General features: G+C 64.8%; 49 protein-coding genes, 2 tRNA genes and 3 pseudogenes (2 of these 54 cut by a window edge). 36 read left to right on the top strand and 18 right to left on the bottom strand.

Translation table 11 applies throughout. The features are described from left to right. The 24 genes and pseudogenes from DT603_RS07385 to DT603_RS07275 form a co-directional block, all read left to right on the top strand. Positions 1–89, top strand: the final stretch of a protein-coding gene (locus tag DT603_RS07385; RefSeq protein WP_162349230.1) for a NuoB/complex I 20 kDa subunit family protein. The gene continues 466 nt to the left of window position 1, outside the view; the window shows 89 of its 555 coding nt (coding positions 467–555); its start codon lies beyond the left edge, outside the window; the stop codon is at positions 87–89. Positions 90–145: 56 nt separating this feature from the next. After that, positions 146–889, top strand: a complete 744-nt coding sequence (locus tag DT603_RS07380; RefSeq protein ID WP_162349229.1) for an NADH-quinone oxidoreductase subunit C — start codon at positions 146–148, stop codon at positions 887–889. Positions 890–960: 71 nt separating this feature from the next. Then, positions 961–2190 carry an NADH-quinone oxidoreductase subunit D gene (locus tag DT603_RS07375; protein WP_211368353.1) on the top strand — a complete coding sequence of 410 codons (1230 nt, stop codon included), beginning with the start codon at positions 961–963 and terminating at the stop codon, positions 2188–2190. Further along, positions 2187–2714, top strand: a complete 528-nt coding sequence (nuoE, locus tag DT603_RS07370; RefSeq protein WP_162349227.1) for an NADH-quinone oxidoreductase subunit NuoE — start codon at positions 2187–2189, stop codon at positions 2712–2714. The genes DT603_RS07375 and nuoE overlap by 4 nt, the downstream gene beginning before the upstream one ends. Positions 2715–2717: 3 nt before the next feature. After that, on the top strand, positions 2718–4079 hold the full coding sequence (nuoF, locus tag DT603_RS07365; RefSeq protein ID WP_162349226.1) for an NADH-quinone oxidoreductase subunit NuoF: 1362 nt from the start codon (positions 2718–2720) through the stop codon (positions 4077–4079). Beyond that, positions 4076–6328, top strand: coding sequence for an NADH-quinone oxidoreductase subunit NuoG (gene nuoG, locus DT603_RS07360; protein ID WP_162349225.1), 2253 nt, complete (start codon positions 4076–4078; stop codon positions 6326–6328). Before nuoF ends, nuoG begins: the two co-directional genes overlap by 4 nt. Further along, positions 6325–7416 carry an NADH-quinone oxidoreductase subunit NuoH gene (gene nuoH / locus DT603_RS07355; protein ID WP_162349224.1) on the top strand — a complete coding sequence of 364 codons (1092 nt, stop codon included), beginning with the start codon at positions 6325–6327 and terminating at the stop codon, positions 7414–7416. The genes nuoG and nuoH overlap by 4 nt, the downstream gene beginning before the upstream one ends. An 89-nt stretch (positions 7417–7505) precedes the next feature. Next, positions 7506–7994: an NADH-quinone oxidoreductase subunit NuoI gene (nuoI, locus tag DT603_RS07350; RefSeq protein ID WP_162349223.1), complete on the top strand. Its 489-nt coding sequence runs from the start codon at positions 7506–7508 to the stop codon at positions 7992–7994. 4 nt (positions 7995–7998) lie between these two features. Further along, positions 7999–8661 carry an NADH-quinone oxidoreductase subunit J gene (locus tag DT603_RS07345; RefSeq protein WP_162349222.1) on the top strand — a complete coding sequence of 221 codons (663 nt, stop codon included), beginning with the start codon at positions 7999–8001 and terminating at the stop codon, positions 8659–8661. Beyond that, the gene (gene nuoK / locus DT603_RS07340; protein ID WP_162349221.1) at positions 8658–8963 is read left to right on the top strand and encodes an NADH-quinone oxidoreductase subunit NuoK; all 306 of its coding nucleotides are present in this window, start codon (positions 8658–8660) and stop codon (positions 8961–8963) included. The genes DT603_RS07345 and nuoK overlap by 4 nt, the downstream gene beginning before the upstream one ends. Before the next feature lie 16 nt (positions 8964–8979). After that, positions 8980–11259, top strand: a complete 2280-nt coding sequence (nuoL, locus tag DT603_RS07335) for an NADH-quinone oxidoreductase subunit L (protein ID WP_162349409.1) — start codon at positions 8980–8982, stop codon at positions 11257–11259. Positions 11260–11293: 34 nt separating this feature from the next. Continuing rightward, on the top strand, positions 11294–12802 hold the full coding sequence (locus DT603_RS07330; protein WP_162349408.1) for an NADH-quinone oxidoreductase subunit M: 1509 nt from the start codon (positions 11294–11296) through the stop codon (positions 12800–12802). 9 nt (positions 12803–12811) lie between these two features. Then, positions 12812–14257: an NADH-quinone oxidoreductase subunit NuoN gene (nuoN, locus tag DT603_RS07325; protein ID WP_162349220.1), complete on the top strand. Its 1446-nt coding sequence runs from the start codon at positions 12812–12814 to the stop codon at positions 14255–14257. Positions 14258–14316: 59 nt separating this feature from the next. After that, a tRNA-Met gene (locus DT603_RS07320) sits at positions 14317–14393 on the top strand. 186 nt (positions 14394–14579) lie between these two features. Further along, on the top strand, positions 14580–15275 hold the full coding sequence (rimP, locus tag DT603_RS07315; protein ID WP_162349219.1) for a ribosome maturation factor RimP: 696 nt from the start codon (positions 14580–14582) through the stop codon (positions 15273–15275). A gap of 3 nt (positions 15276–15278) precedes the next feature. Then, entirely contained in the window at positions 15279–16790 is a 1512-nt protein-coding gene (gene nusA, locus DT603_RS07310) for a transcription termination factor NusA (protein ID WP_162349218.1), read from the top strand. A gap of 129 nt (positions 16791–16919) precedes the next feature. Next, positions 16920–17714: pseudogene (locus DT603_RS16295) on the top strand (IF-2-associated domain-containing protein); the annotation flags it as partial. Between the two features lie 39 nt (positions 17715–17753). Continuing rightward, positions 17754–19547: pseudogene (gene infB / locus DT603_RS07305) on the top strand (translation initiation factor IF-2); the annotation flags it as partial. A gap of 132 nt (positions 19548–19679) precedes the next feature. Beyond that, positions 19680–20060 carry a 30S ribosome-binding factor RbfA gene (gene rbfA / locus DT603_RS07300; RefSeq protein WP_162349216.1) on the top strand — a complete coding sequence of 127 codons (381 nt, stop codon included), beginning with the start codon at positions 19680–19682 and terminating at the stop codon, positions 20058–20060. Positions 20061–20167: 107 nt separating this feature from the next. Further along, a pseudogene (gene truB / locus DT603_RS07295) lies at positions 20168–21091 on the top strand (tRNA pseudouridine(55) synthase TruB); the annotation flags it as partial. Between the two features lie 294 nt (positions 21092–21385). Beyond that, on the top strand, positions 21386–21646 hold the full coding sequence (gene rpsO, locus DT603_RS07290; protein ID WP_162349214.1) for a 30S ribosomal protein S15: 261 nt from the start codon (positions 21386–21388) through the stop codon (positions 21644–21646). Positions 21647–21817: 171 nt separating this feature from the next. Then, positions 21818–23926 (top strand): polyribonucleotide nucleotidyltransferase, encoded by a 2109-nt coding sequence (gene pnp, locus DT603_RS07285; protein ID WP_162349213.1) that lies wholly within the window; start codon positions 21818–21820, stop codon positions 23924–23926. A gap of 150 nt (positions 23927–24076) precedes the next feature. Beyond that, positions 24077–24721: a DUF5671 domain-containing protein gene (locus tag DT603_RS07280; RefSeq protein ID WP_162349212.1), complete on the top strand. Its 645-nt coding sequence runs from the start codon at positions 24077–24079 to the stop codon at positions 24719–24721. After that, positions 24718–25146: a hypothetical protein gene (locus tag DT603_RS07275; RefSeq protein ID WP_162349211.1), complete on the top strand. Its 429-nt coding sequence runs from the start codon at positions 24718–24720 to the stop codon at positions 25144–25146. Before DT603_RS07280 ends, DT603_RS07275 begins: the two co-directional genes overlap by 4 nt. Positions 25147–25219: 73 nt before the next feature. On the opposite strand, the gene DT603_RS07270 is transcribed toward DT603_RS07275, so the two are convergent. Together DT603_RS07270 and DT603_RS07265 are read right to left on the bottom strand one after the other, a co-directional pair. Continuing rightward, complete coding sequence (locus DT603_RS07270; RefSeq protein WP_162349210.1) at positions 25220–26476, bottom strand: esterase/lipase family protein; 1257 nt, start codon at positions 26474–26476, stop codon at positions 25220–25222. A 111-nt stretch (positions 26477–26587) separates the two neighbouring features. After that, entirely contained in the window at positions 26588–27985 is a 1398-nt protein-coding gene (locus DT603_RS07265) for a GntP family permease (RefSeq protein WP_162349209.1), read from the bottom strand. A gap of 247 nt (positions 27986–28232) precedes the next feature. Here DT603_RS07265 and DT603_RS07260 point away from each other — a divergent pair, with 247 nt between their 5' ends. The 3 genes from DT603_RS07260 to DT603_RS07250 all read left to right on the top strand — a co-directional run bounded on the left by DT603_RS07260 (position 28233) and on the right by DT603_RS07250 (position 34538). Next, positions 28233–30440: a TonB-dependent receptor gene (locus DT603_RS07260; protein ID WP_162349208.1), complete on the top strand. Its 2208-nt coding sequence runs from the start codon at positions 28233–28235 to the stop codon at positions 30438–30440. Between the two features lie 128 nt (positions 30441–30568). Beyond that, positions 30569–33898 (top strand): hybrid sensor histidine kinase/response regulator, encoded by a 3330-nt coding sequence (locus tag DT603_RS07255; RefSeq protein ID WP_162349207.1) that lies wholly within the window; start codon positions 30569–30571, stop codon positions 33896–33898. A 151-nt stretch (positions 33899–34049) separates the two neighbouring features. Further along, entirely contained in the window at positions 34050–34538 is a 489-nt protein-coding gene (locus DT603_RS07250) for an NUDIX hydrolase (RefSeq protein WP_162349206.1), read from the top strand. 123 nt (positions 34539–34661) lie between these two features. On the opposite strand, the gene DT603_RS07245 is transcribed toward DT603_RS07250, so the two are convergent. Beyond that, complete coding sequence (locus DT603_RS07245; protein WP_162349205.1) at positions 34662–35327, bottom strand: response regulator transcription factor; 666 nt, start codon at positions 35325–35327, stop codon at positions 34662–34664. 136 nt (positions 35328–35463) lie between these two features. Between DT603_RS07245 and DT603_RS07240 the strand changes: the two genes are divergently transcribed. The 7 genes from DT603_RS07240 (at position 35464) to DT603_RS07210 (ending at position 41631) form a co-directional block, all read left to right on the top strand. After that, positions 35464–37302 carry a D-(-)-3-hydroxybutyrate oligomer hydrolase gene (locus DT603_RS07240; protein WP_246191666.1) on the top strand — a complete coding sequence of 613 codons (1839 nt, stop codon included), beginning with the start codon at positions 35464–35466 and terminating at the stop codon, positions 37300–37302. Positions 37303–37370: 68 nt separating this feature from the next. Next, the gene (locus tag DT603_RS07235; protein WP_162349204.1) at positions 37371–37985 is read left to right on the top strand and encodes a CDP-alcohol phosphatidyltransferase family protein; all 615 of its coding nucleotides are present in this window, start codon (positions 37371–37373) and stop codon (positions 37983–37985) included. Between the two features lie 80 nt (positions 37986–38065). Beyond that, positions 38066–39478, top strand: coding sequence for a class III poly(R)-hydroxyalkanoic acid synthase subunit PhaE (phaE, locus tag DT603_RS07230; protein ID WP_162349203.1), 1413 nt, complete (start codon positions 38066–38068; stop codon positions 39476–39478). Beyond that, positions 39475–40545 (top strand): class III poly(R)-hydroxyalkanoic acid synthase subunit PhaC, encoded by a 1071-nt coding sequence (locus DT603_RS07225; protein WP_162349202.1) that lies wholly within the window; start codon positions 39475–39477, stop codon positions 40543–40545. Before phaE ends, DT603_RS07225 begins: the two co-directional genes overlap by 4 nt. A 32-nt stretch (positions 40546–40577) precedes the next feature. Next, on the top strand, positions 40578–40946 hold the full coding sequence (locus DT603_RS07220; RefSeq protein ID WP_162349201.1) for a YfeK family protein: 369 nt from the start codon (positions 40578–40580) through the stop codon (positions 40944–40946). Between the two features lie 43 nt (positions 40947–40989). After that, positions 40990–41190, top strand: a complete 201-nt coding sequence (locus DT603_RS07215; protein WP_343037732.1) for a PspC domain-containing protein — start codon at positions 40990–40992, stop codon at positions 41188–41190. A 6-nt stretch (positions 41191–41196) separates the two neighbouring features. Beyond that, positions 41197–41631, top strand: coding sequence for a hypothetical protein (locus DT603_RS07210; protein ID WP_162349200.1), 435 nt, complete (start codon positions 41197–41199; stop codon positions 41629–41631). A 31-nt stretch (positions 41632–41662) separates the two neighbouring features. Here DT603_RS07210 and DT603_RS07205 read toward each other — a convergent pair whose 3' ends face one another. The 3 genes from DT603_RS07205 to DT603_RS07195 all read right to left on the bottom strand — a co-directional run bounded on the left by DT603_RS07205 (position 41663) and on the right by DT603_RS07195 (position 43982). After that, positions 41663–42877, bottom strand: coding sequence for an NAD(P)/FAD-dependent oxidoreductase (locus DT603_RS07205; protein ID WP_162349199.1), 1215 nt, complete (start codon positions 42875–42877; stop codon positions 41663–41665). A gap of 75 nt (positions 42878–42952) precedes the next feature. Continuing rightward, positions 42953–43636 carry a TetR/AcrR family transcriptional regulator gene (locus DT603_RS07200; protein WP_162349198.1) on the bottom strand — a complete coding sequence of 228 codons (684 nt, stop codon included), beginning with the start codon at positions 43634–43636 and terminating at the stop codon, positions 42953–42955. A gap of 260 nt (positions 43637–43896) precedes the next feature. Further along, positions 43897–43982: transfer RNA gene (locus DT603_RS07195), tRNA-Leu, on the bottom strand. A gap of 381 nt (positions 43983–44363) precedes the next feature. On the opposite strand from DT603_RS07195, the gene DT603_RS07190 reads away from it, so the two are divergent. Further along, positions 44364–45812 carry an MFS transporter gene (locus DT603_RS07190; RefSeq protein ID WP_162349197.1) on the top strand — a complete coding sequence of 483 codons (1449 nt, stop codon included), beginning with the start codon at positions 44364–44366 and terminating at the stop codon, positions 45810–45812. 45 nt (positions 45813–45857) lie between these two features. On the opposite strand, the gene DT603_RS07185 is transcribed toward DT603_RS07190, so the two are convergent. Beyond that, positions 45858–46892, bottom strand: a complete 1035-nt coding sequence (locus tag DT603_RS07185; protein WP_162349196.1) for a LacI family DNA-binding transcriptional regulator — start codon at positions 46890–46892, stop codon at positions 45858–45860. A gap of 86 nt (positions 46893–46978) precedes the next feature. Between DT603_RS07185 and DT603_RS07180 the strand changes: the two genes are divergently transcribed. Beyond that, positions 46979–49573 carry a glycoside hydrolase family 3 protein gene (locus tag DT603_RS07180; RefSeq protein WP_162349195.1) on the top strand — a complete coding sequence of 865 codons (2595 nt, stop codon included), beginning with the start codon at positions 46979–46981 and terminating at the stop codon, positions 49571–49573. A gap of 52 nt (positions 49574–49625) precedes the next feature. Here the strand turns inward: DT603_RS07180 and DT603_RS07175 are convergent, their stop codons facing one another. The 11 genes from DT603_RS07175 to ccmA all read right to left on the bottom strand — a co-directional run. Beyond that, entirely contained in the window at positions 49626–50207 is a 582-nt protein-coding gene (locus DT603_RS07175; protein WP_162349194.1) for a cysteine dioxygenase family protein, read from the bottom strand. Positions 50208–50291: 84 nt separating this feature from the next. Beyond that, on the bottom strand, positions 50292–51404 hold the full coding sequence (gene metX / locus DT603_RS07170; RefSeq protein WP_162349193.1) for a homoserine O-acetyltransferase MetX: 1113 nt from the start codon (positions 51402–51404) through the stop codon (positions 50292–50294). Positions 51405–51439: 35 nt separating this feature from the next. Continuing rightward, positions 51440–52450: a tetratricopeptide repeat protein gene (locus DT603_RS07165; protein ID WP_162349192.1), complete on the bottom strand. Its 1011-nt coding sequence runs from the start codon at positions 52448–52450 to the stop codon at positions 51440–51442. Next, entirely contained in the window at positions 52450–52890 is a 441-nt protein-coding gene (locus tag DT603_RS07160; protein WP_162349191.1) for a cytochrome c-type biogenesis protein, read from the bottom strand. The genes DT603_RS07165 and DT603_RS07160 overlap by 1 nt, the downstream gene beginning before the upstream one ends. A 20-nt stretch (positions 52891–52910) precedes the next feature. Then, positions 52911–53501: a DsbE family thiol:disulfide interchange protein gene (locus tag DT603_RS07155; RefSeq protein WP_162349190.1), complete on the bottom strand. Its 591-nt coding sequence runs from the start codon at positions 53499–53501 to the stop codon at positions 52911–52913. Further along, positions 53498–55417: a heme lyase CcmF/NrfE family subunit gene (locus tag DT603_RS07150; RefSeq protein WP_162349189.1), complete on the bottom strand. Its 1920-nt coding sequence runs from the start codon at positions 55415–55417 to the stop codon at positions 53498–53500. Before DT603_RS07150 ends, DT603_RS07155 begins: the two co-directional genes overlap by 4 nt. Next, positions 55418–55888, bottom strand: a complete 471-nt coding sequence (ccmE, locus tag DT603_RS07145; RefSeq protein ID WP_162349188.1) for a cytochrome c maturation protein CcmE — start codon at positions 55886–55888, stop codon at positions 55418–55420. It abuts the gene before it with no gap. Further along, positions 55885–56049 carry a heme exporter protein CcmD gene (gene ccmD, locus DT603_RS07140; protein WP_162349187.1) on the bottom strand — a complete coding sequence of 55 codons (165 nt, stop codon included), beginning with the start codon at positions 56047–56049 and terminating at the stop codon, positions 55885–55887. Before ccmD ends, ccmE begins: the two co-directional genes overlap by 4 nt. Next, positions 56046–56789, bottom strand: coding sequence for a heme ABC transporter permease (locus DT603_RS07135; protein WP_162349186.1), 744 nt, complete (start codon positions 56787–56789; stop codon positions 56046–56048). Before DT603_RS07135 ends, ccmD begins: the two co-directional genes overlap by 4 nt. 55 nt (positions 56790–56844) lie before the next feature. Next, positions 56845–57489: a heme exporter protein CcmB gene (ccmB, locus tag DT603_RS07130; protein ID WP_162349405.1), complete on the bottom strand. Its 645-nt coding sequence runs from the start codon at positions 57487–57489 to the stop codon at positions 56845–56847. A gap of 35 nt (positions 57490–57524) precedes the next feature. After that, positions 57525–57671 carry the end of a heme ABC exporter ATP-binding protein CcmA gene (gene ccmA, locus DT603_RS07125; RefSeq protein ID WP_162349185.1) on the bottom strand. It continues 501 nt past the right edge of the window, so only the last 147 of its 648 coding nucleotides appear in the window; the start codon falls outside the window, past its right edge; the stop codon is at positions 57525–57527.

The following is a 57671-nucleotide window of genomic DNA, read 5'->3' as shown; positions in this document are numbered from 1 at the left end:
CCGGCTGCCCGCCGACGGCCGAAGCACTGGTCTACGGCATCCTGCAGTTGCAGAAGAAGATCTGGCGTACCCAGACCATCGCCCGCTGATCCACATTCAACGAAATTCCCCTCACCCCTTTCATTACCGAGCACGCCACGCCCCCATGGCCGAGCAAGCTGCAACCTACATCGAACAACTGCAGGCGCGTTTCCCCGACGCCATCCTCAGCATTGCCGAAGCCCGTGCCGAAGTGACGCTCGAGGTGCCCTCGGATACGTGGCACGCCGCCTGCCTGTCGCTGCGTGACGATTTCGGCTTCGAGCAGCTGGTCGACCTGTGCGGCGTGGATTACCTGGGTTATGGCAGCGACGAGTGGGAGACGGCCAAGGTTTCCTCCGAAGGCTTCAGCCGCGGCGTCGAACTAGGCTTCGGCCCGGGGCGCTTCACCTGGGAAAACCGTCCGCATGGCGAAGGTCCGGTGCATCGCTTCGCCACGGTGGCCCACCTGCGTTCCTACCAGCACAACCGCTTGCTGCGCGTGCGCTGCTACGCGGGCAACGATGAGTTGCCGATGGTCGCCTCGGTCACCGATATCTGGCCGGGCGCCAACTGGTTCGAACGCGAGGCCTTCGACCTGTTCGGCATTCTTTACCAGGGCCACCCGGACCTGCGCCGCATCCTCACCGACTACGGTTTCGTCGGGCATCCGTTCCGCAAGGATTTCCCGCTGATCGGCAACGTGGAAGTGCGCTATGACGAAGAGAAGAAGCGCGTGATCTATGAGCCGGTGACGTCGGTCGAACCCCGCGTCGGCGTGCCGCGCGTGATCCGCGACGATGCGCGTTACGCCACCGCTGCCGGCGAGCGTGCCGCTGCCGAGCAGGCGCAACGGGAGTCTGCCAAGTGAGCGTCCAGCAATCCGGCGTCGCCTTCGCCAGCAACCCTGCCGAAAGCCGCCAGGAAATCCGCAACTACACGATGAATTTCGGTCCCCAGCATCCGGCCGCGCATGGCGTGCTGCGCCTGATCCTGGAAATGGATGGCGAAACCATAGTGCGTGCCGATCCGCACATCGGCCTGCTGCATCGTGGCACCGAGAAGCTGGCCGAGAGCAAGCCGTACAACCAGTCGATCGGTTACATGGATCGCCTCGACTACGTGTCGATGATGTGCAACGAGCATGCCTACGTGATGGCCATCGAATCGCTGATGGGCATCAGGGCGCCAGAGCGCGCGCAGTACATACGCACCATGTTCGACGAGATCACCCGCATCCTGAACCACCTGATGTGGGTCGGCTCCAATGGCCTGGACCTGGGCGCCATGGCGGTGATGCTGTACGCCTTCCGCGAGCGCGAAGAGCTGATGGACTGCTATGAAGCGGTCAGCGGCGCGCGCATGCATGCCACGTACTACCGGCCAGGCGGGGTCTATCGCGACCTGCCGGACCATATGCCCAAGTACAAGGAATCGCCCTGGCGCAAGGGCAAGTCGCTGAAGCAGTTCAACGCCGCGCGCGAAGGCACGCTGCTCGATTTCATCGAGGACTTCACCAACGAATTCCCGAAGCGCGTCGACGAGTACGAAACCCTGCTCACCGACAACCGCATCTGGAAGCAGCGCACCGTGGGCATCGGCGTGATCTCGCCCGAGGAAGCGCGTGCTTGGGGCATGACCGGCGCCATGCTGCGCGGTTCGGGCGTGGCCTGGGACCTGCGCAAGAAGCAACCGTATGCGAAATACGACACGGTCCAGTTTGAGATTCCGGTAGGCACCAACGGAGACTGCTACGACCGTTACCTGGTGCGCATGGCCGAGATGCGCCAGTCCAACCTGATCATCAGGCAGTGCGTGAAATGGCTGAAGGCCAATCCAGGGCCGGTGATGGTGCAGAACTTCAAGGTCGCGCCGCCGTCCCGCGAGGAGATGAAGGACGACATGGAAGCGCTCATCCATCACTTCAAGCTGTTCAGCGAAGGATACTGCGTGCCTGCCGGCGAGACCTATGCCGCGGTTGAGGCGCCCAAGGGCGAGTTCGGCTGCTACCTGGTTTCCGACGGCGCCAACAAGCCGTTCCGCGTGCACCTGCGCGCACCGGGCTTTGCCCATCTTTCGTCGATGGACCATGTCGTCAGCGGCCACATGCTGCCCGACGTCGTGGCCATGATCGGCACCTATGATCTTGTCTTTGGTGAGGTGGACCGATGAGGGCCACGGGTAATTTCGAAGCGGCGCGCAATGTCGACCCGCTGGTGGTGCTGAGCGATGAAACGCGCGCGCACATCGATCACTGGCTGGCCAAGTTCCCGCCCGACCGCAAGCGTTCGGCGGTGCTGGCGGGCCTGCATGCCGCGCAGGAACAGAACCAGGGCTGGCTCAGCGACGAGCTGATCGTTGGCGTCGCCAAGTACCTGGACCTGCCGCCGGTATGGGCCTACGAAGTGGCGAGCTTCTACTCGATGTTCGAGACCGAGAAGGTCGGCCGCAACAACGTGGCCTTCTGCACCAACATCAGTTGCTGGCTCAACGGCGCCGAAGACCTGGTCGCGCATGCCGAGAAGAAACTCGGCTGCAAGCTGGGCGAATCCACCGCCGACGGCCGGGTCTTCATGAAGCGCGAAGAAGAGTGCCTGGCCGCGTGCGCCGGCGCGCCGATGATGGTCATCAACGGCCACTACCACGAGAACCTCACCCCCGCGAAGGTGGATGAGCTGCTGGACGGGTTGGAATAAGAAATGGCACACCACGGACATTCCGATTCAAAGCCGACGGGTCCCGTCGGCCCGGCGCCGAAAGAGCACCAGGTGGTCTACACCACGCTGCATTTCGACAAGCCCTGGTCTTACGAGAACTACCTCAAGACCGGTGGCTACAGCGCGCTGCGCAAGATCATCGAAGGGAAGATCGCGCCTGCGGACGTGGTCGAGATGGTCAAGCAGTCCGGCCTGCGCGGCCGTGGCGGCGCAGGGTTCCCCACCGGCCTGAAGTGGAGCTTCATGCCCAAGGGCGACATGCAGAAATACATCCTCTGCAACTCCGATGAATCCGAGCCCGGTACCTGCAAGGACCGCGACATCCTGCGCTTCAATCCACATGCGGTGATCGAGGGCATGGCCATTGCCTGCTACGCCACCGGTTCGAGCAAGGCCTACAACTACCTGCGCGGTGAGTTCCACCACGAACCCTTCGAGCACCTGGAAGAAGCCACCGCCGAGGCCTACAAGCACGGCTGGCTGGGCCAGAACGTGCTGGGTTCGGGCATCGACATCGACATCTACAACGCACTGGGTGCCGGCGCCTATATCTGTGGCGAAGAAACCGCGTTGATGGAATCGCTGGAAGGCAAGAAGGGCCAGCCGCGCTTCAAGCCACCGTTTCCGGCCAACTTCGGGCTGTACGGCAAGCCGACCACGATCAACAACACCGAGACCTACGCTTCAGTGCCGGCGATCATCCGCAACGGCGGCGAGTGGTTCCTCAACCTGGGCAAGCCCAACAATGGCGGGCCGAAGATCTTCTCGGTTTCCGGCCACGTGGCACGCCCCGGCAACTACGAAATCCGCCTGGGTACCTCGTTCGCCGAGCTGCTGGAAATGGCGGGCGGCGTGCGCAACGGGCACAAGCTCAAAGCGGTGATTCCCGGTGGTTCCTCGATGCCGGTGCTGCCGGGCGAAACCATGATGGGCCTGACCATGGATTACGACAGCATCCAGAAGGCCGGTTCCGGCCTGGGCTCGGGTGCGGTGATCGTGATGGACGAAACCACCTGCATGGTGCGTGCCTGCCAGCGTATCGCGCGCTTCTATTTCAAGGAAAGCTGCGGCCAGTGCACCCCGTGCCGCGAAGGCACCGGCTGGATGTACCGCATGATCACCCGCGTGGTGGAGGGCAAGGCCACGCTGGAGGACCTCAATACGCTGAAGGCTTCGGCAGGACAGATCGAAGGCCACACCATCTGCGCCTTTGGCGAAGCGGCGGCCTGGCCGGTGCAGGGCTTCCTGCGTCATTACTGGAACGAGTTCGAGTACTACATCCTCAACGGCCACTCCATCGTCGACCAGAAGGTTGATCGCGTGGCGCAGGAGCGCGCCGCATGAGCGCCCAGCCGGTGAATCCGAACCTGCCGCCCGATCACGTCACCGTGTTCATCGATGGCGTGGAAATGGCCGCGCCCAAGGGCTCGATGATCATCCAGGCTGCCGACAAGGCCGGTATCCCGATCCCGCGTTTCTGCTACCACGACAAGCTGGCCATTGCCGCCAACTGCCGCATGTGCCTGGTCGAAGTGGAGAAGATGCCCAAGCCCGCGCCGGCCTGCGCCACGCCGGTCATGGATGGCATGAAGATCGCCACTCGCAGCGAGAAGGCGTTGAAGTCGCAGCGCAACGTGATGGAATTCCTGCTCATCAATCATCCGCTGGACTGCCCGATCTGCGACCAGGGCGGCGAATGCGAACTGCAGGACCTGTCCCTGGGCTATGGCCGTTCGGTCAGCCGGTTCCAGGAGCGCAAGCGCGTGGTGCCTGACGAGGATATCGGTCCGCTGGTCGCGACCGAGATGACCCGCTGCATCCAGTGCACGCGCTGCGTTCGCTTCACCGCGGACATTGCCGGCACCTATGAACTCGGCGGCATGTACCGTGGCGAGAACCTGCAGATCGGCACCTATGACGGCAAGCCGTTGACCACGGAGCTGTCCGGCAATGTCGTCGACGTGTGCCCGGTCGGCGCGCTGACCAACAAGGTGTTCCAGTTCCGCGCGCGTCCGTGGGAACTGGTCGCGCGCGAATCGGTCGGCTACCACGATGCGATGGGTTCGAACCTGTTCACGCACGTGCGCCGTGGCGAAGTGCTGCGTACCGTGCCGCGCGACAACGAAGCGGTCAACGAGTGCTGGTTGTCCGATCGTGATCGTTACTCGCACCAAGGCCTGTACGCCGAAGACCGCGCGGTCAAGCCTCTGCTGAAGGTGGGCGAGAGCGGTACCGATAACGACTGGAAGGAAGTGTCCTGGGCCGAAGGCCTGGCCGCTGCCGCCGGATTGTTGCGCGCCCACGGCGGCGATGAGCTGGGTGTGCTCGCGCATCCCGCAACCTCTAACGACGAAGGCAGCCTGCTGGCCCGTCTGGCAGATGCGCTGGGTAGTGGAAACCTGGACCATCGCATCTTCAATCGGGACTTCTCCGATGGCGCCGTGGCCGAACCTTTCGCCATGCCGCTGGCCGAGATCGAACAGGCCGACGCCATCGTCCTGTTCGGCACCAACATCCGCCATGAGCTGCCGTTGCTGCACCAGCGCATCCGCAAGGCCAACACCCATCGCAACGCCAAGGTCTACGCAGTCAACCCGGTGGACTTCGACTTTGCATTCTCGCTGGCAGCTAAGCAGATCGTCGCGCCGTCGCAGCTGGCAGGGGCCTTGAACGACGCCGCGCTGATCGATGCAGTGAAGGGCGCCAGCCGCCCGGTATTGATCGTCGGCGCGCTGGCCGAGAACCACCCGCAGGCCGCTGCACTGCGTGCTGCCGCCAAGGCGTTCGCTGAGGCAACCGGTGCTGCGCTGTGCCGCATTCCGCAAGGCGCCAACGCGCTGGGCCTGGCGCGCAACGGCGTCCTGCCGAGCAAGCGCGACGTCGCGGGCATGTTCGCCGAGCCTCGCGCGGCGTATGTCATCTACGGCATCGAGCCGGGCCTGGATTTCGCCGAAGGCGCCGTGGCGCAGAAGGCGCTGAAGGCTGCCAAGGTGCTTGCCTTCAGCCATTTCGCCTGCAAGTCCACGCGCAACGTGGCCGATGTGATCCTGCCGATTGGCGCGCTGCCCGAGATCGACGCGGTATTGACCAATCTTGATGGCATCGAACAGCGCACCCAGGCTGGCGGCAAGTTGCCGGGCGAGGCGCGCGAAGGCTGGAAAGTGTTGCGCGCACTGGGTGGAGAACTTCAGCTGTCCGCGTTCGAATTCATTGACCTGGCAGGCGCGAAAGCTGCAGGCAAGGTTGTGGCACCCGACCGCATTGCGACCTCTCCCGCGCTGGCCGTAGGCGATGCCGGGCTGGAAGTGGCCGCGTCCGCCGCTATCTATCGCACCGATGGCGTCGTGCGCCGTGCGCGGGCCCTGCAGGAGCATCCGCTCAACACCTCGCCACGCATCACCTTGAATCCCGTCGATGCCGAAGCATCAGGCCTGACCCATGGACAGGTGGTGAAAGTGGGCGCACCCGACGGCACGGCGACCTTGCCGCTGTTCGTGGATGCGTGTGTGGCCAAGGGTTCGGCGTGGATCGAAAGCGGCCATGGCGCGACCGCGCCTTTGGGCGCCGGACGCGTGACGGTGGTGCGCGCATGAACGAGCTGCTGCTGAATGCCATCGACCCGCTGCGGGACTGGTTCCTCGGGCTGGGCAACATTGGCGTGGTGCTGTGGATCGTCCTCAAGATCCTGACAATCGCCGTTCCGGTGATTGTCGCCGTTGCCTTCTACGTGGTCTGGGAGCGCAAGCTGATCGGCTGGATGCACGTGCGGCACGGGCCGATGTACGTCGGCATGGGCATCTTCCAGGCCTTCGCCGACGTGTTCAAGCTGCTGTTCAAGGAAGTCCTGATGCCTGCCAAGGCTCAGAAGACCATGTACATCCTTGGGCCGTTGATTGCCTTGGCGCCGGCGTTCGCGGCATGGGCGGTGGTGCCGTTCGATGCGCAGCTGGTGCTGTCCAATGCCAACGCGGGCCTGCTGTACCTGCTGGCGATGACCTCGCTGGGCGTGTACGGCATCATCATCGCCGGCTGGGCCTCCAACTCGAAGTATGCCTTCCTTGGCGCGATGCGTTCGGCCGCCCAGGTGGTCAGTTACGAGATCGCGATGGGCTTTGCCCTGGTTGGCGTGCTGATTGCCGCCGGCAGCATGAATCTGAGCGAGATCGTGATGGCGCAGGCCGGCAACAACGGTCCGTTCGAGTGGTTCTGGCTGCCGCTGTTCCCGCTCTTCATCGTGTACTGGGTGTCGGGCGTGGCCGAAACCAACCGCGCCCCGTTCGACGTCACCGAAGGCGAGTCGGAAATCGTGGCCGGACATATGGTCGAGTATTCGGGCGCGGCGTTCTCGCTGTTCTTCCTGGCCGAATACGCCAACATGATCCTGGTCAGCTTCCTGGTCTCGCTGTTCTTCATGGGCGGCTGGCTGAGCCCGTTGCAGGGCTGGATCACCGCCGACGTTTCGCCCTGGATCAACTGGATCTGGACCGGCGGCTGGCCCTGGCTGTTGCTGAAGGTGGGTTTCTTCGCCAGCTGCTTCATCTGGTTCCGTGCAAGTTTCCCGCGCTACCGCTACGACCAGATCATGCGCCTGGGCTGGAAGGTGTTCATTCCACTGACCATCCTCTGGATCGCGGTCACCGCGTTGATGGTGTTTTTTGGCGTGTTCGAGAAGGGCGTCTGAGTGATCAATAAAGTGTCCCATTGCTTCGAGAGCCTGATGCTGCCAATGCAGCTCCGGGCGGTGTCGTGTTCGAAAAGGGCGTCCGAGTGATGAACAGGTTTACCCATTACCTCAAGAGCCTGATGCTGCTGGAACTGCTCGGCGGCCTGTGGCTGACCTTCAAGTACACGTTCAAGCCGAAGTACACGGTGATGTACCCGATGGAGAAGTTCCCGCAGTCGCCGCGTTTCCGCGGCCTGCACGCGCTGCGCCGCTACCCGAACGGCGAGGAACGCTGCATCGCCTGCAAGTTGTGCGAGGCGGTGTGCCCGGCGCTGGCGATCACCATCGATTCGGAAAAGCGCGAGGACGGCACGCGCCGCACCACGCGCTATGACATCGACCTGTTCAAGTGCATCTACTGCGGTTTCTGCGAGGAAAGCTGCCCGGTGGATTCCATCGTGGAAACCCACATCCTGGAATACCACTTCGAGAACCGTGGCGAGAACATCGTCACCAAGCCGCAGTTGCTGGCGATCGGGGACCGGCTGGAAGCCGAGATCGCCGAGCGCCGCGCCGCCGACGCCGCCTTCCGCTGAGGTCATGATGGATCTGCTGCTTGCCTTCTTTTATCTGTTCGCCACGGTCGCGGTCGTCGCCGCCGGTGGTGTCATCAGCGTGCGCAACCCCGTGCATGCGGTGCTGTGCCTGATCCTCACGTTCTTCTCCATGGCCTGCGTCTGGCTGCTGGTCGGGGCCGAGTTCCTCGCCGTGGCGCTGGTCGTGGTCTACGTGGGCGCGGTCATGGTGCTGTTCCTGTTCGTGGTGATGATGCTGGACATCGACGTGGTCAAGCTGCGCGAGGGCTGGGTCCGCTACCTGCCGGTGGGCCTGCTGGTGGCGGTGGTGATGCTGGTGGAGATCCTGACCCTGATCGGCTTCAAGGCAAAGCTGGCGACGCCGTATGCGGTCAATGCCGCTTCCGAGGCGGCCGATGTTTCCAATACGGCCTGGCTGGCACGCACCCTGTTCACCAAGTTCCTGCTGCCCTTCGAATTCGCCGCGGTGATCCTGACCGTGGCGGTGGTTGCCGCGGTGATGCTCACCCTGCGCAAGCGCACGGGCATCAAGAAGCAGGATCCGGCCGAGCAGTCCCGCGTCAAGGCCTCCGATCGCCTGCGCATGGTCGATGTCGCGGTGGAGAATCCGGTGCGCGAGACCCTCATCGTTCCGCCCGCGACCGACGAAACGGAGTCCAGGCCATGATCGCGCTCGGCCACCTGCTTGCGCTGGGCGCGGTGCTGTTCTGCATCAGCGTTGCCGGCATCTTCCTCAATCGCAAGAACATCATCGTGCTGCTGATGTCCATCGAGCTGATGCTGCTTGCGGTGAACATCAACTTCATCGCCTTCTCGCGCCAGTTCGGCGACCCCGACGGGCAGATCTTCGTGTTCTTCATCCTGACCGTGGCCGCCGCCGAGGCCGCGATCGGCCTGGCGATCCTGGTCACCCTGTTCCGCACCCGGCGCACGATCAACGTGGCCGAAGTAGATACCTTGAAAGGCTGATGCACCGATGACGGGTCTGGAAATCCTCCTCTCCAAGAATGTGCTGCTGGCCATCGTGCTGGCGCCGCTGGTCGGCAGCATCGTGGCCGGCCTGTTCGGGCGCCAGGTGGGCCGCGCCGGCGCGCACTGGATCACCATCCTGGGCGTTGCGGCCAGTTGCGCGCTGTCGTCGTGGGTGCTGTACCAGCTGGTGGCGCAGGGTGCCTCGCCGTTCAACCAGAACGTCTACACGTTCTTCCAGGTCGGCAATTTCGACGCGCATGTCGGCTTCATGATCGACAAGCTGACCGCGATGATGATGGTGGTGGTGACCTTCGTGTCGCTGCTGGTCCACGTCTACACTATCGGCTACATGGCCGAGGATCCGGGCTACCAGCGCTTCTTCAGCTACATCTCGCTGTTCACCTTCTCCATGCTCATGCTGGTGATGAGCAACAACTTCCTGCAGCTGTTCTTCGGCTGGGAAGCAGTGGGCCTGGTGTCGTACCTGCTGATCGGTTTCTGGTTCAAGCGGCCCAGTGCGATCTTCGCCAACCTCAAGGCCTTCCTGGTCAACCGGGTCGGTGACTTCGGCTTCCTGCTCGGCATCGCCGGCGTGCTGGCGATGTTCGGCACGCTGGACTACGCCGAAGTGTTTGCCAATGCGCCACTGCTGGGTGGCAGGATGGTGCAGGTGTGGTCGGGCGCGATATCGCTGTTCGGGTCCACCTGGCAGGTCCTGGACCAGCCGCTCGTCTGGTCCATCGTCACCGTCATCTGCATCTGCCTGTTCATCGGTGCCATGGGCAAGTCCGCGCAGGTGCCGTTGCACGTGTGGCTGCCTGATTCGATGGAAGGCCCGACGCCCATCTCGGCGCTGATCCACGCCGCGACCATGGTCACCGCTGGCATCTTCATGGTGGCGCGCATGTCGCCATTGTTCGAGCTGTCGCAGACCGCCCTGGACTTCGTCCTGTTCATCGGCGCCACCACGGCGCTGTTCACCGGCCTGATCGGTATCGTGCAGAACGACATCAAGCGCGTCGTGGCCTATTCGACGCTGTCGCAGCTCGGTTACATGACCGTGGCACTAGGTGTGTCGGCCTATTCGGCGGCGGTGTTCCACCTGATGACCCATGCGTTCTTCAAGGCTTTGCTGTTCCTCGGCGCAGGCTCGGTGATCATCGCCATGCATCACGAGCAGGACATGCGCAAGATGGGCGGTCTGCGCAAGTACATGCCGATCACTTTCGCGACCATGTGGATCGGCACCCTGGCGCTGGTCGGCACGCCGTTCTTCTCGGGGTTCTATTCCAAGGACACCATCATCGAGGCGGCCAAGCACCACCAGGAAGCGGCGGGCGAATTCGCGCACAAGCTGGCCGAGCTGGGCGCTATGGCGCCGCAGGACGTCCACGGCCCCAGCGCCTGGATCGCCAACTACGGTTACTGGGCCGTGCTGCTGGGCGTGTTCATCACCAGCTTCTACAGCTTCCGCCTGCTGTACCTGACCTTCCACGGCAAGGAGCGTTTCCGCGATGCGCACGCTGCCGACAGCGGCCATGGCCACGACGTGCACGCCGGGGCGCAGCATGCGCATGCCGTTGATGGGCATGCCGTTGAGGAGCACGCCGTTGAGGGGCACGGCCATGACGATCACGGCCACCACGGCGCACATGAGCCGCATGAATCGCCCTGGGTAGTGACAGTGCCGTTGATCCTGCTGGCGATTCCGTCGATCGCGATCGGCTTCTTCACCATCGGGCCGATGCTGTTCGGTACCGACTGGAGCGGGCACCACGCGCAGGTGCCGTTCTTCCTGGGCGCCATCGACTTCATAAACACCGATCCGAACGCGCCGTTCTCCATCCGCGACACGGTGATGGCCTTGAAGCAGGAATTCCACGGCCCGGTCGCCTTCGCGATACATGGCATGAAGGCGGCGCCGTTCTGGCTGGCGCTGGCCGGCTTTGCACTGGCGACGGTCCTGTATGTCCTGCTGTCGCCCGAATGGCCCGCGCGCATGCGCAACAGCCGTGTCGGCGCGTTCCTGGCCAACATCCTGGAACAGAAGTACTGGATGGATTCGCTATGGATCGGCGGCCTTGCCGGCGGTGGCCTGGCGTTGGGCAAGCTGTCCAGCGCGGTCGACCGGACGGTGATCGATGGTGCGGCGGTCAATGGCAGTGCCAGGCTTGTGGACCTGGCCGCCAGCCTGCTGCGGCGTACCCAATCGGGTCTGCTCTACCACTACGCCTTCGCAATGATCCTTGGCCTGATTGCACTGCTGGCCGTGCTCATGCGTTTCTGGCAATGAACGCTGTAACGCTCAACTGATGGATTACCAATACGTGTCGAACTGGCCTTTGCTTAGTGTATTGATCTGGTTGCCCATGCTGGGCGGCGCGCTGGTGCTTGCCCTGGGCAACAACCGCGCATCCGCGGCGCGCTGGACGGCGTTGGGCGTGGCGTTGGCGACGTTCGTCGCCAGCATCGGCTTGTTGACCGGGATGGATGCGGCCAATCCCGCCATGCAGTTCGTCGAGCAGCACGCCTGGGTACCTTCCTACAAGATCGGCTACAACCTGGGCGCGGATGGTATTTCCATCGCGCTGATCGTGTTGACCACGTTGACCACCGCGCTGGCGCTGATTGGCGCGTGGACGGTGATAGAGAAGCGCGTCAGCCAGTACGTGGCGGCGTTCCTGTTCCTTGAAGGCATGATGATCGGCGTGTTCTGCGCCACCGACGCGATGCTTTTCTACGTGTTCTTCGAAGCGATGCTGATCCCGATGTTCCTGATCATCGGCGTCTGGGGCGGGCCGCGCCGCATCTATGCCTCGATCAAGTTCTTCCTGTACACCTTCCTCGGCTCGGTGCTGATGCTGGTGGGCCTGGTGTACCTGTACCTGAAGGGTGGCAGCTTCCAGTTCGCCGACCTGTACCAGCTGCCGCTCAACGCAAAGGAACAGACCTGGCTGTTCTTCGCCTTCCTGGTCGCGTTCGCGGTCAAGGTGCCGATGTTCCCGGTCCACACCTGGTTGCCGGATGCCCACGTCGAAGCCCCCACGGCAGGTTCGGTGATCCTGGCGGCGATCATGCTGAAGATCGGCGGCTACGGCTTCCTGCGGTTCACCCTGCCGATCCTGCCGGACGCCGGACATGAGTGGGCCTGGCTGGTCATCGTGCTGTCGCTTATCGGTGTGGTCTACGTGGGCCTGGTGGCACTGGTACAGGACGACATGAAGAAGCTGATCGCCTATTCGTCGGTCTCGCACATGGGCTTCGTCACCCTGGGTATCTTCGTGGCCTTCGGCATGATGCGCGACGGCAACCTGGATGGCGCCCGCCTGGGCCTGCAGGGTTCGATGGTGCAGATGATTTCGCACGGTTTCATCTCTGGCGCGATGTTCTCGTGCGTCGGCGTGCTCTACGACCGCATGCACACGCGCATGATCCGCGACTACGGCGGCGTCGCCAACGTGATGCCGTGGTTCGCGGTGCTGTTCGTGTTCTTCGCCATGGCCAACGCGGGCTTGCCCGGAACCAGCGGTTTCGTAGGCGAGTTCATGGTGATCGTGGCGAGCTTCCAGGACCACCCCTTCATCGCCCTGGTAGCCGCGACCACGCTGATAATCGGTGCCGCATACACGCTGTGGCTGGTAAAGCGGGTGATGTATGGCGAAGTGGCCAACAGCCATGTGGCCGAGCTCAAGGACATCAATGGCCGCGAAATGCTGGTGCTGGGCGTATTCGCAATCGGCGTGCTCGCCATCGGCCTGTGGCCCAAGCCGCTCACCGACCTGATGGAGCCGGCGATCCAGCAACTCGCAATGCAGCTCGTCAACAGCAAGCTGTAAGGAACAACGATGACCATTACGCTGTCCACCACCGCCGACCTGATGCCGCTGCTGCCAGAGCTGGTGCTGATCGGGGGCGCCTTCGCGCTGCTGATGCTCGACCTGTTCCTAGACGACGCGCGCCGTGGGCTGACCCATATGCTGTCGCTGCTAGTGCTGGCCGGCGTGCTGGCCATGATCGCCTGCGGCGTGGGCGGGCAGGGCACGGTATTCAACGGCATGTTCGTGCGCGACGTCATGGCCGATGTAAGCAAGGTGGTGATCCTGGCCGTCAGTGCACTGTCGTTGCTGTATGCCTGGCCGTACCTGCGCGAACGCAAACTTTACGTTGGCGAGGTGCCGGTGCTGGTGCTGCTGGCCACGGCCGGCATGATGATGCTGGTTTCTGCCGGCAACCTGGTGATGGTCTATCTGGGCCTGGAGTTGCTGGCGCTGTGTTCGTACGCACTGGTCGCCCTCAATCGCGATGATGGCCTTTCCGCCGAAGCGGGCATGAAATACATCGTGCTTGGTTCGCTGGCCTCCGGCCTGCTGCTGTACGGCATGTCGCTGGTGTATGGCGCCACCGGCACGCTTGACCTAGCCGGCATCCATGCCGCATCGGCGCACGTGGCAGACCGGACCCTGCTGCTGACTGGCGTGGTGTTCCTGGTCGCGGGCCTGGCTTTCAAGCTTGGGGCCGCGCCGTTCCACATGTGGTTGCCGGATGTGTACCAGGGCGCGCCCACGCCGATCACGCTGTTCATCAGCGCCGGCCCCAAGCTCGCTGCCTTCGCCATGGCCTACCGGCTGCTGGAAGGCGGCCTAGGGCCGATATCCGAGCAATGGCAGCTGTTGCTGGCGGGCCTGGCTGCCGCTTCGCTGGTGGTCGGCAACCTGATCGCCATAGCGCAGACCAACCTCAAGCGCATGCTGGCCTATTCCACGGTCTCGCACATCGGCTTCCTGTTGCTCGGCCTTGCCGGGGGCGGGGAGCGTGGCTATGCCGCTGCCCTGTTCTATGCGATCAGCTACGCGGTCATGTCGGCGGCGGCTTTCGGCAGCATCATCGTGCTGTCGCGCCAGGGCTTCGAAGCCGAGAACATCGACGACTTCAAGGGCCTCAATGCGCGCAATCCGTGGCAGGCCGCGCTGGTGATGTGCGTGATGGCGTCGCTGGCCGGCGTGCCGCCGTTCCTGGGCTTCTGGGCCAAACTGGTGGTGCTGGGCGCGGCAGTGGACGCAGGCCTGGTCTGGCTGGCCATCCTGGGTGTGGTCTGCGCTGTTATCGGTGGCTTCTATTACCTGCGCGTCATCAAGGTCATGTACTTCGACGAGCCTGTCGGTGAACTGCCGCCAGTGCGCAAGGATCGCGTGGTGCCTGTGGTGTTCGGTGCCAATGCGCTGGCCTTGCTGGTGCTCGGAATTTTCTGGAATCCGATCATGGCGTGGTGCCAGCACGCCTTCGCTGGATGAACCCATTTGCGATCCGGGCTTGCAATAAAAAGCCCGAGTCACCATAATTCCGCTTCTGATGCGGGGTGGAGCAGTCTGGCAGCTCGTCGGGCTCATAACCCGAAGGTCGCAGGTTCAAATCCTGCCCCCGCTACCAAGCTTTTCGGTTTGACTGGAAAGCCTCCCGAAAGAGGCTTTTTTGCTGACCAAGGCCTGGGCTCGTGAAGGTGAATGTTCCCACCTCCACACCGGAATCCAGCAGTATCGGACAAGGGGCCCACCAGGGCCCTTTGCTGTTTCCGGGCCTCCATTTTTCATTCAAGCAACGGCGAACCGTCACTACGTGAGCGACAAGGGCAAACAAATCGCGAACCTGCTGGCCCCCACGGTGCATGCCCTGGGCCTGGAGCTGCTGGGCGCCGAATACCTGCCCGCGCCAGGCAGCGCCACGCTGCGGTTGTACATCGACGTGGTGGAGGCCGAACTGGCCACGCGCATGGTCAATATCGAGGACTGCGAAGCGGTCAGCCGTGAAGTCTCGGCCCAGCTCGACGTCGAGGATCCGATCACCGGCAACTACACGCTGGAAGTCTCCTCGCCAGGCATCGAGCGCCCGCTGTTCACGCTGGCGCAGTTCGCGCGCCACCAGGGCGAGTCGGCCAAGGTGGTGTTGCGGCTGCCGCAGGAAGGGCGCCGCCGCCTGCAGGGCGCCATCGTGCGCATCGAGGGCGGCAATATCGTGTTCCTGGTCGACAACGCGGAAATGACCGTGGCGTTCGAGAACGTGGACAAGGCGCGGATCATGCCCGACTGGGTGGCGCTGGGTTTCGCGCCGCAGCCCAAGAAGGCCGGGCCGGTGAAGCCCGCTGCCGCGGCCAAGGCGGCTAAGGCAGCGGTCGCGCCCAAGAAAACAGTGCCAGTGAAAAAAGCTGCAAAGAAAAAACCAGCCAGAAAAACGGCTTCCAAGAAACCGGCCCCCAAGCAACCGGGCCAGGCAAAAACCAACCAACCGGCGGCCAAGCGGCCGCGCGCGGAGTGAACGATGAGTAAGGAATTGTTGCTGGTAGTGGATGCGGTGGCCAACGAGAAAGGCGTGCCGCGCGAAGTGATCTTCGATGCCATCGAGGCCGCGCTGGCATCAGCTGCCAAGAAGCGCTATCCCGAGCAGGAAGTGCTGACCCGGGTGACCATCGACCACAAGACCGGTGAATACGAAACCTTCCGCCGCTGGGAAGTGGTGGCCGACGACGTGGTCATGGAGTCGCCCGACTTCCAGATCCGCCTGATGGATGCCGAGGACGAGAGCGAAGGCGCCGAAGTCGGCGACTACATCGAAGAGCAGATCGAGAACCCCGATTTCGGCCGCATTGCCGCCCAGGCCGCCAAGCAGGTCATCGTGCAGCGCGTGCGCGAAGCCGAGCGTGCGCAGGTCGTGGATGCATGGAAGGATCGCATCGGCGAGCTGGTCACCGGTATCGTCAAGCGCGCCGAGCGCGGCAACATCTTCGTGGACCTGGGCGGCAACGCCGAGGCCTTCATCCCCAAGGACAAGGGCATCCCGCGCGATACGCTGCGCGCCGGCGACCGCGTGCGCGGCTACCTGTTCGACGTGCGTACCGAGCCGCGTGGCCCGCAGCTGTTCATCAGCCGCGCGGCGCCTGAATTCATGATCGAGCTGTTCAAGCTGGAAGTGCCGGAAGTCGGCCAGGGCCTGGTCGAGATCAAGGCCTGTGCGCGCGATCCCGGTGACCGCGCCAAGATCGCGGTGCTGGCGCACGACACCCGCACCGACCCGATCGGCGCCTGTATCGGCATGCGCGGTTCGCGCGTGCAGGCCGTTTCCAACGAGCTCAATGGCGAGCGCGTGGACATCGTGCTGTGGAACGACAGCGCCGCCAATTTCGTCATCAATGCGATGGCCCCGGCGGAAGTGCAGTCGATCATCGTCGATGAGGAAAAGCATTCCATGGACCTGGCCGTTGCCGAAGACCGGCTGGCCCAGGCCATCGGCAAGGGTGGCCAGAACGTGCGCCTAGCGAGCCGCCTGACCGGTTGGCAGCTGAACGTGATGACCCAGGACCAGGTCTCGGCCAAGTCCGAGGCAGAGCAGGCCGTGGCCCGCCAGTTGTTCGTCGACAAGCTGGAAGTGGACGAGGAAATCGCCGCCATCCTGGTCGCCGAAGGCTTCAACACGGTCGAGGAAATCGCCTACGTGCCGGTCGGCGAGCTGCTGGCGGTGGAAGGCTTCGACGAGGACATCGTCGAGGAATTGCGTGCCCGCGCCCGCGACGCGCTGCTCAACGAGGCTTTGGCCGAGGAAGAGGAAGTCGACGAGAACCAGCCGGCCGAAGACCTGCTGGCGCTGGAAGGCATGGATGACGAAACCGCCTATGCGCTGGCCGGGCATGGGGTTCGCACCAGCGAGGACCTGTCCGACCTGGGCACCGACGAAATCGTCGAGTTCGGTATCGAAGGCCTGGACGAGGATCGCGCCAAGGCGCTGATCCTGGCAGCCCGCGCCGAGGAGATCGCCCGCCTGGAGCGTGGCGCATGAGCGCCATCCAGACACGTATGGAAAGCGGCGTATGAGCCGGCAATGAACGCCGCCCTGGAGAATACAGGGCTAGAATCCGCGTTCCCTTCGCAATACGCGGGGGGCGCATAAGAAGGTCACGGGATCCGAATGACGCAGCAAACCACCATCCGCAAGCTTGCCGAACTGGTCAATACGCCGGTCGAAAAACTCCTGGAGCAGCTGGCCGAGGCCGGCATGAGCTTCAGCGGTCCCGACCAGGCCGTGACCAGCACCGAGAAGATGAAGCTGCTCGGCTTCCTGCGCCGCACCCATGGCAAGGCCGACAAGCCTGCCGAGGATGCCGACGCGCCGAAGAAGATCACCCTCAATCGCCGCAAGGTGCAGGAAGTGACGGTCGCCGCGGGACGCACCAAGACCACGGTCAACGTGGAGGTTCGGCAGAAGCGCACCTATATCAAGAGCGACGAGGTCGAGGCTCCGCCGAGCGACGAGCGCGCCGATGCGCTGCGCAAGCTGCAGGAATCCAACCAGCGCAACCTGGAAGAACAGCAGCGTCTGGCCGAGACCGACAAGAAGCGTGCCGACGAGCGTGACCGCGTGCGCCTTGCTGAAGAGGCCATCCGGCTCAAGGCCGAGGCAGAGCGCGCACAGGCCGATGCCGAAGCCGTGGCTGCTGCCACCGGCGCCGCGCCTGCGGACGACGCGGACGCTCCCCGGGCGGCCAAGCCCGCCGTCGGTGGCCACCATGTGCCCAAGCCGCCAGTGCGCAAGGATCCGCCGCGCGCCGACGACCGCAATGCGACCACCGCCAGCAAGCACAAGACCCGTGGTTCGCATGCGATGGTCGCCGGCGTGGAAGACGACGACAGCACCCAGCGTTTCGCCGGCCAGCTGCATCTTTCCGCCGCCGACCGCGCCCGCCGCACCACCACCCGTGGCAAGCCCAAGCCGCGCCGTCATGAGCAATCGCGCGGCGGCACCGGCAACCATGGTTTCGAGCGTCCCACCGCGCCGATCGTGCGCGACGTGGCCATCGGCGAGACCATCACCGTGGCCGACCTGGCGCAGAAGCTCGCGCTGAAGGGCGGCGACGTGGTCAAGGCATTGTTCAAGATGGGCGTCATGGCGACCATCACCCAGAGCATCGACCATGACACCGCCGCGCTGGTGACCGAGGAACTCGGACACAACGTGGTGCGCGCCGACAGCGGCGACGTCGAGGACCATCTGATTGCCCACAGCGAGACCGACCAGGGCGAACAGTCCCCGCGTCCGCCGGTGGTGACCATCATGGGCCACGTAGACCATGGCAAGACCTCGCTGCTGGACTACATCCGCCGCACCAAGGTCGCCAATGGTGAAGCGGGTGGCATCACCCAGCACATCGGCGCCTACCACGTGGAAACCGGCAAGGGCGTCATCAGTTTCCTTGACACGCCCGGACACGCGGCTTTCAGCCAGATGCGCGCACGTGGCGCCAAGCTCACCGATATCGTGGTGCTGGTGGTGGCGGCCGATGACGGCGTCATGCCGCAGACCATCGAGGCAGTGAAGCTGGCCAAGGCGGCCAAGGTTCCGCTGATCATCGCCATCAACAAGATGGACAAGAGCGATGCCGATCCGGGTCGCGTGAAGAACGAATTCCTGACCCACGAAGTGGTGGCCGAAGAGTTCGGTGGCGATACCCAGTTCGTGGAAGTCTCGGCCAAGACCGGCGACGGTGTCGACAACCTGCTCGATTCGGTGTTGCTGCAGGCCGAGCTGCTGGAACTGAAGGCTTCCTACACAGGCCGCGCCAGCGGCGTGGTCATCGAATCCTCGCTGGACAAGGGCCGCGGCCCGGTCGCGACGGTGCTGGTGCAACAGGGCCTGCTGAAGAAGGGCGATTACCTGGTGTGCGGTACCCAGTACGGCCGCGTGCGCGCGCTGTTCGACGAGACCGGAGGCCAGCCGGCCGAAGCCGGCCCGTCGATCCCGGTGCAGGTGCTTGGCCTGTCGGGCGTGCCCGACGCGGGCGATGATTTCGTGGTGGTGGCCGACGAGCGGCTGGCCAAGGACGTGGCCCAGCAGCGCGACATCAAGCGCCGCGAATCGCGCATGGTCCAGTCCGCGGGCAGCCGCATGGAAGACATCATGTCGCAGCTCGGCAAGGGCGACGCCCAGCTGGTGCTGAACCTGGTGATCAAGGCCGACGTGCAGGGTTCGGTGGAAGCGCTGAAGCAGTCGCTAGTGGCCCTGTCCAACGACATGATCCGCATCAACATCATCCACTCGGGCGTGGGCGGCATCACCGAGTCCGATGCGAATTCCGCATTGACCTCGAAGGCCACCATGATCGGCTTCAACGTGCGCGCCGACGCGGCCGCGCGCCGCATCGTCGAGTCCAACGGCGTCGACCTGCGCTACTTCTCGATCATCTACGACGTCATCGACCAGGTGAAGCAGGTGGCTTCCGGCTTGCTGGGCGTGGAAATCCGCGAGGAAATCATCGGTATTGCCGAGGTGCGCGACGTGTTCCGCAGCTCCAAGTTCGGCGCGGTCGCCGGCTGCATGGTCGTGGAGGGCACGGTCAAGCGCAGCAAGCCGATCCGCGTACTGCGCGACAGCGTGGTGGTGTTCGAAGGCGAGCTGGAATCGCTGCGCCGCTTCAAGGAAAACGTGGACGAAGTGCGCAACGGCACCGAGTGCGGCATCGGCGTGAAGGCCTACAACGACGTGCAGCCGGGCGACCAGATCGAGTGCTTCGAGCGCATCGAAGTGCAGCGCACGCTTTGAGGCGGTAAATGGTGAAGGGTGAAGAGTGAATAGTTAGAGCAAGTCGCCGAGATTTCTTTTTTGCACTTGCTGCTGTTGTTTGCTCTTGCCCTGACTTTCCTCTTTACCATTCACTCTTGGCCATTCACCGTTATGAAAACCTTCCACCGCAGCGACCGTGTCTCCGCCCAGCTCCGCCGTGAACTCGGCAAGCTGGTGCACGAGGCCGTGCGCGAGCACGGCCTGCCTTCGATCAGCGTCTCCGATGTCGAGGTCACCCGCGACCTGGCCCATGCCAAGGTCTTCGTGACCGCGCTGATGCAGGAAAAGTCCGTGGAAGCGGTCAAGGACCTGAAAGAGCTGTCGCCGCAGATCCGCTACAAGCTCGGAAAGGCGATGAAGCTGCGCCACGTTCCCGAACTGCATTTCCACTACGACGACTCGGTGGATCGTGGCGAACGCATCGAAAACCTGCTGCGCGACCTGCCGCCGCCGCCGGTGGACGCTGAAGAAGACGACGCTTCCGAAAAGTGACTGTGCTGGAACTGTAGGAGCGGGCCCTGTCCGCGAGGCTTCTCCTGGCAGGCAACGAAGAGCATCGCGGGCAAGGCCCGCTCCTACAGAGAAGCTTGCTGCAATACATGTCGCTGCCCAAGGTCAAATTCCGCCGCCTCGATGGCATCCTGCTGCTCGACAAGCCGCAGGGACTGAGTTCGAACCAGGCGTTGCAGCGCGCACGCTTCCTGTTCCGCGCCGAGAAGGGTGGCCATACCGGCAGCCTGGATCCGCTGGCGACCGGGCTGTTGCCGCTGTGCTTCGGCGAGGCCACCAAGATCGCCGGCAACCTGCTTGGCGCACGCAAGGCCTACGACACCGTGGCCCGGCTCGGCGTTACCACCGATACCGATGATGCCGAAGGCCAGCCGCTGCTCGAGCGCCCGGTAGGCCACTACACCTTGCCGCAGATCGATGCGGCCCTGCGCCAGCTCACCGGCCGCATCCAGCAGCGCCCGCCCATTTATTCCGCCCTCAAGCGCGGGGGCGAGCCGCTGTACGCCAAGGCCCGGCGTGGCGAGCTGGTCGAAGTCGAGCCACGTGCGGTCGAAGTCCACCGCCTGGAGCTGCAATCGGCCGACGACCTGCTGGATGGGGGCGAGCCGCTGCTGCGGCTGCAGGTTGAGTGCGGTTCGGGGACTTACGTGCGCAGCCTGGTCCGCGACCTGGGGGAGCTGCTGGGCTGTGGGGCGCACGTGGTGGAACTGCGTCGTCTGTGGGTCGAGCCCTTCCGCGAGCCGCGCATGTGGACGCTGGAGGCCTTGCAGGCCCTTGCCAGGCGGGACGAGCGCAGCCTGGAGTCCTGCCTGCTGCCGCTCGATGCCGGCCTGATTGGTTTCGCCCGTATCGACCTGGCCGACGAAGCGGCACGCCGTTTCAGCCAGGGCCAGCGCCTGCCGGGCATTCCGGGGCCGGTCGGGTCGTGCGCGGTCTATGACGGTGCCGGTAGGGTGCTGGGGCTGGCCCAGCTGGATGAGGGCAGGGTGCTGGCGCCGCAGCGCCTGTTCAACTGGGAGCGGGCAGACGTGAAAGGGGAGGCGGGAGGCGAAAACTCACCGGTCCACGCCGCTCCGGTTTCACCTCCAGCCTCACCCATGCTGCCTCACGAAATCGAGTAAAACCTTGTCTTGCCAGTCCCCGGCGACTACAATGCCGCGGCCTTTTCGGCATCCTTGATCTACACAGATCACCCTCGCGGCAATCCATCGCAGCATCCAGCAAACGGCGAGTCCGCGGTGCGCACCGCATCCCTGAACCAGGGGTCCAGCGCGTTCCTGCAGGCCACGCATCCAGAGAGAAGACAAATGCCCATCGATACCCAGAAAGTCATTGAAGACAACAAGCGCGGTCCCGCCGACACCGGCTCCCCGGAAGTCCAGGTCGCCCTGATCACCGCCCGCATCGAGATGCTCAGCGGCCACTTCAAGACCCACAAGAAAGACCACCACAGCCGCCGTGGCCTGCTCCAGCTCGTGAACCGCCGCCGCAGCCTGCTCGACTACCTGAAGAAGAAGGATGGCGAGCGCTACAAGACCCTGATCGAGAAACTCGGCCTGCGTCGCTAAACCGAATACCGACCGCGGCGCAGGAATGCGCCGCGGTTTTGTTTTAAGGGACGAAATTCACGCCCTGACAGGTTCCAACCCGCGATACCCGGCCGGACCAACCCGGCCATCCGCCTGCAGCATGGGCTGCATCCGGTTCAACCGATAGCGCATCACCAAGGATCAGACAACGTGGCAAAAATTACCAAGACCTTCCAGTACGGCAAGCACCAGGTCACCCTGGAAACCGGCGAAATCGCCCGCCAAGCCGGCGGCGCCGTGATGGTGTCGTGCGAAGGCACCGTGCTGCTGGTCAGCGCCGTGGCCAACAAGACCGCGCGCGAAGGACAGGACTTCTTCCCGCTCACCGTGGACTACCAGGAAAAGTTCTACGCCGGCGGCCGCATCCCGGGTGGCTTCTTCAAGCGTGAAGGCCGCCAGAGCGAGAAGGAAACGTTGATTTCCCGTTTGATCGATCGCCCAATCCGCCCGTTGTTCCCCGATGGTTTCCGCAATGAAGTGCAGATCATCGCCACGGTCATGTCGATGAACCCGGAAATCGACGGCGATATCCTGGCCCTGATCGGCGCGTCCGCCGCGCTGTCGCTGTCCGGTGCGCCGTTCGACGGCCCGATCGGCGCGGCCAAGGTCGGTTACAAAGACGGCCAATACCTGTTGAACCCGACCGTCAGCGAGCTGAAGGATTCGGAGCTGGAGCTCGTGGTCGCCGGTACCGCCGCCGCCGTGCTGATGGTCGAATCCGAAGCGCGCGAGCTGTCCGAAGACGTGATGCTGGGTGCGGTCATGTTCGGCCACCAGCAGCTGCAGGTGGCGATCGCCGCCATCAATGAACTGGTTGCCGAAGGTGGCAAGCCGAAGTGGACCTGGTCCGCCCCGGAAACCAACGAAGGCCTGATCAGCGCCATCCGCCACGCCATCGGCGACAAGCTGTCGCAGGCGTTCCAGGTGCGCGACAAGCTCGAGCGCAAGGACACCATCTCCGGCGTCAAGAAGGAAACCATCAGCGCGCTGGCGGCCGACGCCGAAAGCAACGCCTGGACCCATGGCGACCTGGCCAAGGAATTCAGCGAGCAGGAATACCAGACCATGCGCAACTCGGTCCTCAAGACCAAGGTGCGCATCGACGGCCGCGCGCTGGACACCGTGCGTCCGATCACTTCGCGCGTCAGCGTGTTGCCGCGCGTGCACGGCTCCTCGCTGTTCACCCGTGGCGAGACCCAGGCGATCGTCGCCGTCACCCTGGGCACCGCCCGCGATGGCCAGGTCATCGACGCGGTGGCCGGCGAGTACAAGGAACACTTCCTGTTCCATTACAACTTCCCTCCTTACTCGGTGGGTGAGGCCGGCCGCATGATGGGCCCGAAGCGTCGCGAGATCGGCCACGGCCGCCTCGCCAAGCGCGGCGTGCTGGCAGTGATGCCGACCATGGAAGCCTTCCCGTACACCATCCGCGTGGTCTCGGAAATCACCGAATCCAACGGCTCCTCGTCGATGGCCTCGGTCTGCGGCAGCTCGCTGGCGCTGATGGATGCCGGCGTGCCGATCTCGGCGCCCGTCGCCGGCATCGCCATGGGCCTGGTCAAGGAAGGCGATGACTTCGTGGTTCTGTCCGACATCCTGGGTGACGAAGACCACCTGGGCGACATGGACTTCAAGGTCGCCGGTACCGCCAAGGGCATCTCGGCGCTGCAGATGGACATCAAGATCCAGGGCATCACCGAAGAGATCATGAAGGTCGCCCTGGCCCAGGCCAAGCAGGGTCGCCTGCATATCCTCAAGGAAATGGAAGCTGCGCTGACCGTGCCGCGCCAGGAGCTGAGCGAGTTCGCGCCGCGCCTGATCACCATCAAGATCCACCCCGACAAGATCCGCGAAGTGATCGGCAAGGGCGGTTCGGTGATTCAGGCCATCACCAAGGAGACCGGCACCCAGATCGACATCCAGGACGATGGCACCATCACCATCGCCTCGGTGAACGGCGCCGCCGGCCAGGCCGCCAAGGCCCGCATCGAGCAGATCACGTCCGACGTCGAGCCGGGCCGCATCTACGAGGGCAAGGTCGCCAAGCTGATGGACTTCGGTGCGTTCGTCACCATCGCCCCGGGCAAGGACGGCCTGGTCCATGTGTCGCAGATCTCCAGCGACCGCGTCGAGAAGGTCAGCGACGTGTTGAAGGAAGGCGACCTGGTCAAGGTCAAGGTCCTGGAAGTCGACAAGCAGGGCCGCATCCGCCTGTCCATGAAGGCCGTGGAAGAAGGCGAGGGCGTCGCGGCCGAGTAAGCCGCTGCCTACTGGTTGCATAAAGAAAGCGGGCTTCGGCCCGCTTTTTCTTTGGGCGATGCCTGTCTATGGGGTCGTGCCGCCTGGCGATTGGCGCATTGCATTGCCCGCTGCTAGATTCGACCCACGATTTTCCAAAGTGAGAACGACGTGGCTTCAGCAACCCAGGACCTGGATCTGTTCGTGCGCGAAGCGCTGGCAAGGGGCGAGTCGAAACAAGCGATGGAGGCCGCGCTGGTTTCGGCGGGCTGGCAGGCCGAGCAGATCCGCGGCGCCTTGAATGTCTACGCCGATGTCGCCTTTCCCGTGCCCGTTCCCAGGCCACGTCCCTATCTGTCGGCGCGAGAGGCCTTCCTCTACCTGACCCTGTTCACCACGCTCTACATTTCCGCCTGGCATCTGGGCAGCCTGCTGTTCAAACTGATCGAGCAGGCCTGGCCGGATCCGGCCGACAGCGAATACGTGGTCAGGAGCCTGGCCGATTCGATCCGCTGGTCCACCGCCTCGGTGATCATCGCCTTCCCGGTTTTCCTGTTCGTCGCCCGCTACCTCGGCCAGCAGCTTGCGCGCAGTCCGGCCAAGCGGCTTTCGGCGATCCGCCGCTGGCTGACGTACGTGACCCTGTTCGTGGCGGCGGTCGTGCTGATCGTGGACATGATCACGCTGGTCAACAACGTGCTGGGCGGCGAGCTCAGCCTGCGTTTCCTGCTCAAGGTGGTGGTGGCCGCGCTGATCGCCGGCACCGTGTTCGGTTATTACCTGTGGGACCTGCGCAAGGAGGAACAGGAGGCATGAGCACTCGCAATGCCGGGCGCTGGCTTGCCATCGCCGCCAGCGTGGTGGTGGTGGCCACCCTGATAGGGGCAATGCTGGTGATGGGCTCGCCAGCATCCCAGCGCGAATCCAGGCTGGACCGAAAGCGCGAGCAGGACCTGACACGCATCGCGATGCTGATCACCACCCGTGCGCAGGCCGGCAAGCCGCTGCCAGCCAGCCTTGCGGCCCTGGCCAGCGAACCCGGCGTGCGCCTGGCCACCCGGGATCCGCAAACCGATGCGCCTTACGGCTATGAAACGACCGGCCATGACACCTATCGCCTGTGTGCGGTGTTCACCACCGATACCGCGCAGGAGTCGGGCCGCGGCTGGATCGACCAGGAATGGCTGCACGGGCAGGGGCGGCACTGTTTCGACCGGAAGGGGACACCACGAAAGGGTTGAGCTGCAGTCACTGCGCGTGCAATGCGGCGCAGTGAAGGGAAGCTGCGAAGCAAGGGGGGCGGAGAGACAGTGTCTACTCCTTGACCGCCGGGGCTGCAGGCTTGCGCAGCCAGCGCAGCATCTGCCGGTAGACCGCCTGGCTGCCCAGCAATTCCAGATGGTTGGCCTCATGGCCTACCCATCGGCGTGGTTTGGGGATGCGCAGGTCGAAGGCGCGGTCGGCATGTACGCCCAGGGCGCTGGCGACGGGAACCAGGCCGTCGCCGCGGATCGAATGGATGTCGCGGTCTTCCCTGGCTTCCTGAGTGGAGACGGCCATTGCATAGGCCAGCACCGAGGCGGGCAAGGGCATGGGCGTGCGGCCGTCGGCGCGGTCATCGCCGTTGCGATCCTGCCAATCGGCATCGCGCAGGTTGCCATGGCGAAGGTCCTGGATGCCGGCGCTGCGGATCTTGCCGATGCGCACCAGAGGAGCGCTGTAGGGGCTGATGCCGATCAGCATGTCGGCCCAGCTGCCGGCACGTTCCAGTGGCGCGCCGTGGTGCGGGGTGCCCAGGAACAGCACGCGGGTGGGCAGGCCCGCCCAGGCGTGCGAGCTGGCCAATGCCTGGTCAAGCGCGGCGCGCGCGACCAGGCCGCCCATGCTGTGGCAGAGCAGGGTGATTTCCTCCACGGGCACCGGGTAGGCACGCACCAGTTGCTCGAGCAGGCCGGCCAGTTCCAGGCCGTTATGGGAGATGCGCCGGCCGCTGTTGTAATGCAGGTAGACCGGCGTGTAGCCGAGGTCCTGCTGCAATGCCTGGCCGTGGTCATGGCCCGCGTAGTTCCACTGCAGGTCGTTCATGCACAGGCCGTGCACCAGCACCAGCAGTTTCCCGGTGGCATCGGGAAGGCTTGCAGTAAGCGCCCGCGGGGAAAGCGCGAGTGGCTGCCCCTGGCTGCGGAATTGCATCGCAATCGCCAAGGGGTTGGCGCTCGATTCGAGGTGATCGCCAAGCACCCCGTTCACGGCGGCGCGTATGGCTTCACGTTGCGGCGACGGCTCGTCTCCACCCAGCAACGGCGCGAGACCCGATAGTGAGCGGTCCACGCCGGTTCCTACCAGTTGGGTAACGCCGCGCACGCCGCGATAGACAAGTCCGGTGAGACCGCTGGTTGTGGCAGGCGCTGGCCTGCCGATGACCGCGGGCAGGTGGGTAATGGCCGCGTGCATGGCCTCCACCAGGTTGGTCACGCCGGTGACGCCATCGACGGCCAGCCGGCCCAGTCCACGCAGGTCATTGGCGGTGGGCGATACGGGCGGCGCGGAGGGTGTGGCGAGCTTCTTCATGCGTCGATCGTGGCATGCGCCTGGACCCGGCCGCAATTTTTCTGGCGCCGTCGCCAGCTTTCGCCGGCCAATCAGGCAGCGCTCATCGCCCGCTGCGCCCAGGCGCCTGGTTCAGACCAGCCCGGTGGCGTAGTACAGGCCGATGATGAAGAACACGGCCAGGGTCTTGATCACGGTAATGGCGAATACGTCCTTGTAGGACTGGCGATGGGTCAGGCCGGTGACGGCAAGCAGGGTGATCACCGCGCCGTTGTGGGGCAGGGTGTCCATGCCACCCGACGCCATCGCGGCGACGCGATGCAGCACTTCCATCGGGATTCCCGCTGCATTGGCGTTGGCGATGAAGCTGTCGGCCATCGCTGCCAGGGCGATGCTCATGCCACCGGACGCCGAACCGGTGATGCCGGCCAGCGCGGTGACCGACACCGCTTCGTTGACCAGCGGGTCGGGAATGGCCTGCAAGGCGTTGGCCACCACCAGGAAGCCCGGCAATGCCGCAATCACGGCACCGAAGCCGTACTCGGACGCGGTATTCATCGAGGCCAGCAACGCCCCGCCGATGGCCGATTTGGTGCCCTCGGCGAAACTGGCGATCACCGGTTTCCAGGCGAAGGCGATCACCGCCGCGATGCCAACCAGCAGGGCGCCCTGCACGGCCCAGATCGCCGCGACCTTGGAAACTTCCTGCACCACCGGCGCGGGATTGCCGATCACGGCGGGAATGAACGACTGGCTTTGTCCGTAGAAGCCCGGGATCCAGTGGGTGAAAGCGAAATTGGCCACGCCTACCAGCACCAGAGGCAGGATAGCGATCAATGGATGGGCCAGCTTGTCGCCGCGGAAGGGCTCCGGTTCGTTGCGCAGGTCGGTGCCGTAGCCTTCGCCCGCACGCACCGCGACCCGGCGGCGCCATTCCAGGTAGCTCATGCCCAGGATCAGGATGAACACGCCGCCCAGCGTGCCCAGCATCGGCGCCGCCCAGCCGGTGGTGCCGAAGAAGGACGTGGGGATGATGTTCTGGATCTGCGGCGTGCCCGGCAGCGCGTCCATGGTGAAGGTGAAGGCACCCAGGGCGATGGTGCCGGGGACCAGGCGCTTGGGGATGTCACTCTGGCGGAACAGTTCGGCGGCGAACGGATACACCGCGAACACCACCACGAACAGCGACACGCCGCCGTAGGTCAGCAGCGCGCAGACCAGCACGATCGACAGCATCGCGCGCTGGGCGCCGACGACCTTGATGGTGGCGGCCACGATCGACTTGGAGAAGCCCGAGATCTCGATCAGCTTGCCGAACACCGCGCCCAGCAGGAACACCGGGAAATACAGTTTCAGGAAGCCGACCATCTTGTCCATGAACAGGCCGGTGAACATCGGCGCGACCAGGGCGGGGTCGGTCAGCAGCACCGCGCCCAGCGCCGCGATCGGCGCGAACAGGATCACGCTGTAGCCGCGGTAGGCCACGAACATCAGGAAGCACAATGCGGCCAGCACGATCAGGAAGGACATCGGGAAACTCCGGAAATGCGGTTAAGGGTGAAGTGGGCAGCGTTGCTGCCTGCAAATGGTCAGACCCGAAGAGACGAGCTCTTCTTCACCATCTACCGTCCCCCTTCTCCCGGCGAGTATCCGCAGCGCGGCGCTTCCTCCCCACTGTACGAAGGTACAGGTGCTGCCCCGCCGCCAAGTCTCTAGCCTTGCCTGCGAATCGGCCGCATCGGCCCGCCACGTCGTACCCGGGAGAGGGGAATCAAACATGAAGCGTAAACATCTGAGTCTGGCCATAGGCTGCGTACTGCTGGCACCAGCGGCATGGGCACAGGAAGCGGCGCCTGCCGAAGCGACCAGCAATGCAGCCACGCTGGACAGGGTCACGGTCACTGCGCGCAAGCGTGAGGAAACCCTGCAGGAAGTGCCGGTGGCAGTGACTGCGTTCACTTCCGAAGCGTTGGACAAGCTCAACATCAACGACATTGGCGACCTGGATGCGCAGGTTCCCAACCTGACCATCTATGCCGCACGCGGCTCCAGCAGCACCGCCACCGCGTACATCCGCGGCGTCGGCCAGGCCGATCCGCTGTGGGGCGTGGACCCGGGCGTGGGCATCTACCTGGACGACGTCTACATCGCGCGTCCGCAGGGCGCCCTGCTGGATGTGTTCGACGTCGAACGCATCGAAGTGCTGCGCGGCCCGCAGGGCACGCTGTACGGCAAGAACACCATTGGTGGCGCGATCAAGTACATCTCGCGCGGCCTGCCCACCGAGACCTCCGGTTTCGCCCAGGTGAGCGTCGGCAACTACAACCAGCTGGATGCCAAGGCGGCGATCGGCGGCTCGATCGGCGGCGCCGACAGTGGCCTGCGTGCACGCGTCGCTGTGGCCAGCATGAACCGCGATGGCTTCGGCACCAACCTGCTCAACGACCAGGAAGTCAGTGACAAGGAAATCAATTCGGCACGCTTCCAGTTGGGTGCCTATTCGGGCGACGACTTCGACGTGCAGTTCGCGCTGGACTGGATGGACGACAAGTCCGGCGTGCGAGGTGCCAAGATGCTGGCGCCCAATCCGATCGCCCCGGCGTACCAGCCGCTGGACGACCGCTACGACATCCGCAGTGGCATGCCCAACGTCAATGACACGGTGATCAAGGGCGCGTCGGCCACGGTCAACTGGCGGCCGAACGACAACTGGGCGTTCAAGTACGTGATCGCCAAGCGCGAGTCCGATACCGAAACCAACATCGACTTCGACACCACGCCGCTCAAGCTGGTCGACGTGCGCGCGTTCTACAGCGACAGCCAGGTCAGCCACGAACTGCAGGCCAACTACGACGCCGGTGGCCGCGCTCGCGGCGTGATGGGCCTGTATGCGTTCAACGGCGATGCCGGCGGCCAGGTCCTGAACTACTTCTCCAATCCCTTCCAGGCGCCGTCGCTGACCAACCCGCTGTTCGGCGACACCCAGGGCGTGGTCAATACCAGCAGCCTTGCCTTCTACGCCGACTGGACCTTCGACCTGACCGAAAAGCTGAAGCTGGACGTGGGCGCGCGCTATACCGATGAAGACAAGCACGCCATTGCGCTGAACCGCTTCTACCTCACCAACGACTACATCACTTCGTGGGGCACGGCGGCCAACTTCGACAAGACCGTGAACTTCAAGAACCTGTCGCCGAAGATCTCGCTGGATTACCAGGTCACCGATGACATCCTGGTCTACGGCCTGGCCTCGCGCGGGTTCAAGTCCGGCGGCTACAACATCCGCGCCAACACCACCGCGGTGCCGCGTTCGGGCGAACCGTTCGATGACGAGAGCGTCGACAGCTTCGAGGTTGGCAGCAAGATGGCGTTCTTCGACCAGCGCCTGTTCCTGAACCTGGCTGCGTTCCACAACGTGTACAAGGACATCCAGCTGTCGGTGTTCACTTCCTACACGCTGCCGAACAACACCCAGAGCTTCTTTGGTGACTTCACCAACGCCGGCAAGGGCACGGTCAACGGCGTCGAGGTGGAATACCAGTGGCTGCCGACCCGGAACTGGCTGATCAGCGGCAACCTGGCCTGGCTGGACGCCAAGTACGACGAGTTCATCACCTCGGGCGTCAACGTCGCCAAAAGCCAGCACTTCACCAATGCTCCGGAATTCTCGGGTGCATTTAATGTGGAATACCGCACCGACCTGGCCAATGGCGGCAACCTGTCCGCACGAGTGGGTTATTCGTACCAGGCCGAAGTCTGGCCGACCACCGACCTCAGTCCCTTGATCCGCCAGGACGGCTACGGCCTGCTGGGCGCGGGCATCATCTGGAAGGTCAACGATGCCTGGCAGCTGTCCCTGCAGGGCAGCAACCTGGCCGACGAGGAATATCGCACCACCGGCTACAACATCGCCGCCTATGGCGTGCTGACCGGCTTCTACGGTCCGCCGCGCCAGTACACGCTGACCGCGCGCTACGATTTCTGATGGTTGCGTGATGGCTTGATTGACCGGCAACGGCGGGCGAAAGCCCGCCGTTGCTGCGTTATGCTCGGCGCACCTGCAATCCACTTCGCCAGAATGCTCATGACCCTGTCGACTGATCGCCATATCGCATGCTGAGTTTCTGGACTGTCGCATTCGCCAGTGTCGTCTGGCTGGGATTGATGTTCGGCACCGCGCTGTATGGCGAGCGCCATCCAACCCTGTTCGCCCGCCATTGGCGCCATGTGTATTCGCTGTCGCTGGCGGTGCATTGCACGTCATGGACTTTCTACGGCACCGTCACCCAGGCCGCACGCTATGGCTGGCCGCTGCCGCCGACCTTCCTGGGCGCGATCTTTTTTTACGCACTGGCCGTGGGTTTCATGGTGCGGCTGGTGAAGCTGGCGCGCGAGACCAATGCCACTTCGCTGGCCGACCTGATCGCCACCCGGCTTGGCAAGGACGCATGGCTTGCCGCGACAGTGACCCTGGTCGCGGTGCTGGGGTTGATTCCCTATATCGCGTTGCAACTGAAGGCCATCGCGATGAGTTTCGCCACGCTCACCGTTGACGCCGGCGACGTAGTCGAAGCCGTGCCCGCCTGGCGCGACAGTGCGTTGTACGTGGCCCTGGCGATGGCCCTGTTCGCCATGCTGTTCGGCACCCGTCGCGCCAATGCGGCCGAACACAACCGTGGCCTGGTGCTGGCGATGGCCTTCGAGTCGCTGTTCAAGCTGGTGGCGATGCTGGCACTGGGTGCCTTCGTCTGGTTCGGCCTGAAATCCATGCCTGCGGCGACGCTGCCGGCGGTGCCACTGGAACCGGTGGGCGGATTCGCGCCGCTGGTGCTGCTGGGCGCGCTGGCGATGTTCATCCTGCCTCACCAGTTCCACGTGGGCGTGGTGGAATGCCGCGACGACCGCGATGTGCGAACCGCGCGCTGGCAGTTCCCGCTGTACCTGATCCTGATCGCTTTGCCGGCGCTGCCACTGGCGCGCGCCGGCACCGCCTTGCTGGGTACGGGCGTGCCCTCAGACATGTACGCACTGGCGTTGCCGTTCTCGCAGGGCCATGAAGGCGTGGCGCTGTTCGCGTTCCTGGGCGGCTTGAGCGCGGCCACCGGCATGGTGGTGGTGAGCACGCTGACCCTGAGCCTGATGATCGGCAACCACTGGTTCGCGCCGGGCCTGCTACGCGGCGCGTGGTCGCGCGGCAAGGGCGGCGACCGGCGTGGCGACCTGCTGCTGCTGCGTCGCGGCGGCATCCTGGTGATCATGTTGCTGGCCTGGGCCTACAGCCGCCTGGACAGCGGCAACGAGGCGCTGGCCGACATCGGCGCGGTGTCGTTTTCCGCGCTGGCGACACTGGCGCCGGCGTTGGGCTTCGCGGTGTGGCGCCCGCAGACACCGCCGCGCGCGGCCATCATCGGCGTGGTCGCCGCGTTCATCGCCTGGGCGTGGGTGATGCTGATGCCGATGCTGGTCGCGCTGTCCGCAAGCGATCCCGGCTGGTTGCAGTCGGGTCCTTTCGGGCAGGCCTGGCTATCGCCGCAGGGATTGTTCGGATTGACCGGATGGAGTCCGCTGGGGCGTGCGGTCGGCGTCAGCCTGTTCATCGGCATCCTGGCCACCGTGCTGGCTACCGCCTGGCGTCGGGAAACCCCGCATCATCGCGGCCGCGCCCTGGACCGGCAGGCATTGCGCGATGCGGGACTGCGCTTCCTGGCCCGCGAGCGCGTCGAGCAGTTGCTCGATGGAGCGCCGGCGCAGGGTCCTGTGCCCGCATTGACTGAAGCGCGTATGGAACGCGAACTGTCGGCGGTGCTTGGGTCGGCGTCCGCGCGACTGTTGCTGAACGCGGCGCGCCGTGAAAGCGGCGAGCTGGATGCCGTGGCGGCCATCGTCGGTGAGGTCTCGCAGGATCTGCGTTTCAACCAGCAGGTGCTGGAGGCCGCACTGCAGAACATGAGCCAGGGCATCAGCGTAGTCGACCGCGAGCAGCGCCTGGTGGCATGGAACCGTCGCTACGTGCAGATGTTCGGCTTCCCCGATGAGTTGCTGCAGGTTGGCCGCCCGATCATCGACCTGACCCGCTGGGCCCTTCGAAGCATGCCGCACCGCGGTTCGGACGAAGCGGCATTGCAGCGGCGCATCGCCTACATGCGCGCCGGCACCGCGCACCTGACAGAACGCGTTTTCCCGGATGGAAGCATCGTGGAGATCCGCGGCAATCCCATGCCCGGCGGCGGCTTCGTCGCCACCTACACCGACGTCAGCGCCTCGCGCCAGGCCGAGCGCAGCCTCAAGCAGGCCAACGAAACGCTTGAGCAGCGCGTGGTCGATCGCACCGCGCTGCTGGAGACCGCCAAGGCCGAAGCCGAACACGCCAATGATGCCAAGAGCCGCTTCCTTACCGCGATCGGGCACGACCTGCTGCAGCCGCTGCACGCCGCGCACCTGTTCACCGATGCCTTGTCGCAGCAGCTGGCCGATGGCAGCCAGCGCCAGTCGGTGCAACAGATCCGCGGCGCACTGGATTCCACCACCGACCTGCTGACCGGCCTGCTGGACATGTCGCGGCTGGAAGCCGGCGGGCTGGTGCCGGAACCGCGTGACCTGCCGCTGGCCGAAGTGCTGGAACCGCTGGTCTCCGAATTCCGTGCATTGGCCGGCGAGCACGGGCTGTCGTTCCGCCACGTGCCTACGCGCGCTTGGGTGCACACCGACCCGCAGCTGCTGCGCCGCATCCTGCAGAACTTCCTCGCCAATGCGGTGCGCTACACGCAGTCCGGCGGAATCCTGCTGGGCGTGCGCCGTACTGGCAACGGTGTGCGCATCGAGGTGCACGATACCGGCCCGGGCATAGAGCAGGGCGACCAGCAGGCGATCTTCGAGGAGTTCAGGCGGGGCGAAGCGGCCAGCGGGCAGGGGTTGGGTCTGGGCCTGTCGATTGCCGACCGTATTGCCCATCTCCTGCATGCGCCGCTGTCCCTGCGCAGCCGCGTCGGCAGCGGAGCGATCTTCGCGGTGAGCCTGCCGCGGGTGACGCCGCGATCCAGCGTGTCCAGCAGCACGGCGAGGTCGGGTCTGTCCGGCCGCCACGTGCTGGCACTGGACAACGACGCCGCGGTGGCCGAGGCGCTGCGCCAGGTACTGTCGGGTTGGGGCTGCATCGTGCACGTCGCGGCCGATGGTGCGCAGGCAGCGCGGATTATTGAAAACCGGCAGGTCGATCTGTGGCTGTTCGATTTCCATCTGGACGATGGGGATACCGGCCTGGCCGTCGCCCAGCGACTTGCCGCGCACTCGGGCGCCAGGCCGTGCCTGATCCTCAGCGCCGACCAGACCGACGCCGTGCGCCATGCGGTGCAGGAAGCAGGGCTGGCCCTGCTGGCGAAGCCCGTGCGCCCCTTGGCGCTGAAATCGGTCTTGGACAGGTTGCTCGCGGCAAGGGCGGTGTAGGGGGCGATGTAGGAGCGACGCAAGTCGCGAAACCCGTAGACCAGATCCATTGTGAGCTTCGCGACTCGCTTCGCTCCTACAACGCTCCTACACGGGATACGACCGCGCCGGCATCTAGAATGGCCTGCCGATCCCCCGCAGAACTTCCCTGATGCCTTACACCCCCATCGTCGCCACGCTTGGCTATGTCTTTTCCCCCGATCGCTCAAAGGTATTGCTGATCCATCGCAATGCGCGGCCCGACGACCAGCATCTGGGCAAATACAACGGGCTGGGCGGAAAGATCGAGCGCGACGAGGATGTAGTGGCGGGCATGCGCCGCGAGATCCTGGAGGAAGCCGGTATCGAATGCGAGGCCCTGGCGCTGCGCGGGACCATCAGCTGGCCCGGCTTCGGCAAGAATGGCGAAGACTGGCTGGGCTTCCTGTTCGTGGTCACCGAATATTCGGGTACGCCGTATACGGAAAACGTCGAAGGCACGCTGGAATGGGTGGCGGTCGCCGACATCATGCAGCTGCCGCTATGGGACGGCGACCGCCATTTCCTGCCGCTGGTGTTCGACGAGGACCCGCGCGGTTTCCACGGAGTGATGCCATACCGCGATGGCGGCATGGTGTCCTGGAACTATTCGCGGGTCTGATGCGGGGTCCGGGTAGCCATCCACAGGTGCTGTGGATGGAACGCGGGCAAAGCTGTGGGTAACTTCGAATCCGTCATGCCTGGCGGGCGTGTCAAGCGATGTGTCGAAAAAATGACCAGCGCATCATCCTTCCATCTGCCGCGCTGGGTCGCTCAGTTCCAGTTCCCTCAACACCACCCCGGCCTGGGTGCGGTTGCGTACGCCCATGCGTTCGAAGATGGCGGTCAGGTGCGCCTTGACCGTGCGTTCCTGCACATCCAGGCGGTCGGCGATCTGCTTGTTCAACAGGCCTTCGGCGACCAGGGTGAGCACCCGGAACTGCTGCGGCGACAGGCTCGCCAGGCGTGCAGCCAGCTCGGTATCGTGTTGCGAGGACTGCGAACGCGCCACTGTTGCGCGAAGTGAAGAAGGCAGCCACTGCTCACAGGCCAGCACGCTGCGGATCGCATCGCGCAGTTCATCCAGTCCCGAACTCTTGGGCAGGTAACCGGCGGCGCCATGGTCAAGCGCACGCCGCACCACGCGCGGGTCATCGTTGGCCGACACCACGACCACCGCGACTTCAGGAAACTGCGCGCGGATAGCGGCCAGCCCGGCCAGGCCGTGGTTGCCGGGCATATGCAGGTCCAGCAACACCAGGTCGATGTCGGCGTGGGCTTCCAGCGCCGCCAGCACGCCTTGCAGTGACTCGGCCTCCAGCACCGACAGATCGGCCACGGCATCGGCCGCCGCGCCACGCAGGGCGGCACGGAACAGCGGATGGTCGTCGGCGATCAGCAGCTTGGGCATGCGGGCAGGGCATCCGGTTGGCATGGTGGTTGCGCAGTGGTCGCGCGGGGAGCGCGAACCCTAGCAGCATAGTGGCAGCGGATGCGTGGTACCAAAGTACGATGACGTGCGGTGCAGTCCGGGTTAGCTTGGCCCCATGAACCAGACTCCGTCCCTGCGCCTCGCCGCCGTGCTGCTCGCCTGCCTGTTGCCCTCGGCCTGCAGTACCTCACTCCACCGTGCGTCGTCGAAAGAGGTTGCGATGATCGAGCCGCAACGCGAAACCGGACATCGTGGCGACGATGACCTGCTCACCGCCGGCCTGGGCCTGGCGGGGTTGCGGGCGATGGTGCCGCCCGCATTCGCCGAGGTTGCCAATCCCACGGCCGCCGAGCTGCGCCGACGGGCGATATGGAACAACTGGCGTGGCATCGCCGACCTGTCGGCGAGTGGAGGCTATGGCCAGGTTTATGGCAGCGTGGCCGGGGTGCCGGGGCGCGAGTTCTCCGCGTTCGCCACGGTGGCCGGCGCCAGCCAGCCGCATCGCGTGCTGGTGCAGGTTCCGGACGCGTTCGACCAGGCCAAGCGCTGCGTGGTGGTCACGGCCTCGTCGGGCTCGCGTGGCGTTTACGGCTCCATCGCCGTAGCCGGTGCCTGGGGCCTGCCCAAGGGTTGCGCCGTTGCCTACACCGACAAGGGTGCGGGCACCGATTACTACGACATAGACACCCATACCGGAGTGAAGCTGGACGGCACGCGCGGCACGCTGGAAGAAGCACTCGCGTTCCGTCCTGACGTTGACACCGGAGCGTCGGGCGTGGCCTTCAAGCACGCGCATTCGGGTGACAATCCCGAAGCCGACTGGGGCCGCCATGTGAAACAGGCGGCCGAATTCGCGCTGTCCGCGTTGGATCGCGCATTTCCGCAATCGGCTCCCTTCAACTTCGACAACACCCGCGTGATCGCGGTGGGTATTTCCAATGGGGGCGGCGCTGTGCTGCGGGCCGCGGAACTGGAAGGGGAGTGGCTGGATGCGGTGGTTGCAGGTGAGCCGAACATCTATGTTCCGGGTGCGGGCAGCCGCACGCTCTACGACTACACCACCGAAGCCGCCCTGCTGATGCCCTGCGCCCTGCTGCACCTGCCGGCCGACTCATTGCCGCAGCCGCCGGTGCGCGCGCAGGCTGAGCCGTTGTGGATTGCGCGTTGCGCCGCACTCAAACAGTCCGGACTGGTCACGGGAGACAACACGAAGGCGCAGGCGGAATCCGCTTACCAGCGCCTGCATGCCAATGGCTGGACGGACCAGGCGCTGACCGCTGGCGCGTTGAGTGTCGGCTTCGACCTGTGGCGCGCAGTGGCCGTGACCTACGCCTCGGCCTATGCGCGCTCGCCGATCGGGCAGCATCCCTGCGGCTACTCCTTTGCCGCGCAGAATCCTGATTTCTCGCCGCGCGCGGCCACCCAGGCCGAACGCAGCGCGTGGTTTGCCGACGGCAGCGGCATTCCGCCGGGAGCCGGCGTTGGCATCGTGGATACCAAACTGGCTCCACCCGATTTCACCCTGCCGGGACTGCAGTGCCTGCGGGGCCTGCCGGAGGCGCCGGATGACAGCGCATTCAAGCGTGGACTGGCGCAGACGCGGGCTGCAATGCCGCGCAAGGGCCTGCCGGTCGTGGTCATCCATGGCCTGGACGATGGACTGGTGCCGCCCGCGTTCAGCAGCGCGCCCTATGTCGCCACCGCGCAGGCCGCGGGACGGGACGTGGCCTACTGGCAAGTGAAGCATGCCCAGCATTTCGACGGCTTCCTGGCGCTACCGGCGTATGGCGCGCGCTATGTGCCCGTGCTGCCGTATGTGTACGCGGCGCTGGACCAGGTGGCGGCCCGCCTGGATGGGAAGGCGGGCAAGCCCGCTGACGCCGTCATCGAAGCGAGCCCGCGCGGAACCGGCGCAGTGGAAGCCGTGCAGCTCGCCATTCCCGCCCAGCGCTGAGTCGCCCGCGTTGCGGTCTTAACACTGCATTTGGCAGTCTGTGGCCTTCACTAAGCCACGGACAGCCCATGCCCCGCCACTTCTCCATGCTGCGCGACTTCCACCTGGCCGACTGGTTCACGCTGGCCAATGCCTTCTGCGGGACCGGTGCGGTCTTCGCCTCGATGCGCTTCCTGCAGGAGGGCAACGTGCGCGACCTGCTGTTCGGCATGGCGCTGATTCCCCTGGCTTTCATCTTCGATGCACTCGACGGCCGCATCGCGCGCTGGCGCAAGTCGTCCTCGACGCTGGGCCGGGAACTGGATTCGCTGGCCGACATCGTTTCCTTCGGCGTGGCACCTGCCGCCCTGGCCTATGCCTGCGGAATGCAGGGCGGCTGGGACTGGCTGGTACTCAGCTACTTCGTCTGTTGCGGGGTCAGCCGGCTGGCGCGCTACAACGTCACCGCCGAACAGTTGTCCGGCGAAGACGACAAGGTGAAATATTTCGAAGGCACGCCTATTCCGACCAGCCTGCTGCTGGTGGTGGTGCTGGCGGTTGCCGCGCTGGGTGGTCACCTGGGCGCGTCGCTGTGGTTCGGTGAACTGCGTCTGGGTCCGTGGCTGCTGCATCCGCTGGTGCTGTTGTTCGCCCTGTCCGGCTCCCTGATGATCAGCAAGACCTTGCATATCCCCAAGCCCTGAACGCCGGGGACGGCCGTCGGCCCGGGCTCGATTTGCCATCCTCGATTGCTATGATCGGGACGTAGCCCGGGAGGTGGAAGATGTTCAGTAGCGGATTCGGCAACAACGGCGATTTCGAGGGCATGGCACGGCAATACTGGAGCGCATGGGGCGAGGCGATGCGCCAGGCAGGTGCAGGCGGCGCGCCGGTCCCGCCGGCCAACCAGTGGCAGCAGGCGGTGGACTGGTGGTCGAAATTGATGCCGGGCGGGCACAGCCAGGCCAACGATGCGGTAGGGCGTTTCAACCAGCAGGCCAGCCAGTGGTTCGGGCAGATGCAGCAGGTTGCCGCGCAGTTCGCCGGACAGGACAGCAGCGCGGCGGACATCAGCCAGGCTTGGCGGCGCGCGATAGGCGCGGCTGGCGACAACCCGTTTCCGGAAATGTTCAAGGCGATGCGCGGGCAGGGCGCGCACGGGCTGGATCAATGGCTGGAACAGGTGAAGCCCTACCTGGAGGGCTTCCAGCAGCAGGGCCAGCGTTGGCAGCAGATGCCTGCCTTCGGGCAGTACCGCGAACACCAGGAGCGCTGGCAGGCGCTGCAAAAGGCGCAGCAGGATTACCAGCTGCAGACCGAGGAATTCAATACCCTGATGGCGCAATGCGCCAAGCGCGCGTTCGAGGTCTTCGAGGACAAGCTGACCGCACGCGAGGAGCCGGGCCGGCAGATCACCACTGCGCGCGGTCTGTTCGACCTGTGGATCGATTCGGCCGAGGAAGCGTATGCCGCGATAGCGCTGTCCCAGGAATTCCGCGAGGTCTACGGCGCACTCGGGAATGCACAGATGCGCTTGCGCGCGGCGATTCAGCTCGAAGTCGAGCACCTGACCGGACTGTTTGGCATGCCGACCCGTACCGAGGTCGATTCGGCCCATCGCAAGATCGCCGAACTCGAGCGGGCATTGCGTCGCGCTGCGGCGGCCGGCACCCGGCCCGTGGCCGAGCGCAGGGCGGCGACGTCCGTGGCAGAGGGCGCCACGCCTTCATCCCCGCGAGCAAGGCCGCGCCGCGGTCCACGCAAGCAGGCTGCAGTGCGCAAGGCACGGGCGCCGACACCCGCGCCAGCGAAGGTGCTTCCCGCGAAGAAAGCCGCGGCGCGCAAGGTCGCAGCCAAGCCCGCGATGGTCATGCAGAAGACACCGGCACGCAAAGACCCTGCGCCGGCCGGGCGCAAGCTGGCGGCGGCAACGAAGCCAGCAACGAAGCCAGCAACGAAGCCAGCAACGAAGCCAGCAACGAAGCCAGCAACGAAAGTCACGGTATTCCGCGATAGTTCGCCGTCGGTGGCCGCAAGCCGGGCCCTGCCGAAGGGCGCCGCGCAACGGAAGTCCGCGCCCGCGCAAACGCCTGCGCCTGTGGTCTCGATGAAGGACTGGGTGGCGCGCTACGCGCCCACACCTTTGCCGGGCAGTCCTGCCGGCAAGGGCGCACGCAGCAAGGGAGCACGCAAATGAACGGTCCCCTGAACTTGACCCCCAGCGCGTTGGCGCAGGAAGCCATGACCCTGCAGCAGAAGCTTTCGGCGGGCCTGCGCACGCTGCCGGAAGTGGAGGATGTGCAGTACGGGGCAACCGCCAAGCAGGAAGTGTGGCGCGATGGCAAAGTGGTGCTGTACCGCTTCATCGGTGCGCATGCGCCCACGGCGAAAGTTCCGTTGCTCATTGCCTACGCGCTGGTCAACCGGCCGTACATGGTCGACCTGCAAGACGACCGCTCCCTGGTCAAGGGATTGCTGGCGCGAGGGGAAGACGTCTACATCATCGACTGGGGATACCCGGATCGCTCCGACCGTTTCCTGATGCTGGACGACTACATCAACCGCTTCATTGGCGGCGCGGTCGACCACCTGCGCACGAGCTCCGGGCGCGACGCCATCAATCTCCTCGGCATCTGCCAGGGCGGCGCGTTTTCGCTTTGTTATGCCTCGCTGCATCCGGAGAAGGTGAAGAACCTCATCACCATGGTCACGCCGGTGGATTTCCACACCCCGGGCAACATGCTGTCGAACTGGACCCAGGACATCGACGTGGACCTGATGGTGGACACGCTGGGCAACGTGCCGGCGGACATGATGAATTCCAGCTACCTGATGCTGAAGCCGTTCCGTCTGCACCTGCAGAAATACGTGGGCCTGGTCGACATCCTCGATGACAAGGCGGCTATCGAGGATTTCCTGCGCATGGAGAAGTGGATCTTCGATTCGCCTGACCTCGCGGGCGAGGCGTTCCGCCAGTTCATCAAGCAGTTCTACCAGGGCAACGGCTTCGTCAACGGCGGCATCGAGATCGATGGCGAGCCGGTTGATCTGCGTTATGTCGACATGCCGATCCTCAACATCTTCGCCGAACAGGACCACCTGGTGCCGCCGGATGCGTCACGTGCCTTGCAAGGGCTGGCTGGCACGCGCGACTACACCGAGCTCAGCTTCAAGGGCGGCCATATCGGCATCTACGTGTCCAGCCGGGCCCAGCGCGAAGTGCCGACTGCCATCCATGAGTGGCTGGCGCGACGGGCCCGTTGAGGGTGGCTGCGATGGGTGGACTTCGCAGTGCAATGGCCAGCTCGATCCTGGCCCTTGCAGGAGTACTGCTGGCGCCCATGACGACAGCAGCGCCTTCTGCAAAGGCCAAAGCTGAAATTGCACGGCTGATCGCCGTGCTTGGGGATTCGAAATGCCGTTTCCAGCGTAACGGGAGCTGGTACGACGCGGCCGAGGCGCGCGCCCACCTGCAACGCAAGTACGACTACCTCTTGAAGAAGAACAAGGTGGACACCGCCGAGCAGTTCGTCGAGCGTGCCGCGAGCCGCAGCAGCCTGAGTGGGCGTCCCTACCGGGTGAAATGCGGCAGCACCGAACAAGCCGCGTCCACCTGGTTCCTGGGCGAATTGCAGCGGCTGCGCAATACCGCCGCGACGCACTGAAGCGCTAGACTTCAAGCATCGTTTTTTTCGGGAGGACGCTATCGTGGAACAGGAAAAACCCTTCGCGCGCTCACTCAGCGACCGCATGCTGGCGGGCGTGATGGGTGGGATCGCGCGTCGCTTTGGTTGGAATTCGACCTTGCTACGCGTCCTCTTCGTCATCGTCTCGCTCGCCTCGGCTGCCTTCCCGGGGATCCTGGTGTACCTGATCCTGTGGCTGTTGATGCCCAACGAAGCGGACTGAGCGCCCATGCAAGTCGGGTGGCGGGAGATTGGATTGGCCCTCGGGATCGTCTGGGCTTCGCCGAATAGTCTGATTGGCCTGCTCGGTGGCGGGGTGGGCATGCTTTTCGGCGCGAAGCCGCAGGTCAGCAGCCGCGACTTCGCCGTGGTCTTCCACCATTGGCCGTGGGGTCCGGGCGGCGCCATCACTCTGGGCAACACCATCCTGCACACCGGGCACACGCTGGATTCGGAATGCGTGACCTACGAGCACAGCGCAGGGCGCTGCCAGCATCCGCGCATCAAGATTGGCGACCACGAGCGCGCCCATGTCTACCAGTACATGGTGCTGGGGCCGTTGTTCCTGCCGGTCTACCTGGCTTGCGGTGGGGTCAGCGTGCGCAATCCGTTCGAACGTGCGGCCGACCGCTACGCAATGACGGGGCAAGGTTGGTGGCCGTGAGTTTTTGCTTCTCGCCAGGCCCCGATTACGCTCAGCGATCCAATCGTCCAAAAGCGAATAGTCTTGCCAGTGGGTGTTTGCGCTTCTCGATCAGAGCGCGCAGCAGGCCAGCTCCCAGCATGCTGTAGGTGATGCCGTTGCCGCCATAGGCCATGGCGAAGTGCACGCGCGGCCCGTGCTGCGCATGCGGACCGAAAAAAGGCAGCCCGTCCCGGGTCTCGGCGAACGTGCCTGCCCATGCAAACGCGGGTTTGAATGGCACCTCGGGGAAGAGCTTGCCGACCTTCTTCTCCAGGGTGCGCGCCTTCTTGTCCACGCGTGCGTCGCGCCGCGCGGGGATGTCGATGCTGTCGTCTTCCCCGCCCACCAGCAGCCGGCCATCGCCAGTGCTGCGCATGTAAAGGTAGGGGCGTGCCGACTCCCATACCATCGTGTCCTTCAGCTGGCCCAGCGTGTCGGCCTCGATGGGGTCGGTGATGAACGCGTAGCTGCTGCGGTTCTGCGCGACTTTTTTCTCCAGCCATTGCTGGCTGGCATAACCGGCCGCAAGCACCAGGTGGTCGGCGCGGATGACCTGGCCTTCTGTGGTCTGCAGGGTGATGCCGCGCGAAGTGGACTGGATACTCTGGATGCGCGTGCGGTCGAAGACCGCGCCGCCGCGTTTCTGCAAGCGGGCAAGCAAACGATAGGCCATGCGGTAGGGATCGATGCGCGCTGCCTGGTGGCTGAGGATCGCCACCGGCGCATCGATGCCATAGCGCGCGTTGACGTCTTCGTTCTCCAGCAGCTCCACCTCGAAACCATGGCGCAGGCGCAGCTCGAATTCCTCCCGCAGCACACTGGCGTGCCGGCGTTTGCTGGCGTAGTAGAGGCTTTCCATCCAGCCGAAATCCACGTCGCGGATGTCCCGGGCCTTGTCCTGCAGCATGGAGATCGCCTCAGCGCACTGCCGGTACGCAAGTACGGCATCGCGTTCGCCATAGCGCTTGGCCAGGTCGATCATGTGGGTGTCTATTTCATACTGCAGCAATGCGGTGCTGGCCGACGAGCTTCCCCAGCCTACGTCGCGCTGCTCGACTACCGCCACGTCATGGCCATGTCCGGCCAGTTCATCGGCAATCAGCGCGCCGGTGATGCCGCCGCCGATGATGGCGACATCGCATCGCACGTCTTCCTGCAATGGGGGGAAGGAGTGCATCAGGCCGTTCTTGACGGCCCAGTAGGGGTAACCGCTCTTGAGATCCATGCGCGCGCCAGACAGGGAAAGCGCGCAGCATGCCGTCCGCCGCATATGGCCGGCGTGAGCGTGCAGGGCGGAAGGCTAGCGGGGCAGGGCGCCGTGCAGGAAAAGCTGTACCGCGTTCTGCGCATACGAACGCAGTTCCTGCGGATCCGGCTCCTTGAGGTTGCCGGACGAGACGCGGATCACCAGGTCGCCGAACAGCATCATGAAGAACTGGCTGGCCGCCAGGCTGGACGACGCAAGTTTCAGCCGGCCAGCGGCCATTTCCTGCTCGAAATAGTCCGCCAGGCTGGTGCGCACCGCGGCGACAGCATGGTCGAAGAACCAGTCGCGCATGCCGGGGAAGGATTGACCCTCACCAATGACGATCCGGTGGATGACCACCGATTCAGCGGTGCACATGCCCTCGGCAATCCGTTCGGCGGCCTGTTGCAACGCATCCTCGGGTGACAGGCCAGAAAGGTTGAGGTCCTGCAGGCGGGCGCTCAGGTCTTGCAGCCGACGCCGGATGATGGCGTGGGCCAGTCCTTCCTTGTCCCCGAAGACGCGATACAGGGTGGCCAGCGATCCCCCGGCGCGCGCCACGATCTCGCTCAGGCGGGCGTGCTGGTAGCCCTTCTCGGTGAATACCTCGGTGGCCGCATCAAGGAAGCGCTCTACCCGCAATTCTCCGCGCTTGCAGAGGTCGACGGCCGGACGGGGGCGCAGGGAGACGGCAAGGTCGGCGCCGCCCGCGATCGAATCGCTGGTTGATGCGTCCATGGCATGGTTCCTGACAAATCGAGGCAAACCCAATCTAACAAAAATATGCCGGCAACACCGGAGACAGTGCGCAACTTCGCCAATGGATTGACGCAGTAGCCAGCCACGGCCGCATGGCGCTGCAGCTATCGTTTTATCGCTATCCGCGGGCCGATCGGCTTGACCAGCCGCATCTGGGGAAGCGGGCTTCGTACCCGGCAGGCAATGTAGCGAGGCAGCCACAGGCAAGAAAAAAGCCCCGCGATCGCAGGGCTTCTTGCTGGTGCCGAAGGTGGGACTCGAACCCACACGCTTTTAAGGGCGGCGGATTTTGAGTCCGCTGCGTCTACCATTCCGCCACTTCGGCGCGGCCGCGGAGTATAGCCGACTGCGCGGCAATCCCCAATCCCGGACCGCTGTCCCCGCCATGGAGGCACGACGGGCATGCTGCAGCGCGGAATGCATTCCCGCGCCGATTAAGTATCTTGACAGCGCTGTCAGGGGTAGCCGGAAAAGGTCGTGGCGGGCTGGGGAAGGAGGCAAGTGGGCCTTCGATCCAATCCCGGTCCCATGTCGCATCCGTGCTCAAGCTGTCGCCACGAGGGGGAAGGACCCAGCAAGGTCCTGCGCCTGTGCGATATTCGACTCGCGATGTAATCTCGGCGGATACAAAAGATGCGTACAAAAGCAGCGGGCTCCCTGTGCAGTTTCAGGGCGATCTCCAACTATGAAGGCGGTTACTGAAAACATGGCCACACAGCAGACCCGTTGGTCCCAGTTCGGCGTCCTGATCACGGTATTCTTTTTCTGGGGATTCGTAGCGGCGAGCAACGACATCCTGATCCCGGTATTCAAGAAGGCATTCAGCCTCAGTCATGCGCAGAGCCAGTTCGTGTCGGTTGCGTTCTACGTGGCCTATACGGTCGGCTCGTTGATCTATTTTTTCGTTTCCAAGTTCATCGGCACCGACGTCCTGAATCGCATCGGCTACAAGAACGGTATCGCCCTTGGGCTGGTGATCTCGGCCATCGGCACCTTGCTCTTTTACCCTGCTGCCAACCTGGGATCTTTCAACCTGATGCTGTCGGGCCTGTTCATCGTGGGCCTGGGTTTCTCACTGCAGCAGATCGCCGCCAATCCGCTGGCCATCGTGATGGGCGACCCGCGTACGGGTTCGCAACGCCTGACCATGGCTGGTGGCGTCAATAATTTCGGCACGACCATCGGCCCGCTGCTCGTAAGCCTGGCCATCTTCGGCAGCGTTGCCGCAGGAGGTACCGAGGCCAGCATCGAAAGCGTGAAAACCCCCTACCTCGTGCTGGGTTTGGCCTTCCTGCTGGTGGCGGTTTTCCTCAAGTTTTCCTCGGTGCCCGATCGCATCGACCTTGAGGAAGTGACCGAGTCCGAAGCGCAGGACAACAGCAAGTTGCTGCACAAGGCTTCGGCCTTCGGCTACCCGCAGCTGGTGCTGGGCATGCTGGCCATCTTTGTCTACGTGGGCGTGGAGGTGTCTACCGTCGCCAACCTGCCGGCGCTGCTGGAAGAAAGCATGGGCATTTCCACGTCCTCGGTTGCCCCCTATGTTTCGCTGTACTGGGCGAGCCTGATGATCGGGCGCTGGACCGGCGCGGCGGGCGCGTTCAACGTCGGGGCCGGTGCCAAGCGGCTGCTGACCCTGGTCCTGCCTTTCCTGGCCTTTGGAGTATTCCTGGCGGTGAACGCGATTGCACGACATGAAGTGTCGCAATTCATGGGCTATGTGTTCGTCATCGCGTTGATGATCCTGGCCACCCTGGCCAGTCGCGGCAATCCGGCGCGCATGTTGCTGTACTTCGCCATCTGCGGAATTGCCGCGTTGGTGATCGGCATGTCCACCACCGGCAAGACCAGCGCCGTGGCCTTCATCAGCGTCGGCCTGTTCTGCAGCACGATGTGGCCGTGCATTTTCGCCCTGTCCATCACCGGCCTGGGCAAGCACACCAACCAGGGCAGCAGCCTGTTGATCATGATGATCATGGGCGGCGGCATCGTAAGCTGGCTGCAGGGCCTGGCTGCAGACCAGGTTGGCATGCAGATGAGCTACTTCGTTGGCGTGGTCTGCTTCGCCTACCTGGCGTTCTATGCGCTGCGCACGGTGTCCATCCTCAGGGCACAGGGCATCGACCTGGACAAGCTTGCCGCCGGCAATGCGCATTGACGAAGGGCATTGCTGCTGGCGCTGCGCATGCGCAGCGCCAGCGTATTACCGGGTCTTGCGCCTGCTTGAGGTCGACTCGCGCAGCTGCAGGGCGTAACCCATGCGCACCATCTCGCCTGCATTGGGGTCGCGTATGGCCTTGAGCAGTTCCAGGGTCGCCACCCGCCCCATTTCCCGGGTCGGCTGGCGCACGGTGGTGATCTGCGGGTATATCTGGCGGGAGATGGGCGTGTCGTCGAATCCGCAAACGGAAAGATCGTCGGGCACCACCAGACCGCGCTTGCTGGCTGCCCGGATGACGCCTGCGGCAGTGTCGTCATTGGCCGCGAAAATGGCGGTGGGTGGGTCTTCCAGGTCGAGCAGCCTGTCGCCGCCACGCACGCCCGAGTCGTACGAGAATTCGCCCTTGATCACCAGCCTGGTGTCGTAGGCGATGCCGGCATGCTTCAGTGCCTCGCGGTACCCGGCATGACGCCACTCGCTGGCACCGTGGTCAGGATGTCCCTTGATATGACCGATGCGTGTATGGCCAAGGGAAATGAGGTGGCTGACCATTTCGAACACGGCCCCGTGTTCGTCCAGGGTGACTCCGATGCGGCCGCGATGGGTGCGCGGGGAAATGCTTGCGAACGGCACGCCCATTTCGTCCAGGTGGCCGAGCAACTTGACGTCATCGGTCAGCGGCGGGGTCAATACCAGTCCGTCGGAGCGGGTGTGTTCGATCAGGTCGGTGATATGCGCGATGCAGTCCGGATGGTCGTAGGACACCGGCCCCAGCACCAGGTTGTAGTGGCTGGCGCGACAGGCATCCAGCACGCCACCCTGGACCTCCATCAGGTAGTTGCTGGAAGGGTTGTCGTAGATCAGCGCCACCACGTACGAGCGCTGCCCCGCCAGGCTGCGCGCCGATGGATTGGGCCGGTACTGCAGCTTGGCAACCGCCGCTTCCACCTTGCGGCGGGTTTCCTCGCGAACATTGGGTTCCTGGTTGAGGACGCGGGACACCGTCTTCATCGAAACACCGGCGGCTTCCGCCACGTCCTCGATGCGCGCCCGACCGCTGGTTCGTTCCTCTGCCATGCGTCCTATCTTGCCAGATGCACCGGATATTTCCTGTTGCGTCTGCCGCCTCCTTTTCCGTTCGAACGTGCAGGACACCCCAAGCCATGAGCAAGCACCATCACGCCGGCGCATCGCGCGCACCCCTTCGGCCGCTTTCCCTGCTGGTCGTGGCGCTTGCCATGGTCGCCGGCGGGTCCGCCATGCCCGGCGCCAGCGAAGCTGCCGAAGCGTCCTCCTCACCCGACGCGAAAGCTTCGGCCGTCGCCGATCCCGGGCAATGGCCGGCAATGAAGTCGCCGCTGGCGGTCGATCCCGCGCTTGAACGCCGCATCAAGGCATTGCTGGCGAAGATGTCGGTGGAAGAGAAGGTCGGCCAACTGGTGCAGGGCGATATCGCCAGCCTGACTCCCGACGACGTGCGCAAATACCGCCTGGGCTCGGCCTTGGCGGGCGGCAATTCGGACCCCGGCAACGATTACCACGCCACCGCCGCGCAATGGGTGGCCCTGGCCGATGAACTCTATCGCGCTTCCATGGACACCCGTGGCGGCCACAACGCGATCCCGCTGCTGTTCGGCATCGACGCGGTACACGGCCACAACAATTTGGTCGGTGCCACTTTGTTCCCGCACAACATCGGCCTGGGCGCCACGCGCGATCCGGAACTGATGCGCGAGATTGCTGTCGCCACCGCCGTCGAGTTGCGCGTGACCGGGCTGGACTGGACGTTTGCTCCCACCCTGGCCGTCCCTCAGGACGACCGCTGGGGACGTACGTACGAAGGCTATTCGGAAAATCCCGAGGTGGTGGCCAGCTATGCCGGGCCGCTTATCGAAGGACTGCAGGGCAAGGTCGGCGGCAAGGACTTCCTCTCTCCGCGCCATGTGATCGCCACCGCCAAACATTTCCTCGGTGATGGTGGCACCCATGATGGACGCGACACCGGCGACACCCAGGTGAGCGAAACCGTCTTGCGTGACACGCATGGCGCGGGCTATGCACCGGCCCTGCAGGCAGGTGCGCAGGCAGTGATGGCGTCTTTCTCCAGTTGGAACGGCGCCAAGATGCACGGCAACCAGAGCCTGCTCACCGGGGTGCTGAAGCAGCGCATGGGTTTCGATGGATTCGTCGTGGGCGACTGGAACGCGCAGGGCCAGCTGCCGGGTTGCACGACCACCGATTGCCCCGATGCGATCAACGCGGGCATGGACATGATCATGGCGCCCGATACCTGGAGGGGCTATTACGAGAGCACTCTGAAACACGTGAAAGCAGGCCGGATTCCAATGGCCCGGCTGGATGATGCGGTGACCCGCATCCTGCGGGTGAAGATGCGCGCCGGCCTGTTTGAAGCCGGGCTGCCTTCGAAGCGCGCGCTGAGTGGCCAGGCAGCGCTGCTGGGCGATCCGAAGCACCGTGCCGTCGCCCGGCGTGCAGTGCGTGAATCTCTGGTGCTGTTGAAGAACCAGGGTCAGTTGCTGCCGCTGGATCCGAAGGGCCGCATCCTGGTCGCCGGCGATGGCGCCGACGATATCGGCAAGCAGTCGGGCGGATGGACGCTGACCTGGCAGGGCACCGGGCTGAAGGCTTCCGACTTTCCCGGGGCGCAGTCGATCTGGGCCGGCATCCAGGAACAGGTCAAGGCCGCCGGTGGCGGCACCGAACTTTCAGTGGAAGGCAGATATTCGCAGAAGCCCGACGTGGCGATCGTGGTTTTTGGCGAAGACCCGTATGCGGAATTCCAGGGCGACATCAAGACCGTGGCCTACAAGCCGGCCAGCACCCAGGACCTGGCCTTGCTCAAGCGCCTGAAGTCGGAAGGCATCAAGGTGGTCGCCGTATTCCTGTCCGGACGGCCCTTGTGGGTGAATCGCGAAATCAATGCATCCGACGCCTTCGTTGCCGCCTGGTTGCCGGGCTCCGAAGGCGGCGGGATTGCCGATGTGCTGCTGCGCGGTGCGAACGGGAAGGCCGCACATGATTTCCGCGGCAAGCTGCCGTACTCGTGGCCGCGCGACGCGGTGCAGACGCCGCTCAATGTCGGCCAGGCCAACTACTCGCCGCAGTTCGCCTACGGTTACGGTCTTACCTATGCGGACAAGGGAGACCTGGCATCCTTGTCCGAAGAACCAGGCGTGGATCTGGGCGCCAACCAGTCGGACCGCTTCTTCGAGCGCGGCGCATTGATCAAGGGGTGGCGTTTGCGCACTACGGCGCAGGACGCCGCCACCTCGGAACTCACCAGGCCCATCGAATCCAGGAATGTCGGCGTTTCGGTCAGTGCTGTGGACCACAAGGCGCAGGAGGATGCATGGCGGTTCAAGTGGACCGGCCCGGGCCTGTCCAAAGTCGCACTGGTGCCCGCGCAACCGCTGGACCTGGGCCGTGAAACCAATGGCGACGCCTTGCTGCTGCTGACGCTGCGCCGCGAGTCCGATGTGGCCCCTGACGCAAGGTTCTTCGTTGAATGTGGCGAAGGCTGCAGCGGAAGTGTTGCGGTGGGCGCGCAACTGGCCGCGCTGCCGCTGGATACCTGGACGCGGGTCGGCGTTCCGCTGAAATGTTTCCAGGCCGCCAACGCCAGCATGGGGCGCCTGACCGTAGTGCCGGGAATCGAGGCGCAGGCCGGGACCCAGCTTTCCATCAGCGAGGTCGGCTACGGCACGACGGCCGACCGATTGCTGGAATGCGGCCCCTGATCAGCTGGCGATGCGCGGCCCCCTCGTGGCCGCGCCGGTACAACCGCAGACCCTACTGGACCTGGTCGGTGCCCAGCAGGCGCTCGCCACGACTCTGCCATTCGGTGTTATCGCCTTCGGGTGAAAACACGCCGCAGCGGACCATGGTGCGCTGGTAGACGTGCAAAGACACGGCAACGGCCTGTTCAGAGGGATTGCGGATGGTGTGGTACTCATGCGGCGGGATCAGGCTGCCGGCCGAGCCGGTGCCGGCCTCGATGGTTCCAGCAGGAATGAAACGGTAGCGATCCGCGTCCCGCTCGGCCAGTTCGTACTGGGTGATCTCGAGCCGGCCCTTCCACACGCCTTCGACGCACCACATGCCCGAGTGGTCGTGGATCTTGGTGCCCTGGCCGGGGCCCCAGGTCATCGCCACCACGCTGTAGCCGTGTTCGGGGCTGGTGTAGAGCTCGCGCCGTGCGTAATGGTCGGCGATGGGCTCCAGCACGCAGGCGGGCAGGGCTACGTCCTCGTCGCAGATCATCCTGCACAGGGACTTGCGCAAAGCATCGGTGACTGCGCGGTCATCGCCCAGGCTGACGGCGGCATCCAGCGAGGCGATCAATTTTTCGTGGCCGGGGAAATCGAGGTTCATGGCGGTGTTCCGCGGAGAATGTGCGCGCATTTTAGCCCGCCAGCAGTTTGGCCGTAGCCACGCCTCTGCCAGCGCGCCAGGAACTCAGAGAACAGCGAGGAAATTCGCCACGGCGGGTCCGAAACGCTCCATGTCCACCAGGAATGCGTCGTGCCCCTGCGGCGAGTCCAATGGCAGGAACTCAGCTTCGGCGCCGCCGGCGCGCAGGCCATCGGCCACCTGCTGCTGCTGCTGCAGGGGGAACAGGATGTCGGTGCTTGCGCCGATGGCCAGTGCCTTCTCGACCTTGATCCGCGCAAGTCCCTGGAGCACGTCGCCGCCAGCTACGTCAGCCAGGTCGAACCAGTCCATCGAGCGGCTCAGGTACAGATAGCAGTTGGGATCGAAGCGGCGCACGAAGCGGCGCGCATGGCCCTCGAGGTAACTTTCCACCTGGAATTCAAGGCCGAAGGGTTCTTCTTCAGGGCGATCGGACTCCAGTCGTACCCGGCCGAAGCGCCCATCCCATTCCAGCGCGGAACGATAGGTGATGACACCCAGCTTGCGGGCCATGCGCATGCCCGATTCCGGATAGGTCGCCTCGTCGTAATTGCCGTTGTTCCAGTTCGGGTCCAGGCGAATGGCCTCGCGCTGCAGCGAACGGATGGCGATAGAAAATGGCAGTGCCTGCGCGCTACCCGAAATATTGATATGGGTACGGGCCAGGCCCGGATGCCGCAACAGCAGGGCCAGGGCGGTCATACCGCCCATCGAATTGCCGATGACGCAAGCCAGTCGTTCGATGCCGAGCCCGCGAACGACTTCGCGCGCCGCATCTGCGCCGTCTTCGATCGACAGTTCAGGAAAATCCAGGCGGTACAGGGTGCCGGTGTCCGGGTTCAACGACGCAGGCCCCGTCGAACCCTTGCAGCTGCCCAGCGAGTTCACGCAGACCACGAACCAGCGGTCGGTATCGATCGGCTTGCCCGGCCCGAGCATCGCTTCCCACCATCCGGCATCTGCGTTGCCCGCGTTGCTGGCCGCATGCGCATCGGGCGACAGGCCGGTGACGATGAGGATGGCGTTGTTGCCCGCCGGGTTGAGCTCACCCCATGTTTCATAGGCCACGCGGGCGCCATGCAGTGCGCCACCCCGTTTCATGGGGAAGGGCGAGGGCAGGGAGTGGAAGCGCGTGCCGGGTGGAATGAATTCAGTCATGGTTCGATTTTAGCCGGCCCGGCAACAGGTACGGGTCACTTCGGCCTGGATTGGCCCAGTACCAGTTCCACGGTGCCGCTGGCAGGCAGGGCTGTACGCACCGGCGCCGACTCGATATCGCCTTCCTGCCGCATCGGATCCCCACTGGCCGACAGCCGCGCGATCACTTCCACTTCCTTCAGTGCCGACAGTTTCTGCGTGGGCATCGGGCTGTCGCCGTCATCCAGCGTCACGGTCAGGGGCAAGTCCTGCAATGCATGTTTTTCCGCCGCAACCGGCATCGGCGGGCCACCGGGCAGGCGCGCGATGATGAAGACCGTGGTGTCGCCGCGCAGGCGCACGCGTGAGGCGAAATCCGGATCCAGCGCCACCTTCACGGTCAGTGCGTTGGTGCTTGCGGGTGCAGGCGCGGCGTCGGCGAGCGATGGCATGCCCGCATCGGCGCGAGCGGCATTGATCTGCACGCGCAAAGTGGCCGCGGTGGCCGGGTCGACCTGCGCCAGCAGCGGCTCCCAGGTTTTGGCGGCGTCGGCCGGCTTGCCCTGCTGGCGCTGGGCGATGCCCAGCAGCCAGGTTGCACGCTGGTGGCCAGGCTGCACTGCCAGTGCATGCTGCACCCACGCCAGCGCCTGGGCGTCCAGCTTGCGGTCCGGCGCTGCATACAGGCGCGCCTGGGCTGCCTCGACCAGCAGGTTGGGATCATCGGGGAGGTGTTTGACGGCCTCGGCGAAAGCTTCGCTGGACTCGGCCAGACGACCTTCCGAAGCCAGTGTCTTGCCCAGCAACTGCCAGCCCTCGGGCAGTGCGGGATTGCGCTTCAGCTCGGCGCGCAGGTCAGCAAGGGCCTCGTCCAGGCTGGGGGCCGGTGCGACCACCTGGTTGATCGCGGAGGGCGTGCCGGTGACGCTGTACAAGGCGAAGGTCGCCAGCCCCAGCGCCAGTACGCCGCCGATGACCAGCGCGCGTGAGTCGCGCCACAGCGGCCACAACACCAGCAGCAGGACCACGAGCGACAACACCACAGCTGATACGACGAAGGGGGTCATCACCACTCCTGGTTGTCGTCGTGCGCGACTGCGCCAGCGGCCGGGCCGCTGCGCCTGCGCACGATGCGGAAGACGATCGCGGCGCCGGCCAGCAACAACAGCGCCGGGCCGAACCAGAGCAGCCAGGTATTGCCGGCCACTTCAGGCTTGTAGAGCACGAATTCGCCATAGCGCTCGACCAGGAACTGCTTGATCTCGGCGTCCGACTTGCCCTGGTTCATCAGGTCCAGCACTTCGCGCCGCAGGTCGTGGGCGATCTGGGCGTTGGAGTCGGCCAACGACTGGTTCTGGCACATCACGCAGCGCAATTCGGCGGTGAGCGCGTGGAAGCGGGTTTCCTCAGCGGCGTCGCGGAACTGCAGCGGGGTCGGATCGCTGACCTGGGCAAAGGAACCGAGGGAAAGAAGCAGCAGAACGACCATGAACACAGGTCGGCCCATTCGCCTGGCGATGGTCGCGATCACTTTTCCGCTTCCGCCTTCTCGAGCGCCGGGACCAACTGTTCGGCGATGATCTGGTCGGTAATGGCGCCCACGTGCTTCCAGCGCACGATGCCCTTGGCGTCGACCAGGAAAGTTTCCGGCGCGCCGTAGATACCCCAGTCGATCGCGGTGCGGCCGGGTTCGTCAGCCACCACCATCAGGTAGGGATTGCCGAACTGTTCCAGCCAGCGCAGCGCATCCACGCGCGTGTCCTTCAGGTTGTAGCCGATGAAGCGCACGCGCTTGGTCAGCGCGAATTTGCTGATCACTGGATGCTCCACGCGGCATTCCGGGCACCAGCTGCCCCATACGTTCATCACGAACGGCTGGCCGCGCAGCTCGGCCAGGGTGAAGCGCTTGCCGGGTTCGTGCAGCAGCGGCAGGTCGAAGGCGGGCGCGGGTTTTCCGATCAGCGGCGAAGGCAGGGCGTCGCGACCGGCGCGGTCGGACTGCTTCACTCCGTAGTACAGCAGGCCCATCAGGCCGAGGAAGAACAAGGCGATGATCACGCCGGCGAAGACGAACGCGCCCGTGGTCCTGCTCTCGGGTTTTTTCGCGGGTTGGTTCATCGCTTGTCCTCGGGTTTGCGGAATCGCCGGTCGGTGGCGGTGACGAAGCCGCCCAGTGCCATCAGCCCGGCGCCCAGCCAGATCCAGCGCACGAACGGCTTGATATGTATGCGGACCGCGCGGGCTTCACCGCCCAGCGATTCGCCCAGCGCCACGTACACGTCGCCAAACAGGCCGGGGTGGATGCCGGCCTCGGTCATCACCTGGCCGCCGCTGGCGTAGGCGCGCTTCTCGGGGTGCAGCAGCGCCAATGGCTCGCCGCCGCGCATCACCTGCACGTGCCCGCGCGTGGACAGGTAGTTGGGCCCCTGGGTCTCGTCCACGCCCTGGTACTGGAATGCGTAGCGGCCGATCTGCATGGTCTGGCCGGGGCTCATGGCCAGTTCGCGCTGCACGTTCAGGCCTTCGACCAGCAGGGCGCCGACCAGGAACACGGCGATGCCGCCATGGGCCAGGGTCATGCCCAGCATTTCGGCGGTGAAGCGGTTGCCCCTGGACTGGAAGCGGGTCCACAGGAAGCGCAGGGTTCCGAATGCCACCCAGGCGGCAAAGCCCACGCCGGCGGCCGTTTTCCACTGGCCCTGCGGCGCCATGAAATAGCCGATCACCGCCAGCAGCAGGGCCAGGCCGGCCCACGGCGCCAGCATGCGCAAGGGCCGCGAAGGTTCTTCGCGTTGCCAGCGGGTCAGCGGACCGAACGGCAGCAGCAGCACCAGCGGCCCCATCAACAGCAGGAACAGCAGGCCGAAGTAGGGCGGACCCACCGAGATCTTGCCGAGGCCCAGCGCGTCGGCCAGCAACGGATATAGAGTTCCTAGCAACACCATCGCGCAGGCGCAGGTCAGCAGCACATTGTTGGCCAGCAGCAGCGTTTCGCGCGAGCTGGCGGTGAACGGCGATCCCTGCTCCAGCCGCGGCACGCGGGCCACGTACAACACCAGCGAACCGCCGATGACCACCCCCAGGAAAATCAGGATGAACAAACCGCGCGAGGGATCAGCGGCGAAGGCATGCACGCTGGTCAACACGCCAGAGCGGACCAGGAACGCGCCCAGCAGCGACAGCGAAAAAGCGGCAATGGCCAGCAGCAGGGTCCAGCCGCGGAAGCTGCCGCGCTTCTCGGTCACCGCCTGCGAATGCAACAGCGCCGCGCCGGCCAGCCATGGCATGAAGCTGGCGTTCTCCACCGGATCCCAGAACCACCAGCCGCCCCAGCCCAGTTCGTAGTACGCCCACCAGCTGCCCAGCGCGATGCCGATGGTCAGGAAGCCCCAGGCCACGTTGGTCCACGGCCTCGTCCAGCGCAGCCAGCGTGCATCCACGCTGCCGTCGATCAGCGCGGCCACCGAGAACGCGAACGGCACCACGAAACCCACGTAGCCGATGTAGAGCAGCGGCGGATGCATGATCATGCCCACGTCCTGCAACAGCGGGTTGAGGTCGTGGCCTTCGATGGGCACGGGCAGCAGGCGGATGAAGGGGTTTGAAGTAAAGACCAGGAACGCCAGGAAGCCCAGGCTGATGAGCCCGATCACGCCGAGCACGCGCGCGCTCACCCGGTCGGGCAGGCCGTGCGAGAACCGCGCGACCGCCGCGTTCCACGCCGCCAGCACCAGCGTCCACAACAGCAGCGAGCCTTCATGCGCGCCCCACACCGCGGTGTAGCGATAGACCAGCGGCAGCAGCGAGTTGGAGTTGTCGGCCACGTACTTGACCGAGAAATCCTGGGCCACGAACGCAAACGTCAGTATCGCGAAGGCGCCCAGTACCAGCAGCAGCTGCGCATAGGCGGCAGGCCTGGCGACTGCCATCCATGTCGCCTTTCCGCGATGTGCGCCGGCCAGGGGCAACACGGCCTGCAGCGCGGCGATCAACAGCGCCAGCAGCAGCGCTATCTGTCCAAGTTCGGGCAGCACTTAAAGTTTTTCCGATGCGGGTGCGGCGGGAGCCTGCACGTCGTGCTTCTTGTGGGCCATGCCCATCTTGTCGGCCACTTCCTTGGGCATGTAGTTCTCGTCGTGCTTGGCCAGCACATCCTCGGCCACGAACACGCCGTCCTTCATGGTGCCCGTGGCGACCACGGCCTGGCCTTCGCGGAACAGGTCCGGGAGGATGCGGCCATAGACCACCGGCAACAGCGCATCGCCATCGGTGACCTTGAAACGCACCTCAAGCGAACCCGGCGTGCGCTGGAAAGAACCTTTTTCCACCATGCCGCCCAGCCGGAAACGCGCGCGCTCCCCGGTTTCCCCACGCAGCACTTCGGCCGGGGTGTACAGGTAGGCGACATTGCGCTGCAGGGCGAACACCACCAGGGTGGTGGCGACGCCCGCAGCGACCACCAGCAGCAGCACCCAGAGCAGGCGACGGCGACGGACCGGATTCATCGGCTCAGCTCCACGGGTTGCGTACGTTTGGCAGCGCGGCCCTTGCGCAGGCGCGCCGCCCGCAACTCGCGCCGGATCTGCAGGCGTGGGGCCAGCAGGTCCCACAGCATGACCACGGCAAACACGGCATAGGCACCGATCAGGTAGTTGAGGTAGCTCATGGTTGCGCCACCAGCCGGGCCACCCAGTCCTTGCCGGCTTCACGGCGCAGGTTGTCGGCGCGCGCGCGCACCAGCAGGGAACCGGCGAACCAGAACTGCACGCCCACGAACATCAGCCAGAACGGCAGGGCCATGCTGGCATCCATCTTAGACTCTCCGAACAGGCTGATGGTCTGTCCCTGGTGCAGGGAATTCCACCACACCACCGAATACTTGATCACCGGCAGCAGGGCCACGCCGACGATGGCCAGAAAACCGGCGGCGCGCGCGGCCGTGCGGCGATCGTCGATCGCGTTGTAGAGGCCGATCACGCCCAGGTACAGGAACAGCAGGATCAGCTCGGTGGTCAGGCGCGGATCCCAGTCCCACCAGGTACCCCACATGGGCTTGCCCCAGATCGAACCGGTGACCAGGGTGATCACGGTGAAGGCGGCGCCGATCGGCGCGCAGGCCATGGCCAGGATCTCGCACAGCTTGATGCGCCAGATCAGGGCAATGGCGGAATAGGCGGCCATCACCGCGAAGATCGACAGGCTCAGCATCGCGCTGGGCACGTGGATGTAGAAGATGCGGAAGCTGTCGCCCTGCTGGTAGTCCGCCGGCACCTGGAAGGCCTGCCACAGGCCCACCGCCATGACCGCCAGCGCGATGCCATGGCACCAGGGGGCCCAGCGCGCGGCGAAGCGGTCGAACACAGGGGGCGAACCGAGTTGGTGGAACCAGAGCAGGACGGGATTCATGCGGGCTTGTTTTTCAATGCGGCGGGGGGCAAGGCAATGGCTCCGATGCAGGGCGTCAGTGCAGGGCGATGCGAATGGCCGCGGCGGCGGCCAGGGGTGCAAGGACCAGGGTGAGCACCAGTCCGGCGCCCAGGTAAAGCAGTGCGCCCACGGCATCCAGGCCTTCGGCGCTGCGGGCGACGCTGCCGGCGCCGAAGATCAGCACGGGGACATAAAGCGGCAACGCCAGCAGGGCTACAAGAATACCAGAGCGCCTCATGCCGACAGTCAGCGCCGCCACTACCGCGCCCAGAAGACTCAACAACGGCGTGCCCAGTGCAAGCGAGGCCAGCAATACGGGCAATTGGTCATGCGGAAGGTGCAGCAGTTCAGCCAGCAAGGGCGTGACGAGGATCAGCGGCAGGGCGGTGGTCAGCCAGTGGCCGAGCACGCGCACGGCCACCAGCCATGCCAGCGGCACCGGCGCCAGGATCCACTGTTCCAGCGAACCATCCTCCGCGTCGCCCCGGAACAGGGTATCCAGCGACAGCAGGCCGGCCAGCAGGATGGCCACCCACATCGCCGCAGACGCGACCTTCGCCAAAGCCTGCGGCTCGCCGCCCAGCGCCAGTGCGAACAACACCACTACCAGCAGCGCGAACAGGGCAGGCTGGAAGGCGTCGCCGCGCCGACGCCAGAGCAGGCGCAGGTCGCGCACCATCAGGGCCTTGCCGGCCTGCAACAGCGATGGCCCGCTCAAACCTGACGCTCCAGCACCAGCATGCGGGTCTGCACCGGCGGGGCGGCATAGGCACCATGGGTGGTGACCAGGGCCGCACCACCTTCGCGAAGATGCGCGGAAATCATCCGGTTGACCAGGTTGATGCCGTCCAGGTCCAGATT

It is taken from the genome of Pseudoxanthomonas gei, from assembly GCF_010119615.1.
Classification (GTDB): domain Bacteria; phylum Pseudomonadota; class Gammaproteobacteria; order Xanthomonadales; family Xanthomonadaceae; genus Pseudoxanthomonas_A; species Pseudoxanthomonas_A gei.
Note: the sequence above shows the minus strand (reverse complement) of the source record. Positions and strands in the feature narration are given on the sequence as shown.

Bases quoted from the DNA above. Each gene is read 5' to 3' on its own strand.
- DT603_RS07380 (WP_162349229.1), top strand. From the start codon at position 146: ATGGCCGAGCAAGCTGCAACCTACATCGAACAACTGCAGGCGCGTTTC.
- DT603_RS07375 (WP_211368353.1), top strand. From the start codon at position 961: ATGAATTTCGGTCCCCAGCATCCGGCCGCGCATGGCGTGCTGCGCCTG.
- nuoE (WP_162349227.1), top strand. From the start codon at position 2,187: ATGAGGGCCACGGGTAATTTCGAAGCGGCGCGCAATGTCGACCCGCTG.
- nuoF (WP_162349226.1), top strand. From the start codon at position 2,718: ATGGCACACCACGGACATTCCGATTCAAAGCCGACGGGTCCCGTCGGC.
- nuoG (WP_162349225.1), top strand. From the start codon at position 4,076: ATGAGCGCCCAGCCGGTGAATCCGAACCTGCCGCCCGATCACGTCACC.
- nuoH (WP_162349224.1), top strand. From the start codon at position 6,325: ATGAACGAGCTGCTGCTGAATGCCATCGACCCGCTGCGGGACTGGTTC.
- nuoI (WP_162349223.1), top strand. From the start codon at position 7,506: ATGAACAGGTTTACCCATTACCTCAAGAGCCTGATGCTGCTGGAACTG.
- DT603_RS07345 (WP_162349222.1), top strand. From the start codon at position 7,999: ATGATGGATCTGCTGCTTGCCTTCTTTTATCTGTTCGCCACGGTCGCG.
- nuoK (WP_162349221.1), top strand. From the start codon at position 8,658: ATGATCGCGCTCGGCCACCTGCTTGCGCTGGGCGCGGTGCTGTTCTGC.
- nuoN (WP_162349220.1), top strand. From the start codon at position 12,812: ATGACCATTACGCTGTCCACCACCGCCGACCTGATGCCGCTGCTGCCA.
- nusA (WP_162349218.1), top strand. From the start codon at position 15,279: ATGAGTAAGGAATTGTTGCTGGTAGTGGATGCGGTGGCCAACGAGAAA.
- rbfA (WP_162349216.1), top strand. From the start codon at position 19,680: ATGAAAACCTTCCACCGCAGCGACCGTGTCTCCGCCCAGCTCCGCCGT.
- rpsO (WP_162349214.1), top strand. From the start codon at position 21,386: ATGCCCATCGATACCCAGAAAGTCATTGAAGACAACAAGCGCGGTCCC.
- DT603_RS07275 (WP_162349211.1), top strand. From the start codon at position 24,718: ATGAGCACTCGCAATGCCGGGCGCTGGCTTGCCATCGCCGCCAGCGTG.
- DT603_RS07270 (WP_162349210.1), bottom strand. From the start codon at position 26,476: ATGAAGAAGCTCGCCACACCCTCCGCGCCGCCCGTATCGCCCACCGCC.
- DT603_RS07265 (WP_162349209.1), bottom strand. From the start codon at position 27,985: ATGTCCTTCCTGATCGTGCTGGCCGCATTGTGCTTCCTGATGTTCGTG.
- DT603_RS07260 (WP_162349208.1), top strand. From the start codon at position 28,233: ATGAAGCGTAAACATCTGAGTCTGGCCATAGGCTGCGTACTGCTGGCA.
- DT603_RS07255 (WP_162349207.1), top strand. From the start codon at position 30,569: ATGCTGAGTTTCTGGACTGTCGCATTCGCCAGTGTCGTCTGGCTGGGA.
- DT603_RS07250 (WP_162349206.1), top strand. From the start codon at position 34,050: ATGCCTTACACCCCCATCGTCGCCACGCTTGGCTATGTCTTTTCCCCC.
- DT603_RS07245 (WP_162349205.1), bottom strand. From the start codon at position 35,327: ATGCCCAAGCTGCTGATCGCCGACGACCATCCGCTGTTCCGTGCCGCC.
- DT603_RS07240 (WP_246191666.1), top strand. From the start codon at position 35,464: ATGAACCAGACTCCGTCCCTGCGCCTCGCCGCCGTGCTGCTCGCCTGC.
- DT603_RS07235 (WP_162349204.1), top strand. From the start codon at position 37,371: ATGCCCCGCCACTTCTCCATGCTGCGCGACTTCCACCTGGCCGACTGG.
- phaE (WP_162349203.1), top strand. From the start codon at position 38,066: ATGTTCAGTAGCGGATTCGGCAACAACGGCGATTTCGAGGGCATGGCA.
- DT603_RS07225 (WP_162349202.1), top strand. From the start codon at position 39,475: ATGAACGGTCCCCTGAACTTGACCCCCAGCGCGTTGGCGCAGGAAGCC.
- DT603_RS07220 (WP_162349201.1), top strand. From the start codon at position 40,578: ATGGCCAGCTCGATCCTGGCCCTTGCAGGAGTACTGCTGGCGCCCATG.
- DT603_RS07210 (WP_162349200.1), top strand. From the start codon at position 41,197: ATGCAAGTCGGGTGGCGGGAGATTGGATTGGCCCTCGGGATCGTCTGG.
- DT603_RS07205 (WP_162349199.1), bottom strand. From the start codon at position 42,877: ATGGATCTCAAGAGCGGTTACCCCTACTGGGCCGTCAAGAACGGCCTG.
- DT603_RS07200 (WP_162349198.1), bottom strand. From the start codon at position 43,636: ATGGACGCATCAACCAGCGATTCGATCGCGGGCGGCGCCGACCTTGCC.
- DT603_RS07190 (WP_162349197.1), top strand. From the start codon at position 44,364: ATGGCCACACAGCAGACCCGTTGGTCCCAGTTCGGCGTCCTGATCACG.
- DT603_RS07185 (WP_162349196.1), bottom strand. From the start codon at position 46,892: ATGGCAGAGGAACGAACCAGCGGTCGGGCGCGCATCGAGGACGTGGCG.
- DT603_RS07180 (WP_162349195.1), top strand. From the start codon at position 46,979: ATGAGCAAGCACCATCACGCCGGCGCATCGCGCGCACCCCTTCGGCCG.
- DT603_RS07175 (WP_162349194.1), bottom strand. From the start codon at position 50,207: ATGAACCTCGATTTCCCCGGCCACGAAAAATTGATCGCCTCGCTGGAT.
- metX (WP_162349193.1), bottom strand. From the start codon at position 51,404: ATGACTGAATTCATTCCACCCGGCACGCGCTTCCACTCCCTGCCCTCG.
- DT603_RS07165 (WP_162349192.1), bottom strand. From the start codon at position 52,450: ATGACCCCCTTCGTCGTATCAGCTGTGGTGTTGTCGCTCGTGGTCCTG.
- DT603_RS07160 (WP_162349191.1), bottom strand. From the start codon at position 52,890: ATGGGCCGACCTGTGTTCATGGTCGTTCTGCTGCTTCTTTCCCTCGGT.
- DT603_RS07155 (WP_162349190.1), bottom strand. From the start codon at position 53,501: ATGAACCAACCCGCGAAAAAACCCGAGAGCAGGACCACGGGCGCGTTC.
- ccmE (WP_162349188.1), bottom strand. From the start codon at position 55,888: ATGAATCCGGTCCGTCGCCGTCGCCTGCTCTGGGTGCTGCTGCTGGTG.
- ccmD (WP_162349187.1), bottom strand. From the start codon at position 56,049: ATGAGCTACCTCAACTACCTGATCGGTGCCTATGCCGTGTTTGCCGTG.
- DT603_RS07135 (WP_162349186.1), bottom strand. From the start codon at position 56,789: ATGAATCCCGTCCTGCTCTGGTTCCACCAACTCGGTTCGCCCCCTGTG.
- ccmB (WP_162349405.1), bottom strand. From the start codon at position 57,489: ATGGTGCGCGACCTGCGCCTGCTCTGGCGTCGGCGCGGCGACGCCTTC.